This window comes from Pseudomonas sp. BNK-15 (assembly GCF_047456105.1).
In the GTDB taxonomy this organism is placed as follows: Bacteria; Pseudomonadota; Gammaproteobacteria; order Pseudomonadales; family Pseudomonadaceae; genus Aquipseudomonas; species Aquipseudomonas putida_E.
The window spans coordinates 4,008,151-4,062,465 of sequence record NZ_CP179898.1; the positions used below are offsets into that span (position 1 = coordinate 4,008,151).

General features: G+C 60.9%; 56 protein-coding genes, 3 tRNA genes and 1 pseudogene (2 of these 60 cut by a window edge). 30 read left to right on the forward strand and 30 right to left on the reverse strand.

The genetic code is table 11. The features are described from left to right. The 5 genes from ACMGF5_RS18265 to ribBA all read right to left on the reverse strand — a co-directional run. Positions 1–7, reverse strand: partial view of an ABC transporter ATP-binding protein gene (locus tag ACMGF5_RS18265; protein ID WP_115275266.1) — the beginning only. Its footprint begins 1,142 nt before the window's first position; the window shows 7 of its 1,149 coding nt (coding positions 1–7); it begins with the start codon at positions 5–7; the stop codon falls past the left edge of the window. Positions 8–26: 19 nt separating this feature from the next. After that, positions 27–836 (reverse strand): ABC transporter permease, encoded by an 810-nt coding sequence (locus ACMGF5_RS18270; RefSeq protein ID WP_046787199.1) that lies wholly within the window; start codon positions 834–836, stop codon positions 27–29. Between the two features lie 6 nt (positions 837–842). After that, positions 843–1,760, reverse strand: a complete 918-nt coding sequence (locus ACMGF5_RS18275) for an ABC transporter permease (protein ID WP_115275265.1) — start codon at positions 1,758–1,760, stop codon at positions 843–845. After that, the gene (locus tag ACMGF5_RS18280) at positions 1,757–2,782 is read right to left on the reverse strand and encodes a polyamine ABC transporter substrate-binding protein (RefSeq protein WP_046787197.1); all 1,026 of its coding nucleotides are present in this window, start codon (positions 2,780–2,782) and stop codon (positions 1,757–1,759) included. The genes ACMGF5_RS18275 and ACMGF5_RS18280 overlap by 4 nt, the downstream gene beginning before the upstream one ends. 289 nt (positions 2,783–3,071) lie before the next feature. Then, positions 3,072–4,187, reverse strand: coding sequence for a bifunctional 3,4-dihydroxy-2-butanone-4-phosphate synthase/GTP cyclohydrolase II (gene ribBA / locus ACMGF5_RS18285; RefSeq protein WP_119688673.1), 1,116 nt, complete (start codon positions 4,185–4,187; stop codon positions 3,072–3,074). Between the two features lie 78 nt (positions 4,188–4,265). Here ribBA and ACMGF5_RS18290 point away from each other — a divergent pair, with 78 nt between their 5' ends. Together ACMGF5_RS18290 and ACMGF5_RS18295 are read left to right on the forward strand one after the other, a co-directional pair. Further along, complete coding sequence (locus ACMGF5_RS18290; protein WP_119688674.1) at positions 4,266–4,559, forward strand: DUF1330 domain-containing protein; 294 nt, start codon at positions 4,266–4,268, stop codon at positions 4,557–4,559. A gap of 100 nt (positions 4,560–4,659) precedes the next feature. Beyond that, positions 4,660–5,406, forward strand: a complete 747-nt coding sequence (locus ACMGF5_RS18295) for an SDR family oxidoreductase (protein ID WP_119688675.1) — start codon at positions 4,660–4,662, stop codon at positions 5,404–5,406. A gap of 10 nt (positions 5,407–5,416) precedes the next feature. On the opposite strand, the gene ACMGF5_RS18300 is transcribed toward ACMGF5_RS18295, so the two are convergent. From ACMGF5_RS18300 to ACMGF5_RS18310, 3 genes are all read right to left on the reverse strand, one after another. After that, positions 5,417–7,492, reverse strand: coding sequence for a PAS domain-containing sensor histidine kinase (locus ACMGF5_RS18300; protein WP_281868622.1), 2,076 nt, complete (start codon positions 7,490–7,492; stop codon positions 5,417–5,419). Between the two features lie 101 nt (positions 7,493–7,593). After that, positions 7,594–9,003 carry a GntR family transcriptional regulator MpaR gene (mapR, locus tag ACMGF5_RS18305; RefSeq protein ID WP_115275260.1) on the reverse strand — a complete coding sequence of 470 codons (1,410 nt, stop codon included), beginning with the start codon at positions 9,001–9,003 and terminating at the stop codon, positions 7,594–7,596. 123 nt (positions 9,004–9,126) lie between these two features. Beyond that, on the reverse strand, positions 9,127–9,366 hold the full coding sequence (locus ACMGF5_RS18310; protein ID WP_046787191.1) for a DUF3203 family protein: 240 nt from the start codon (positions 9,364–9,366) through the stop codon (positions 9,127–9,129). Positions 9,367–9,558: 192 nt separating this feature from the next. On the opposite strand from ACMGF5_RS18310, the gene ACMGF5_RS18315 reads away from it, so the two are divergent. Further along, positions 9,559–10,074 (forward strand): MgtC/SapB family protein, encoded by a 516-nt coding sequence (locus tag ACMGF5_RS18315; protein WP_174141665.1) that lies wholly within the window; start codon positions 9,559–9,561, stop codon positions 10,072–10,074. A gap of 531 nt (positions 10,075–10,605) precedes the next feature. On the opposite strand, the gene ACMGF5_RS18320 is transcribed toward ACMGF5_RS18315, so the two are convergent. The 3 genes from ACMGF5_RS18320 to ACMGF5_RS18330 all read right to left on the reverse strand — a co-directional run bounded on the left by ACMGF5_RS18320 (position 10,606) and on the right by ACMGF5_RS18330 (position 12,912). Further along, complete coding sequence (locus ACMGF5_RS18320) at positions 10,606–11,505, reverse strand: hydroxymethylglutaryl-CoA lyase (RefSeq protein ID WP_039602089.1); 900 nt, start codon at positions 11,503–11,505, stop codon at positions 10,606–10,608. Between the two features lie 20 nt (positions 11,506–11,525). Next, positions 11,526–11,924 (reverse strand): MerR family transcriptional regulator, encoded by a 399-nt coding sequence (locus ACMGF5_RS18325; protein WP_046787188.1) that lies wholly within the window; start codon positions 11,922–11,924, stop codon positions 11,526–11,528. 109 nt (positions 11,925–12,033) lie between these two features. Next, entirely contained in the window at positions 12,034–12,912 is an 879-nt protein-coding gene (locus ACMGF5_RS18330) for a helix-turn-helix domain-containing protein (protein WP_115275258.1), read from the reverse strand. Positions 12,913–13,042: 130 nt separating this feature from the next. Here ACMGF5_RS18330 and pobA point away from each other — a divergent pair, with 130 nt between their 5' ends. Beyond that, on the forward strand, positions 13,043–14,230 hold the full coding sequence (gene pobA / locus ACMGF5_RS18335) for a 4-hydroxybenzoate 3-monooxygenase (RefSeq protein WP_115275257.1): 1,188 nt from the start codon (positions 13,043–13,045) through the stop codon (positions 14,228–14,230). 132 nt (positions 14,231–14,362) lie between these two features. Here the strand turns inward: pobA and ACMGF5_RS18340 are convergent, their stop codons facing one another. Continuing rightward, on the reverse strand, positions 14,363–14,545 hold the full coding sequence (locus tag ACMGF5_RS18340; protein WP_039604431.1) for a hypothetical protein: 183 nt from the start codon (positions 14,543–14,545) through the stop codon (positions 14,363–14,365). A gap of 155 nt (positions 14,546–14,700) precedes the next feature. On the opposite strand from ACMGF5_RS18340, the gene ACMGF5_RS18345 reads away from it, so the two are divergent. Then, entirely contained in the window at positions 14,701–15,444 is a 744-nt protein-coding gene (locus ACMGF5_RS18345) for a peptidase C39 family protein (RefSeq protein WP_046787185.1), read from the forward strand. Positions 15,445–15,504: 60 nt separating this feature from the next. On the opposite strand, the gene ACMGF5_RS18350 is transcribed toward ACMGF5_RS18345, so the two are convergent. Then, positions 15,505–16,788, reverse strand: a complete 1,284-nt coding sequence (locus ACMGF5_RS18350) for an NAD(P)/FAD-dependent oxidoreductase (RefSeq protein ID WP_012313845.1) — start codon at positions 16,786–16,788, stop codon at positions 15,505–15,507. Between the two features lie 201 nt (positions 16,789–16,989). Between ACMGF5_RS18350 and ACMGF5_RS18355 the strand changes: the two genes are divergently transcribed. The 4 genes from ACMGF5_RS18355 to ACMGF5_RS18370 all read left to right on the forward strand — a co-directional run bounded on the left by ACMGF5_RS18355 (position 16,990) and on the right by ACMGF5_RS18370 (position 18,651). After that, positions 16,990–17,066: transfer RNA gene (locus ACMGF5_RS18355), tRNA-Val, on the forward strand. Between the two features lie 160 nt (positions 17,067–17,226). Continuing rightward, positions 17,227–17,303 (forward strand) — tRNA-Val (locus ACMGF5_RS18360). A 152-nt stretch (positions 17,304–17,455) separates the two neighbouring features. Continuing rightward, positions 17,456–18,028, forward strand: coding sequence for an SPOR domain-containing protein (locus ACMGF5_RS18365; protein WP_046787184.1), 573 nt, complete (start codon positions 17,456–17,458; stop codon positions 18,026–18,028). 197 nt (positions 18,029–18,225) lie between these two features. Further along, entirely contained in the window at positions 18,226–18,651 is a 426-nt protein-coding gene (locus ACMGF5_RS18370; protein WP_046787183.1) for a bifunctional (p)ppGpp synthetase/guanosine-3',5'-bis(diphosphate) 3'-pyrophosphohydrolase, read from the forward strand. A 13-nt stretch (positions 18,652–18,664) separates the two neighbouring features. On the opposite strand, the gene ACMGF5_RS18375 is transcribed toward ACMGF5_RS18370, so the two are convergent. Together ACMGF5_RS18375 and ACMGF5_RS18380 are read right to left on the reverse strand one after the other, a co-directional pair. Continuing rightward, positions 18,665–18,907, reverse strand: coding sequence for a DUF1654 domain-containing protein (locus ACMGF5_RS18375; protein ID WP_039602925.1), 243 nt, complete (start codon positions 18,905–18,907; stop codon positions 18,665–18,667). Between the two features lie 169 nt (positions 18,908–19,076). Next, positions 19,077–20,165, reverse strand: a complete 1,089-nt coding sequence (locus ACMGF5_RS18380) for an asparaginase (protein WP_046787182.1) — start codon at positions 20,163–20,165, stop codon at positions 19,077–19,079. Positions 20,166–20,506: 341 nt separating this feature from the next. Between ACMGF5_RS18380 and ACMGF5_RS18385 the strand changes: the two genes are divergently transcribed. The 7 genes from ACMGF5_RS18385 to ACMGF5_RS18415 all read left to right on the forward strand — a co-directional run bounded on the left by ACMGF5_RS18385 (position 20,507) and on the right by ACMGF5_RS18415 (position 27,465). Next, complete coding sequence (locus ACMGF5_RS18385) at positions 20,507–21,463, forward strand: sugar ABC transporter substrate-binding protein (protein ID WP_046787181.1); 957 nt, start codon at positions 20,507–20,509, stop codon at positions 21,461–21,463. Positions 21,464–21,481: 18 nt separating this feature from the next. After that, the gene (locus tag ACMGF5_RS18390; RefSeq protein WP_251962230.1) at positions 21,482–23,035 is read left to right on the forward strand and encodes a sugar ABC transporter ATP-binding protein; all 1,554 of its coding nucleotides are present in this window, start codon (positions 21,482–21,484) and stop codon (positions 23,033–23,035) included. Next, a complete protein-coding gene (locus tag ACMGF5_RS18395) occupies positions 23,032–24,027 on the forward strand; it encodes an ABC transporter permease (protein ID WP_125923343.1) in 996 nt (331 codons plus the stop codon). The genes ACMGF5_RS18390 and ACMGF5_RS18395 overlap by 4 nt, the downstream gene beginning before the upstream one ends. A 4-nt stretch (positions 24,028–24,031) precedes the next feature. After that, positions 24,032–25,054 carry a LacI family DNA-binding transcriptional regulator gene (locus ACMGF5_RS18400; RefSeq protein ID WP_125923344.1) on the forward strand — a complete coding sequence of 341 codons (1,023 nt, stop codon included), beginning with the start codon at positions 24,032–24,034 and terminating at the stop codon, positions 25,052–25,054. A gap of 9 nt (positions 25,055–25,063) precedes the next feature. Beyond that, on the forward strand, positions 25,064–25,972 hold the full coding sequence (gene rbsK, locus ACMGF5_RS18405) for a ribokinase (RefSeq protein ID WP_414157031.1): 909 nt from the start codon (positions 25,064–25,066) through the stop codon (positions 25,970–25,972). Continuing rightward, positions 25,969–26,367 (forward strand): D-ribose pyranase, encoded by a 399-nt coding sequence (gene rbsD, locus ACMGF5_RS18410; RefSeq protein ID WP_012313857.1) that lies wholly within the window; start codon positions 25,969–25,971, stop codon positions 26,365–26,367. Before rbsK ends, rbsD begins: the two co-directional genes overlap by 4 nt. 90 nt (positions 26,368–26,457) lie before the next feature. Beyond that, positions 26,458–27,465 (forward strand): nucleoside hydrolase, encoded by a 1,008-nt coding sequence (locus ACMGF5_RS18415; protein ID WP_125923346.1) that lies wholly within the window; start codon positions 26,458–26,460, stop codon positions 27,463–27,465. Here ACMGF5_RS18415 and ACMGF5_RS18420 read toward each other — a convergent pair. Then, positions 27,437–27,649 carry a hypothetical protein gene (locus ACMGF5_RS18420; RefSeq protein WP_012313859.1) on the reverse strand — a complete coding sequence of 71 codons (213 nt, stop codon included), beginning with the start codon at positions 27,647–27,649 and terminating at the stop codon, positions 27,437–27,439. The genes ACMGF5_RS18415 and ACMGF5_RS18420 overlap by 29 nt on opposite strands. Before the next feature lie 285 nt (positions 27,650–27,934). On the opposite strand from ACMGF5_RS18420, the gene ACMGF5_RS18425 reads away from it, so the two are divergent. Then, entirely contained in the window at positions 27,935–28,255 is a 321-nt protein-coding gene (locus ACMGF5_RS18425) for an I78 family peptidase inhibitor (RefSeq protein ID WP_046787175.1), read from the forward strand. 316 nt (positions 28,256–28,571) lie between these two features. On the opposite strand, the gene ACMGF5_RS18430 is transcribed toward ACMGF5_RS18425, so the two are convergent. Together ACMGF5_RS18430 and ACMGF5_RS18435 are read right to left on the reverse strand one after the other, a co-directional pair. Next, a complete protein-coding gene (locus ACMGF5_RS18430) occupies positions 28,572–28,784 on the reverse strand; it encodes a cold-shock protein (protein ID WP_012313861.1) in 213 nt (70 codons plus the stop codon). A gap of 159 nt (positions 28,785–28,943) precedes the next feature. Then, positions 28,944–29,246: a hypothetical protein gene (locus ACMGF5_RS18435; RefSeq protein WP_115275249.1), complete on the reverse strand. Its 303-nt coding sequence runs from the start codon at positions 29,244–29,246 to the stop codon at positions 28,944–28,946. Between the two features lie 335 nt (positions 29,247–29,581). Between ACMGF5_RS18435 and thrS the strand changes: the two genes are divergently transcribed. The 12 genes and pseudogenes from thrS to ACMGF5_RS18495 all read left to right on the forward strand — a co-directional run bounded on the left by thrS (position 29,582) and on the right by ACMGF5_RS18495 (position 42,222). Beyond that, positions 29,582–31,504, forward strand: a complete 1,923-nt coding sequence (thrS, locus tag ACMGF5_RS18440) for a threonine--tRNA ligase (protein WP_046787173.1) — start codon at positions 29,582–29,584, stop codon at positions 31,502–31,504. Continuing rightward, positions 31,504–32,055, forward strand: a complete 552-nt coding sequence (gene infC, locus ACMGF5_RS18445; protein ID WP_174141673.1) for a translation initiation factor IF-3 — start codon at positions 31,504–31,506, stop codon at positions 32,053–32,055. The genes thrS and infC overlap by 1 nt, the downstream gene beginning before the upstream one ends. A 60-nt stretch (positions 32,056–32,115) precedes the next feature. Next, on the forward strand, positions 32,116–32,310 hold the full coding sequence (gene rpmI / locus ACMGF5_RS18450; RefSeq protein ID WP_012313865.1) for a 50S ribosomal protein L35: 195 nt from the start codon (positions 32,116–32,118) through the stop codon (positions 32,308–32,310). Between the two features lie 28 nt (positions 32,311–32,338). Beyond that, on the forward strand, positions 32,339–32,695 hold the full coding sequence (rplT, locus tag ACMGF5_RS18455; protein ID WP_003250671.1) for a 50S ribosomal protein L20: 357 nt from the start codon (positions 32,339–32,341) through the stop codon (positions 32,693–32,695). A gap of 110 nt (positions 32,696–32,805) precedes the next feature. Continuing rightward, the gene (gene pheS, locus ACMGF5_RS18460) at positions 32,806–33,822 is read left to right on the forward strand and encodes a phenylalanine--tRNA ligase subunit alpha (RefSeq protein WP_046787172.1); all 1,017 of its coding nucleotides are present in this window, start codon (positions 32,806–32,808) and stop codon (positions 33,820–33,822) included. 31 nt (positions 33,823–33,853) lie between these two features. Beyond that, complete coding sequence (pheT, locus tag ACMGF5_RS18465; protein ID WP_237860461.1) at positions 33,854–36,235, forward strand: phenylalanine--tRNA ligase subunit beta; 2,382 nt, start codon at positions 33,854–33,856, stop codon at positions 36,233–36,235. A gap of 4 nt (positions 36,236–36,239) precedes the next feature. Continuing rightward, a complete protein-coding gene (gene ihfA, locus ACMGF5_RS18470) occupies positions 36,240–36,542 on the forward strand; it encodes an integration host factor subunit alpha (protein ID WP_003250679.1) in 303 nt (100 codons plus the stop codon). Next, positions 36,523–36,879: a MerR family transcriptional regulator gene (locus ACMGF5_RS18475; protein WP_008100384.1), complete on the forward strand. Its 357-nt coding sequence runs from the start codon at positions 36,523–36,525 to the stop codon at positions 36,877–36,879. The genes ihfA and ACMGF5_RS18475 overlap by 20 nt, the downstream gene beginning before the upstream one ends. Positions 36,880–36,989: 110 nt before the next feature. Beyond that, positions 36,990–37,066, forward strand: a tRNA-Pro gene (locus tag ACMGF5_RS18480). A gap of 106 nt (positions 37,067–37,172) precedes the next feature. Continuing rightward, positions 37,173–38,089: pseudogene (locus ACMGF5_RS18485) on the forward strand (IS3 family transposase); the annotation flags it as partial. Between the two features lie 1,186 nt (positions 38,090–39,275). Then, positions 39,276–40,250 (forward strand): AraC family transcriptional regulator ligand-binding domain-containing protein, encoded by a 975-nt coding sequence (locus ACMGF5_RS18490; RefSeq protein ID WP_414157032.1) that lies wholly within the window; start codon positions 39,276–39,278, stop codon positions 40,248–40,250. Positions 40,251–40,482: 232 nt separating this feature from the next. Beyond that, the gene (locus ACMGF5_RS18495) at positions 40,483–42,222 is read left to right on the forward strand and encodes an FAD-binding protein (RefSeq protein WP_414157033.1); all 1,740 of its coding nucleotides are present in this window, start codon (positions 40,483–40,485) and stop codon (positions 42,220–42,222) included. Positions 42,223–42,370: 148 nt separating this feature from the next. Here the strand turns inward: ACMGF5_RS18495 and ACMGF5_RS18500 are convergent, their stop codons facing one another. From ACMGF5_RS18500 to ACMGF5_RS18520, 5 genes are all read right to left on the reverse strand, one after another. After that, the gene (locus ACMGF5_RS18500) at positions 42,371–43,222 is read right to left on the reverse strand and encodes a cache domain-containing protein (protein WP_414157034.1); all 852 of its coding nucleotides are present in this window, start codon (positions 43,220–43,222) and stop codon (positions 42,371–42,373) included. Between the two features lie 20 nt (positions 43,223–43,242). Next, positions 43,243–44,268, reverse strand: a complete 1,026-nt coding sequence (locus ACMGF5_RS18505; protein ID WP_414157035.1) for a flavin reductase — start codon at positions 44,266–44,268, stop codon at positions 43,243–43,245. A gap of 159 nt (positions 44,269–44,427) precedes the next feature. Further along, entirely contained in the window at positions 44,428–45,462 is a 1,035-nt protein-coding gene (gene dmpG / locus ACMGF5_RS18510) for a 4-hydroxy-2-oxovalerate aldolase (RefSeq protein ID WP_411561688.1), read from the reverse strand. Positions 45,463–45,483: 21 nt separating this feature from the next. Next, entirely contained in the window at positions 45,484–46,371 is an 888-nt protein-coding gene (locus tag ACMGF5_RS18515; RefSeq protein ID WP_411561687.1) for an acetaldehyde dehydrogenase (acetylating), read from the reverse strand. A gap of 24 nt (positions 46,372–46,395) precedes the next feature. Then, positions 46,396–47,220: a fumarylacetoacetate hydrolase family protein gene (locus tag ACMGF5_RS18520; protein ID WP_411561686.1), complete on the reverse strand. Its 825-nt coding sequence runs from the start codon at positions 47,218–47,220 to the stop codon at positions 46,396–46,398. 175 nt (positions 47,221–47,395) lie between these two features. Between ACMGF5_RS18520 and ACMGF5_RS18525 the strand changes: the two genes are divergently transcribed. Next, positions 47,396–48,781, forward strand: a complete 1,386-nt coding sequence (locus ACMGF5_RS18525; RefSeq protein ID WP_414157036.1) for an MFS transporter — start codon at positions 47,396–47,398, stop codon at positions 48,779–48,781. A gap of 101 nt (positions 48,782–48,882) precedes the next feature. On the opposite strand, the gene ACMGF5_RS18530 is transcribed toward ACMGF5_RS18525, so the two are convergent. The 7 genes in view from ACMGF5_RS18530 to ACMGF5_RS18560 are tightly spaced (at most 31 nt apart) and all read right to left on the reverse strand, a layout consistent with a single transcriptional unit that may run on beyond the window. Continuing rightward, the gene (locus ACMGF5_RS18530; protein WP_414157037.1) at positions 48,883–49,269 is read right to left on the reverse strand and encodes a nuclear transport factor 2 family protein; all 387 of its coding nucleotides are present in this window, start codon (positions 49,267–49,269) and stop codon (positions 48,883–48,885) included. Positions 49,270–49,296: 27 nt separating this feature from the next. After that, on the reverse strand, positions 49,297–50,250 hold the full coding sequence (locus ACMGF5_RS18535; protein WP_411561683.1) for an SDR family NAD(P)-dependent oxidoreductase: 954 nt from the start codon (positions 50,248–50,250) through the stop codon (positions 49,297–49,299). Beyond that, a complete protein-coding gene (locus ACMGF5_RS18540; RefSeq protein ID WP_414157038.1) occupies positions 50,247–51,452 on the reverse strand; it encodes an MFS transporter in 1,206 nt (401 codons plus the stop codon). Before ACMGF5_RS18540 ends, ACMGF5_RS18535 begins: the two co-directional genes overlap by 4 nt. A 7-nt stretch (positions 51,453–51,459) precedes the next feature. Beyond that, the gene (locus tag ACMGF5_RS18545) at positions 51,460–52,269 is read right to left on the reverse strand and encodes an enoyl-CoA hydratase/isomerase family protein (RefSeq protein ID WP_411561681.1); all 810 of its coding nucleotides are present in this window, start codon (positions 52,267–52,269) and stop codon (positions 51,460–51,462) included. A 31-nt stretch (positions 52,270–52,300) separates the two neighbouring features. Further along, the gene (locus ACMGF5_RS18550) at positions 52,301–53,059 is read right to left on the reverse strand and encodes an enoyl-CoA hydratase/isomerase family protein (RefSeq protein ID WP_414157039.1); all 759 of its coding nucleotides are present in this window, start codon (positions 53,057–53,059) and stop codon (positions 52,301–52,303) included. Next, positions 53,056–54,231, reverse strand: coding sequence for an acetyl-CoA acetyltransferase (locus ACMGF5_RS18555; RefSeq protein ID WP_414157040.1), 1,176 nt, complete (start codon positions 54,229–54,231; stop codon positions 53,056–53,058). The genes ACMGF5_RS18550 and ACMGF5_RS18555 overlap by 4 nt, the downstream gene beginning before the upstream one ends. Continuing rightward, positions 54,225–54,315, reverse strand: partial view of a Zn-ribbon domain-containing OB-fold protein gene (locus tag ACMGF5_RS18560; RefSeq protein ID WP_414157041.1) — the end only. It continues 293 nt past the right edge of the window; 91 of the gene's 384 nt are visible here — the last part of the coding sequence; the start codon falls outside the window, past its right edge; its stop codon occupies positions 54,225–54,227. Before ACMGF5_RS18560 ends, ACMGF5_RS18555 begins: the two co-directional genes overlap by 7 nt.

A 54,315-nucleotide genomic window follows, 5' to 3' on the forward strand; every position in this document is an offset into this window, starting at 1 on the left:
CACTCATTGTTGTTTTCTCCGGGCGCTCAGGCGTTCGTTTCGGTGCGCCGGCGCAAGGCGGCGGCAATGACCATGACCATCAGCGACAGGCCGATCAGCAGCGTCGAGGCGACGGCGATCACCGGGCTCAGGTCCTGGCGCAGGGTGGTCCACATCTTCACGGGCAAGGTTTGCAGGTCGGGGCTGGCCATCATCACGCTCAGTACCACCTCGTCCCACGAAACCAGGAAGGCAAACAGGCCGCCGGCGATCATCCCCGGGCGAATGGCCGGGAAGGTCACCTTGAAGATCGCCTGCAGGCGCGAGGCACCGCAGATCACCGCGGCATCCTCGATCGACTGGTCGAACAGCTTGAGCGAGTTGATGATCGAAATGATGGTGAAGGGCAGGGCGACGATCACGTGGCTGACCACGAAGGCGAACAGCGTGCCGGTATAGCCGAGCTTCAGAAACAGTGCATACACCGCCACGGCAATGATCACCAACGGCACGATCATGGGCATGGTGAACAGCCCATAGAGCATTTCGCGGCCGGGGAAGCGGCCACGCACCAGGGCGAATGCAGTAGGCAGGCCCAGCAGCACGGCGGCGATGGTGGTCAGCACGGCGACCTTGAAGCTGGCCAGGGCGGCGTCCATCCACTCCGGGTTGGCGAAGAACTGCGCATACCACTTGAAGGTCCAGCCTGGTGGCGGGAAGACCAGCCACTGCGATGAGCCGAACGACAGCAGGATGATGAACACTACCGGCAGCAGCAGGAAGGCCGCAATCACGCCGGTGGTCAGGTACAGGCCCGTGCGCAGCGGGCGCCCCATGGCATTGGGAGACAGAAGCATGGCGGTTTACCTCGCGTTGCCGACCGGTGATTCCGGTTGCAGCTTCAGGTACAGGTAGAAGAGCACCAGGGTGATGACCACCAGCAGTGCGGCGGCAGCGCTGGCCAGGCCCCAGTTAAGGAACGATTGCACCTGCTGGATGATGAATTCGGGCAGCATCATGTTTTGCGCGCCACCAAGCAGGGCCGGGGTGACGTAGTAGCCCAGCGACATGACGAACACCATCAGCGCACCGGAGAACAGCCCCGAGCGGCACAGTGGCAGGAACACCTTCCAGAAGTTGGTCCAGGGGCTTGCGCCGCAGATGGAGCCGGCCTGCAGGACCATCGGGTCGATGGCGTGCATGGTCGCCTGCAGCGGCAGCACGATGAACGGGATCATGATGTAGCTCATGCCGATCACCACGCCGGTCAGGTTGTGCACCATTTCCAGCGGGGCATCGATGATGCCCAGCGCCATCAACGCCTTGTTGATCACCCCCGAACCCTGCAGCAGCACCAGCCACGAATAGGTACGCGCCAGCAGGCTGGTCCACATCGACAACAGCACGATGTTCAGCAACCAGCGGCCCCAGCCGTTGGGCACCAGGGTGATTGCCCAGGCCAGCGGGAAGCCCAGCAACACGCTGATCAGGGTGACGACGCCGGCCACCGAAAAGGTGTTGAACAGTACCCGCGCATACGCCGAGTTGGCGAACAGCTGCTCGTAGTTGCCCAGCCCCGGCACCGGCTCCAACACGCCGCGCAGCAACAGGCCGATCAGCGGGGCGAAGAAGAACAGGCCAAGGAACAGCAGGGCGGGCAACAGGTTGCGGCTGCCCTTCCAGCGCTGGCCGAGGCTCATGCGGCGTGGGGCCGTCCCCGGAGCGCCGGTGCCCGTGGGGGCACCTTGCGCGTTTTGCAGGGCATTGATGGCGACTTTCATTTCACCAACCACTCATTCCAGCGCGCGGCGATGGCCTGGCCGTTCTTGGCCCAGTAGGCGAAGTCCAGGGTGACCTGGTCCTGGGCGTAGGCGGTCGGCAGGTTCTGCGCGAGGTCTTTGTCGAGTTTGGCCACGCTGTCCAGGTTCACCGGCGCGTAGGCGGTCTTGTTGGCGAACTCGGCCTGGCCTTCGGCGCTGCTGGCCTGGGCCAGGAACTTCATGGCCGCGTCCTTGTTCTTGGCGCCCTTGGGGATGACCAGGAAATCGGCCATGACCAGGTTCTGCTTCCAGCTCACGCCCACCGGCGCTCCATCTTGCTGCAGGGCGTAGACGCGGCCGTTCCAGAACTGGCCGAGCGAGGCTTCACCGGAGGCCAGCAGCTGCTGCGACTGGGCACCACCGCCCCACCAGACGATGTCTTTCTTGATGGTGTCGAGTTTCTTGAAGGCGCGGTCCAGGTCCAGCGGGTAGAGCTTGTCGGCTGGCACGCCGTCGGCCAGCAGGGCCAGTTCCAGTACGCCGGGGCTCGGCCACTTGTACAGGGCGCGTTTGCCGGGGTAGGTCTTGGTGTCGAACAGCGCGGTCCAGTCCACCGGCTTGTTGGCGCCGAGCTTGCCTTCGTTGTAGCCGAGCACGAACGAGAAGAAGAACGAACCGACGCCATGGTCGGAGACGAAGCGTGGGTCGATCTTGTCGCGCGCGATGGTGTTGAAATCGAGGGGTTCGAGCAGGCCTTCGCTGGCGGCCCGCAGGGCAAAGTCGGCTTCCACGTCGACCACGTCCCACTGCACGTTGCCGCTCTCGACCATGGCCTTGAGCTTGCCGTAGTCGGTCGGGCCGTCCTGCACCACTTTGATGTTGGTCGATTTGCTGAAAGGTACGGCCCATGCTTCTTTCTGGGCGTCCTGGGTGGTACCGCCCCAGCTGACGAAGTTGAGGCTGTCGGCGGCCTGGGTGGCCTGACATGCCAGGGTCAGCAGGCTGGCGGACAGCACTGCGGTTACACGTTTGCTCAACAGCATGGTTACGCCCTCGTTGCTTTTTGTTATTCGAGGCGGGCTGGTAGTGCGCCCGCCAACAGTATTCGGGGAGCAGCTAAAACAATGTGTCGGTGGCCGTTTGGTGAGTGTAGGTGGCGGCCTGTGATTTTAAGGTCTACGGGATGTCATATTATGGTATTCCAAGATTTTGGCAAGAGCGGGAGGCTACCGGCCATCACTCTTTCTCGCCTCGAAGCTGCAAGCCTCAAGCTGCGAGCTTCAAGTCAAAGCAGATCGCGTTGCGCCGCAGATCCGCTTCAACTTGCAGCTTTCAGCCCTGGGGCTCGAAAGGTATGCTCTGCACCACTTCCAGCTCATACCCCGCCAAGCCCGCATACTTGAGCGGTGGGCCCAGGTGGCACAGCTTGCCAACGCCCAGGTCCTGGAGAATCTGCGCGCCGGTGCCGACTTCCGAGTACACCTTCGATTGCCCACGCTGGTAGGGGCGCAACGGCTGGGTCAGTTGCGGTATGCGCTCAAGCAGCGCCTGCGACGATTCATGGTTGGCCAGGATCACCACCACCCCGGCACCTTCCTCAGCGACCTTCTGCAGCGCAGCCCACAAGGTCCAGTTGGCCGGCCCGGCATATTCGGCACCGACCAGGTCGCGCAGCGGGTCGATCACATGCACGCGCACCAAGGTCGGCTGTTCGCGGCGGATATCGCCCATCACCATGGCCATGTGCACACCGCCTTCGATACGGTCTTCATAGGTGACCAGGCGGAAGGTGCCGTGCACGGTCGGCAGTTCGCGTTCACCGATGCGCTTGATGGTCTGCTCGGTGCTCAGGCGGTAGTGGATCAGGTCGGCGATGGTGCCGATCTTGATGCCGTGCCGGGCGGCGAACACTTCCAGGTCCGGTCGACGGGCCATGGTGCCGTCGTCGTTGAGCACCTCCACGATCACCGACGCCGGAGCAAAACCGGCCAGGCGTGCCAGGTCGCAACCCGCTTCGGTATGGCCGGCGCGGTTCAGCACACCGCCTTCGCGGGCGCGTAGCGGGAAGATGTGGCCGGGCTGCACCAAATGCTCCGGGCGGGCATCGGCGGCCATGGCTGCAGCCACGGTGCGTGCCCGGTCGGCCGCAGAAATACCCGTGGTAACCCCCGTAGCGGCCTCGATCGATACGGTGAAGGCGGTGCTGAACGCACTGCCGTTGGCCGGTACCATCTGCTCAAGCCCCAAGCGCTGACAATGCTCGTCGGTCAGTGTCAGGCAGATCAGGCCCCGCGCTTCGCGGGCCATGAAGTTGATGGCCTGAGCGTCGCAGCGCTCGGCGGCGATCAGCAGGTCGCCTTCGTTCTCCCGATCCTCGTCGTCAACCAGCAGTACCATCTTGCCTTGGCGGTAGTCCTCGAGGAGTTCTTCGATCGTGTTGAAAGCCATGCTGCACGCTCACTGTGAATGGGTGATTATTATGGTATACCATCATACACAAATAGTTTTGCAACAGGAGAGTAGCGGATGAAAGCGTATTGGATTGCCCACGTGGACGTGACCGACCCCGAGCAGTATCAGCAGTACACCCAACGTGCGCCCGCCGCCTTTGCCGCATTCGGCGGGCGGTTCCTCGCCCGGGGCGGGCGCAGCGAGGCGCTGGAAGGGCGGCCAACCCCCCAGCGCAGTGTGGTGATCGAGTTCCAGACCTACGAGCAGGCGCTGGCCTGCTATCGATCCGAGTTGTATCAGCAAGCGTGCACCCATCGCCAAGGGGTGGCCAAGGCAGAGGTGATCATCGTGGAAGGGTTCGAGCCCTGAGCGCGGGCTGATATCGCCTGACCTGTTGTGCTGGGTCATTCCCAGCGGCTGGCTTTTCCCCTATTGTCGGACCTATCTTTCCAAGCGATTTGGCAGGGCCATGGAGAAAGTCATTGTCATCACCGGCGCCAGCCGTGGCATCGGCGCCGCCACCGCCATGCAGGCCGCCCGCGAGGGTTACCGCATCTGCATCAACTACCACGCCGATGACCAGGCCGCGCAAGGCATTCTTGCCCAGGTGCGCGCACTCGGCGCCCAGGCCATCTGTGTGCGTGCAGACGCCAGTGTCGAGGACGAGGTGATCCAGCTGTTTCATCGCGTCGATGAAGAGCTAGGCCCCGTCACCGCACTGGTGAACAACGCCGGCACCATCGGCCAGCAAAGCCGTGTCGAAGGCATGTCGGAGTTCCGCCTGCTCAAGGTGATGAAAACCAATGTGGTCGGGCCGATGCTTTGCGCCAAGCACGCATTGCTGCGCATGGCCCGCCGCCACGGCGGCCAAGGCGGGGCCATCGTCAATGTGTCATCGGTCGCTGCGCGCCTGGGCTCACCCAACGAATACGTCGACTACGCCGCCTCCAAAGGTGCCCTCGATACCTTCACCATCGGCTTGGCCAAGGAGGTGGCAGGTGAGGGGGTGCGGGTCAATGGCGTGCGCCCAGGCTACATTCATACCGCCTTCCACGCCCTGTCCGGCGACCCCGACCGTGTCGCCAAGCTCGAGCCTGGCTTGCCCATGGGACGCGGCGGCCGCCCGGAAGAAGTGGCCGAGGCGATTCTCTGGCTGCTGTCGGACAAGGCGTCTTATTCCACTGGCAGTTTTCTCGACCTGGGCGGCGGGCGCTGAGCGCCACCGCTCACGGCTGCCTGGCCGCCAGCAGTTGATGGACGCACTCGGCCAGCGCATCCAGCTCGAACGGTTTGCCCAGTACATGGCTGCCTTGCAGCAACTGATCGTCTCCCAGCGCCACACTGTTGTCATAGCCGGTGATGAACAGCAGTTCAAGGCCGGGATACTGTTGCCGGTAGCGCTCAGCCACCTGGCGACCGTTGGGGCCGTCGGGCAGGCCGATGTCGCTTAACAGCAGGTCCGGCCGCTCGCTGCCTTGCAAGTGTGCCAGGGCGGCAGCGCCAGTCTCGAAGGCTTCGACCTGATAACCCTGTTCTTCCAGCACCTCGCGGATCACCAAGCGCAGAGCTAGCTGGTCTTCCACCAGCACGATGCGCTGCCCGCCCGCACGGTGCCTATCCAGTGAGCCGGTCTTGGAGGGCAGGGCCTGCTGCACGGGCTGTGCGTGATGGCGCGGAAGGTACAGTTCAACGCGTGTGCCCTTGCCGGGTTGAGAAAGCAAGCGTAACTGCCCGCCAGACTGGCGCACGAAACCGTAGGTCATCGACAACCCAAGGCCGGTGCCCCGGCCGATGGGTTTAGTGGAGAAGAACGGGTCGAAGGCGCGTGCAACCACTTCCTCGCTCATACCGCAGCCGTTGTCGACAACGCTGAGGCGCACGTAGTCGCCGCAGGGCAACCCTAAAGGGCGTGCCTGATCGCTGTCGAGCGCCACATTGTCGCCATGAATGCTGATGACACCACCGTCAGGCAGCGCGTCGCGGGCATTGATGCACAGGTTGAGCAATGCGCTTTCCAATTGTGGCGGGTCGATAAAGGTTGGCCAGAGTTCAGGCGCGAACCGGCTGTGCAGGGAAATGGAAGGGCCGATCGTTCGGCGCACCAGCTCTTGCATGTCGCCCAGCAGCGCCGCCACCTCGGTGGAACGTGGTTGCAGGGTTTGCTGGCGCGAAAATGCCAGCAGTCGGTGCACCAGCGACGAGGCGCGTTTGGCCGTACTGTTGGACAGTTCGAGTAAGTTTTCAAGCCCGGTATAGCGCTGTTGTCGCAGGCGCAGCTGGATCAGTTCCTGGGTATTGAGGATGCTGCCCAGCAAGTTGTTGAAGTCATGTGCGATGCCGCCGCTAAGCTGCCCGACGGCCTCCATTTTTTGCGCCTGACGCAGGGCCTGCTCTGCGTTGGCAAGGCGTTCCTGCTGCTGTACCCGCTCGCTGATGTCGTAGGCGAACAGGTAAGCACCCATCGGGGTACCTGCAGCATCGCGCAGGGCATTGAAGCGCAGTTCATAATGGCGCTGGTCCGGCGGCTGGCCGAATGCACCGGTTGCGGTGAACTGCTCGCCCTGCAGTGCCCGTCGCCACAAGGGCAGGATCGCATCCCGGTCTGCGGCATTGTCACCCATCAGGGGGGGCATGCAGGCGCCGACTACCGGTGTCTGACCATACAGGAACCGGAAGTCCTCCCTGGCCTTGCGATTGACGGCCAGCCAGTGCATGCCGCTATCGAGCACATGCACGTTGGCTGCGCTCTGGTCGATAAGCTCTGCGAACAGGCTGCGCTGTGCCAGGGCTTCGCTGACCCTTTGCTCCAGGTGCGCATTGAGCTGCTCGAGGGCCTGCTCGGTCTTGCGTCGCTCGGTGACATCCTTGAACAGAACCGCAACCTGCCGGCGCTGCGCCGGCTCGACGCGAAAGCTGCTCACTGACAAAACGCGGCCGCTGGCTCGCAATTCCTGCTCGAATTGCAGGGGGGTGCCTGTATGCAGCACTGGACCGTAGCGGGCAACCCAGGCGTCGGCTTCATCAGGCAATATGTCGCGCATTTTCTGGCCGGTCACGTCAGCGATGCCGGCATGCCTGGCATAGGCCGGGTTGACGAGCACATGCACGAAATCACTCAGCGGGCCATGCGGGCCGTCAATGAATTCGATGATGCAGAAGCCTTCATCCATGCTCTCGAACAGAAAGCGGTAGACATCGAGGCCCAGATGCGGGTGTTGCTGCAGTTCGGCTTCAAGCTGCGCGTTACGGCGGCGCAGGGTTGCGATTTCCTCGCGCAGGGCGAGCATCTCGTTCAGAGGCATTGGCGACGTCCGGCAGCGGTGCGTGGCCAGACTTTAACGCGACGGCTCTGGTACGCCTAGCCGCCATCTCGCCAGATTGCGCACGAGTGGGCAGTTTGCCGTCAGAATGAGCGGATGATGCGGCCCAGGGTTTCCATTGCCCGTTCGGCGGTGTCGCCCCAAGGGGTGCCGTAGTTCAGGCGGATGCAGTTGCCAAAGCGGCGGGTGGGGGAAAATATAGGCCCCGGAGCGATGCTGATGCCTTGGGCCAAGGCCATGTGGAACAGCTTCAGTGCATCTATCCGTTCGGGCAGTTCCAGCCACAGAAAGTAGCCGCCAGAAGGCTGGCTGACTCGCGTCTGCGGCGGAAAATACCGCGAGATGGCGGCGAGCATGTTGGCTTGCTGGCCCTCCAGGGCATAGCGCAGTTTGCGCAAGTGGCGGTCATAGCCGCCGTGTTCCAGGTAGTCGGCAATGGCGGCCTGGGCCGGCATCGAGGCGCACAGCGAGGTCATCAGCTTGAGCCGTTCGATCTTCTGGGCAAAGCGCCCGGCGGCTACCCAGCCAATGCGGTAACCGGGCGCCAGGCTCTTGGCGAACGAGCCGCAGTGCATCACCAGGCCTTGCGTGTCGAAGGCCTTGGCGGGCTTGGGCGCCTGCTGCGAGTAATACAGCTCGGCGTAGACGTCGTCCTCGATCAGCGGCACCTGATGGCGCTGCAGCAACGCCACCAATGCCTGTTTCTTCGCCTCGGGCATGCTCGCGCCCACCGGGTTCTGGAAGTTGGTCATGCACCACACGGCTTTGACCGGGTGCTTCTCCAAGGTCTGGGCGAGCGCGGCCAGGTCCATGCCTTCGCGCGGCTGCACGGGTATCTCCACTGCCTTGAGCTTGAGCCGTTCCAGCACCTGGAGGCAGGCGTAGAAGGCCGGTGCTTCGACCGCCACCAGGTCACCCGGCTCGGTGACCGCCTGCAGGCACAGGTTCAGTGCTTCCAGCGCGCCGTTGGTGATCAGCAATTCCTCCATGGGCAGCATCAGCCCGCCGACCATGTAGCGCAGGGCGATCTGCCGGCGCAGTTGCGGGTTGCCCGGTGACAGGTCGGTGACCACCATGCGCGGGTCCATGGCCCGGCTGGCGCTGGCCAGCGAGCGCGACAGGCGCTGCAGCGGGAACAGTTCCGGGCTGGGGAATGCCGACCCGAACGGCACGGTGTTCGGGTCCTTGATCGACTCGAGTATCGAGAACACCAAGGCGCTGACATCCACGTCAGTCGATTCGCTCAACGGCTCCATTGGCTGTGGCTCGCTGAACTGACGCGGTGCATGGGCAGTGACGAAATAGCCTGAACGCGGCCGTGCGCGGATCAGCCCGCGGCGTTCAAGCAGGTAGTAAGCCTGGAACACGGTCGACGGGCTGACCCCGTGCGTCTGACTGGCGTAGCGCACCGAAGGCACGCGCTGGCCGGGGCCGAGCACGCCGGAGCGGATCAGTTCGGCAATGTCATCGGCAAATCGTTCGTAGCGTTTCATGAGGGCTCGGCAAGCAGGGTGAACAGGCAATTCACCCACACTATGGCCCCGAAGCGGTTTTCAGTACAGGCTCAGGCCATGCACCAAAAACCGGATCAGTTGCCGGGCAGTGCTTCTGCCGCGCTAGATTACCGAGCCAGGAACGCTCGCCTTCAAATGCTTTCGGCTGTCCACGGCACCGGCGACGGTCAGCGCGTCGGCTTCGGCTTCGGTGATCGGGACACGCTGGCCTGCGAGCAGTGCCACAGACATGTGCAACTGCTCATCTGTGACGATCTCGATGTCCGGGCCATCGCCTTCGATGCGCAGGTCTTCGCCTATGAGGGTGCAGCGGCGGGTGCTTTCTTCGATTTCGACGGGCATGGGGTGGTCCTCCGGGTTGCGGTTACAGGTGTGACCGCGACCGGTAGCAGGTTGCTGCATCAAGCTGCTGCACGGCACTTTATCGGGTGTACACGGGTCAACCCACAAAGGCGCCCCTGCCGGCCTTTTCGCCTGCATTGCTCGTGAATGGAAGGTAGGGGCAGCACACAGCTTGCGTCTGAGTAACGACCCATGGACCTCATCTGGCAAACCATTCAAGCAGAATTCGCCGACATCACCGAAGTGCGCGAAGTCACCCGGATCATCCTGCGCCTGCTGATGGCAGCCATTCTGGGTGCCATTCTGGGCTTCGAGCGTGAGCACAAAGGCAAGTCCGCTGGTGTGCGTACACATATGCTGGTGTCGATGGGCGCTGCATTATTCGTGCTGGCGCCAAGCATGGCCGGTGCCGACGAGCAGGCCTTGAGCCGGGTGATCCAGGGTATCGTCGCCGGTATCGGTTTCCTCGGTGCCGGCACCATCCTCAAAGGTAATGGCCGCGATACCAGCCACGTCAAAGGCCTGACCACGGCAGCCGGCCTGTGGATGACGGCGGCAATCGGTACCGCTGCAGGCATGGGGCGTGAGGCGACGGCGCTGATCAGCACAGTGCTTGCGCTGCTGGTGCTGGCCACGATGCCGATAGTGGTGGAGAAGGTCGAGGGGCAGGACGAGGAGAAACAGCAGGAGGAGGGCAGGAAGCACTGAGGGGAGCCGAAGCTCCCCTCAAAGCGTTGTTGCCTGCTCTTTTCTTATTATTGAGGCCGGCCTTTTGTTGTTTTTGTAGGCCTGCCTTGGTGTTGCGGGTGACCCCCAACCGGGGTCAAGAGCAAACGTATTTTTTTGAGCGCTGACCTGCTTTCATCCTGGGGATCCGATGCTGACTGCCGCTACCTTGAGGTAGTTTTATTGTTCTGTGCCAGACCGCGGGGCGAACCCCTGAAAAGCGTGTCTACTCCAAAAAAATCTGCTTGCTGCGCCTCTGCCGTGTTGTTCTTGTTATGTCAGAGCCGTTACATGTTGTTTTTATTGGGTATCGCATTTTTTGTTGTTGTTGTACCAAAGATATAGCAGGTGCCGTGCCAACTTTTTAAAACCCTTGAAAATCAATGGTTTGGCCTGATTCGCATGATTTGGGTGCCGTGAAATTCTGTCGAATTGTTTCCCTGTTACCCGATTTTTTGCTGACGGCTGTGGGGGCGGTAACACTCACCCACACATACGTGACAACCGTGTGAATCACTGTGCGCTGCGTGCCCGCGCCACACGAGAGCCGTTGGCCCGGCCCAGCACCTTGCTGATCCGCTGCCCGGCGGCGATCAAGCGGTCCAGGTCGATGCCGGTTTCAATCCCAAGCCCTTGCAGCAGGTACACCACATCCTCGCTGGCGATATTGCCCGTTGCGCCCTTGGCATAGGGGCAACCCCCAAGGCCGGCCACCGAGCTGTCGAACACGCTGATGCCTTCGAGCAGGCTGGCATACACGTTGGCCAGCGCCTGGCCGTAGGTATCGTGGAAGTGGCCGGCCAGTTGCTCGCGCGGCACGTGCGCCGAAACTACCTCGAACAGCCTGCGTGTATCGCCTGCGGTGCCAGTACCGATGGTGTCGCCCAGAGAGACTTCGTAGCAGCCCATGTCATGCAGGGCCTTGGCCACAGGGGCGACCTGTTCGGCACTGACCCTGCCTTCATACGGGCAGCCGAGCACGCAGGAAACGTAACCGCGCACCCGCACACCGTGGCTGCGCGCCGCCTGCATGATCGGCTCGAAACGCTGGAGGCTCTCACTGATCGAACAATTGATGTTGCGCTGGGAGAACGCTTCGGAGGCGGCGGCGAACACTGCCACTTCCTTCACTCCGGCCGCCAGGGCGTCTTCGAACCCTCGCAGGTTGGGCGCCAGGGCCGCATAGGTAACACCCGCGCGTTGCTCGATAGCGGCAAACACGTCGGCAGAGCCGGCCATCTGCGGCACCCATTTGGGCGAAACGAAACTGCCGACTTCAATGTAGGCCAGCCCGGCGTCGGTAAGGTCGTCGACCAGGCGCACCTTGTCCGCGACACTGATGGGCTGGGCTTCGTTCTGCAGGCCGTCGCGAGGGCCGACTTCGACCAGGCGGACTTTTTCGGGCAAAGGCATGGTGGGGTTCCTGTGGCGGGTCAGCGGTTGTCGTTATTGTTCAATGTTGCGGCCAGGGCCTGTTCGCAACGTTCCTGGGCGGTATCCAGCTCCAGTTGCATCTGGTGAATATCGAGCATCTGTTGCTCAAGCTGGGCGCGGCGCTCGGCGATCTTTGCCAGCATGCTGTTGAGTTGCTTGAGGTTACCGCTGCTGGGGTCGTAGAGCTCGATCAGTTCACGGCATTCGGCCAGCGAGAAACCGATGCGCTTGCCACGCAGTATCAGCTTCAGGCTGACCTTGTCGCGTGCCGAATAGATGCGTTCCAGGCCACGGCGCTCGGGGCTGAGCAGGCCCTGTTCCTCATAGAAACGTATGGCGCGGGTGGTGATGTCCAGCTCGCGGGACAGGTCGGAAATGCTGTAGGTCTGGCTGCTCATGCGTGGGCTCGGCGTGGAGTATGGCGGTATCCTGAATGCAGGTTGACGTATACGTCAAGCAGGGTGTTGCGGGTGTGTCGCTCTTTGCCGTCCGTACAGGCATTGCCAATCAATCAGGCTGCACCGAGCGACGATAACCATTGGGTGTCCGCCCACTCAAGCGCTTGAAGAACCGTGCAAAGTAGGTCGGATCACTGAACCCCAGGCTGTCCGACAACTGCCCGATGCTCATGCGTGTGTAGATCAGGTTTCGCTGTGCCTCCAGCAGCAGCCGCTGGTGCACCAGTTGCAGTGCGCTCTGCCCGCTCAATGCCCGGCACAGCTGGTTGAGCTGCAGGCTCGGGATCTTCAGCCGCGCGGCAAAGTCCTCCACCGACAGGTGCTCACGGTAGTGCGCTTCGACCAGGCGCAGGTATTGCCCCAGCAACTGACGGTCACGTTCGTCGCGGTTGCGCGGCGCCTGGCCCAGTTGCTGGCGACGGCTGATCCACACCATCAGTGCGGTCACCAGGGCTTCGAGCAGGGGCGCGCGTGCCGGAGCATGGCCCTGGTACTCCTGCTGCAGCGTGTCGATCAGGCTGCGCAGATGCACACGGTCCTTGCCCAACGGGTAACAGGCAGGCTTGGCCAGCACCCCCAGCGGTGCACCCAGGCGTTGCTCGAGGTTGGCTACCAGCGCGGTGCCGAAGGTCAGCACATGCCCCTGGATATCGGCACTGAAGCGAAAACCGTGCACGGTCAGCGGTGGCACCACCTGGATTGCCGCTTCGCCAATGGCACTGCGCACGCCCTCGATCTCTACCTGAGCCTGGCCACGTTGCACATACAGCAACTGAAACAGTTCGGCGTGCTGGTGCGGTTTGATTTCCCAGTGGTGCAGGCGGCTGCGGGCCGGGATCGACTCGCAATGCAGCAGGTCCGTACCGGGCCATGCCTGGTTTTCGCCATACAGCTGAAACAGCGGGACGCCGGGGAGTGACGATTTCATGAGCGGCTGGCCTGTCCGTTAATCGAACGCTTTTTATAAAAGTGCAGGTTTTGCATCGGATAGCACAGCTATTTGGCCTGTGCTGCCCGTAAAAATGCAGCTAGAAATCTAATAACACGAGAGAACAACAATGAAAACTCAGGTTGCAATCATCGGTGCAGGTCCGTCTGGGCTTCTGCTTGGTCAACTGTTGTACAAGGCCGGGATCGACACGGTCATTCTTGAACGTCAGACGCCTGACTATGTACTTGGCCGCATCCGTGCCGGTGTGCTCGAACAGGGTACCGTCGACCTGCTGCGTGAGGCAGGTGTTGCCGAGCGCATGGACCGCGAAGGGTTGGTGCACGAAGGTGTCGAGCTGCTTGTAAGTGGCCGCCGCCAACGCCTGGACCTCAAGGGCCTGACCGGAGGCAAGACGGTCATGGTCTATGGCCAGACCGAAGTGACTCGAGACCTGATGCAGGCGCGCGAAGCCAGCGGTGCGCCGATCATCTATTCGGCCAGCAATGTCCGGCCCCACGAGCTCAAGGGCGAACGGCCGTACGTAACCTACGAGAAGGACGGCCAGACCCATCGCCTGGACTGCGACTACATCGCCGGCTGCGACGGCTTCCATGGTGTTTCCCGCCAGAGCATCCCCGAAGGTGTACTCAAGCACTACGAATGTGTTTACCCGTTCGGCTGGCTAGGAATGCTGTCCGATACGCCGCCAGTGAACCACGAACTGATCTACGCCCATCACGAGCGTGGCTTTTCGCTGTGCAGTCAGCGTTCGCAGACACGCAGCCGCTACTACCTGCAAGTACCGCTGGATGAACGCGTGGAGGACTGGTCCGACGAGCGTTTCTGGACCGAACTCAAGGCCCGCTTGCCAGAAGACGTGGCAGCGCGCCTGGTCACCGGCCCGGCGCTGGAAAAGAGCATTGCTCCCTTGCGCAGCCTGGTGGTCGAACCCATGCAATATGGGCACCTGTTCCTGGTCGGTGACGCCGCACACATCGTCCCGCCCACCGGGGCCAAAGGCCTCAACCTAGCGGCTTCGGACGTGAATTATCTGTACCGCATCCTGGTCAAGGTCTACCGCGAAGGGCGCACCGACCTGCTGCAGCAGTACTCGCCCTTGGCGCTGCGCCGCGTGTGGAAAGGCGAGCGCTTCAGCTGGTTCATGACCCAGTTGCTCCATGACTTTGGTGAGCACAAGGATGCCTGGGAGCAGAAGATGCAGGAGGCGGACCGTGAGTATTTCCTGTCCTCACCTGCGGGGCTGGTGAACATTGCCGAGAACTATGTGGGGTTGCCGTTCGAGGATGTGGTTTAGGGGCAGTGCATTTAGAGCGCTTGCGATCAAAAAAGAGGCCTGCAGGTTAATACCGGTCAGTTAGCGTTAGCAGGGCTGCTATGCAGCCCAATCGCCGGCAAGCCGGCGATTGGGCCTCGGAAATTGCGAAGATCAATGCGCCTGCGCGTGACGGCGCACCCGATTGACCGGCTGCTGCTTGGCCGGAACCTGCGGTGGCAGGTGGTGATGGTGCTGTGCATGACGCCGCACGATGCGTAGTACACCCCAGAGCATGGCGGCAGCGACGCTAAGCCACATACCTACCAGCATGAGGATTGCCATGGTCAGGCTCATGTCTACCTCCTTCTCTTGGGCCAGCTTTCGGCTCACCCTCCAGATATTGCTTAGTCTAGCTCCCCCCGCGTGACGTTCCATCTATCGCAGGTCTATTGCTTGGTTCGTTTGGTTCCAAGCCCGCACCGGGCTATACCCACGTCGCCTGGCGCCCTATGATCGTGGGTCAAGGCCGGGCGTTGCCAGCCTGGCGCCAGAACAAGCGAGTGTCCATGGTGCAAATTTCCTTCAAGTCCCGGGTTTTCGAGCCACGCCGCCTGATGGTGGCCTGCCTGCTGGCCGCGAGCCTCTCAGGCTGTGCCAGCGCGCCACCGGCCGCCGTCAAGGGCGTTGCGCAGCGGGTCGAGATCAGCAGCGTGCCGTTCTACCGAGGCAACGCCAACCACAGTGGGGCCATGGCGCTGGCGGCGTTGCTCTCGCAGCAGGGCGCGCCGATCACCCCAGGGCTGCTGGACAAGCCACTGAACCTGCCGCAGGGCGCCGAGTCGCTGGGCACCGGCATCCCGCGCGTGGCGCGCGATTACGGCAGGGTCGTATACCCGCTGGACAAACAGCTGGACGCCCTGTTGACCCAAGTCGCTGCAGGCAACCCGGTGCTGGTGCGTTTTCAGGAAGGTTCGGCGTGGTGGAGCGAGCCGCGCTATGCGGTGCTGATCGGTTTTGACCGTTACAAGCAGCGGGTGCTGCTGCGTTCAGGGATGCACCGGCGGCAGATGATGCCCTTCGATGATTTCACCTCGGCGTGGGCGCAAGAGGGGAGCTGGGCGATACTGGTACAGCCGCCACGGCAACTGCCGGCCCAGGTGGACCGGCAGCGCTGGCTGCAGGCTGCCGACGAGTTGGCCCGTGCGGGCCAGGAATTGGCGGCTAAGCAGGCCGTGGACAGCCTGGAAAGGTAAGCCACCCGTACTGGCCTGATCCGCGGCAAGCAGGCGATCAGGCCAGTGCTGGCAACATCATCAGAAGCCCAGACGGTCGCGCAAGCTGTAGTACCACGCACCCAGGGCGCTGAACGGTACGCGCAGCATCTGGCCACCCGGGAACGGGTAGTGCGGCAGGCCGGCGAACGCGTCGAAGCGCTCGGCCTGGCCGCGCAATGCCTCGGCCAGCACCTTGCCCGCCAGGTGGGTGTAGGTGACGCCGTGGCCCGAGCAACCCTGCGAGTAATAGATGTTGTCGCCGATACGGCCAACCTGTGGCAGACGCGACAGGGTCAGCAGGAAGTTGCCGGTCCAGGCGTAGTCGATCTTGACGTTCTTGAGCTGCGGGAAGGCCTTGAGCATCTTCGGACGGATGATCGCTTCGATGTTGGCCGGGTCGCGTGCACCGTAAACCACACCACCGCCGAAGATCAGGCGCTTGTCGCTGGTCAGGCGGTAGTAGTCGAGCAGGTAGTTGCAGTCCTCGACGCAGTAGTCTTGCGGCAGCAGGGTGCGGGCCAGTTCCTCGCCCAATGGCTCGGTGGTGATCACTTGAGTCCCGCATGGCATCGATTTGGCCGCCAGTTCCGGCACCAGGTTGCCCAGGTAGGCGTTGCCGGCGACGATGATGAACTTGGCGCGCACCTTGCCCTGCGGGGTGTGCACAACCGGGTTGGCGCCGCGCTCGATGCGGATGGCCGGGGTCTGCTCATAAATGATGCCGCCCAGCGACTCGACCGCGGCAGCTTCGCCCAGGGCCAGGTTCAGCGGGTGGATGTGGCCGCCGCTCATGTCCAGCATGCCGCCGATATAGCTGTCGCAGGCGACTACTTCACGGATGCGCTTCTGGTCCATCAGCTCCAGCTGATTGTGGCCGAAACGTTCCCACAGGCGCTTTTGCGATTCCAGGTGGCCCATCTGCTTGGAGGTCAGCGCAGCGAATACGCCGCCGTCCTTCAGGTCGCACTGGATGTTGTACTTGGCTACGCGCTCACGGATGATGCGGCCGCCTTCGAAGGCCATGTGGCCCAGCAGCTGCGCCTGCTTGGGGCCAACGGTGCGCTCGATGACGTCGATGTCACGGCTGTAGCTGTTGACGATCTGGCCGCCGTTACGGCCCGATGCGCCGAAGCCGACCTTGGCCGCTTCGACGATGCTCACCTTGAAGCCGTTTTCCAGCAGGAACAGGGCGCTGGACAGGCCGGTGTAGCCTGCACCGATGATGCACACATCGGTTTCCACCTCACCCTGCAGCGCCGGACGTGGCGGCACCGGGTTGGCCGAGGCGGCGTAGTAGGACTGGGGGTAGGGGGTATTGGCCATGCTCGAGAAACCTCGTGTTTTATATTTTTAACGAATGTACCGATGCTATCAATAATAATAAACACCCGCTAGTCGTCCGTTGAAAATCCTTTACTGCTCCTTGGCCGGCGCTTCTCTATAAAGAGGTTAAGATTCAGTAGGTTAGCTCGAAAAAAAGGGTTGACAGCGGTTTTGGATTGCGTAGAATGCGCACCACACGACAGGCACATAGCTCAGTTGGTTAGAGCACCACCTTGACATGGTGGGGGTCGTTGGTTCGAGTCCAATTGTGCCTACCAAATCTCAGAAAGGGCGATCCGAAAGGGTCGCCTTTTTTGTTTGTGGCTTCTAAAGAAGGCCGCGCGCCACAGGTGGGGCAGGCTTCTGAAAGTTTTTGATTTTTTTGAAAAAAACGCTTTACAGGTACGCATGCGGTGACTAATATGCGCACCACACGACAGGCACATAGCTCAGTTGGTTAGAGCACCACCTTGACATGGTGGGGGTCGTTGGTTCGAGTCCAATTGTGCCTACCAAACATCAGAGAGGGCGATCCGAAAGGGTCGCCCTTTTTGCATTGTGCGCGTCCGGTGGGTGGCCGGTATGTAGCAAGGTGTAACGTATGGTCGCGGTCTGTGCCATGGGCCGCCATGCTAGAATCCGCCGCTTCGAAACGGGAGGTACACGCGTGCGCAAACTGGCAGTGGTAATGGCAGTGCTGGCCCTGGTGGGCTGTGAGAACGAGGTCGAAGGTGTGCACAAGCAGGTGGCTGAGCACCTGCACAACCCCAAGACCGCCAAGTTCGGCAACGTGCGGATCGACACCAAAGGCACCATTTGCGGTCAGGTGCGTGGCAAGGACGATGCCGGGCAGTACGAAGCCTACCGCAGCTACGTCGCCGTCAAGGGTGAGGGTGGCCAGTACGACATTATTGTCGACGACAATGGCAACAACCTGCGCATCCGCGAAATCTGCGGCGGCGCCGAGTTACAGCGCCGCGCCGAGGCCTTGGCCGATCAGCCTGCCCCCCAAGGCTGGGATGTCGAGGTGATCCAGGGCGCCAACATGGGTGCATTGAGCGACATGACCGCCCGCCTGATCGAGAAGGGCATCCCGTCCTCGGTCGAATATCGCAATGGCAAGCCGGTGGTGCTGCTGGGGCCGTTCCCTACCAAGGAGGAGGCCGAGGCACGCAAGGCAGAGGTCATGGCCAAGCTGGGCACGGATTCGGTTGTCATTCAGCACGGTGCGCAGCGCTGACTTTGTAGCATGGCCTCTAGTGTGGGAGTCGGCTTGCCGGCGATCACCGGCGCAGCCGATGCCATGCACTGAGGTGCCTGCATAGAGGCGAGCCGCCTTTTCCCGCTGGCTGTGAAAGCGCCGGAACAGACGCCTGTCATCTGTAACCCGACCCGTCTATGCTTGCTCTGTGAGACGGCTGAAACGGGGAGGGCCTCATGTCTACACTGGAGCGGGCCATCGTGGTAGCCACCAGAGCGCATGAAGGGCAATACGACAAAGGCGGTGCGGCGTATATCCTGCACCCCCTGCGGGTGATGATGCAGGTGTCCACGCCCGAACAGCGCATCGTCGCCGTGCTTCACGACGTGATCGAAGACACGCCGCTGACACTTTCCGATCTTGCCCGCGAGGGCTTCACGCTAAAGATCCTGGCCGCCTTGCTGGCCTTGAGCCGGCGTGATGGCGAAAGCTACGAGGATTTCGTCGTGCGCCTTGGCTGCGACCCGCTGGCGCGTACCGTCAAAATGGCCGACCTGGCCGACAATAGCGACCTTTCACGCATCGCCTGCCCAGGCCCGGCCGACCTGGCACGGCTGGCCCGTTATCGGCAGGCCAGCGCCTACCTGCAGGCACTGGCCTAGGCCCCTTGCGCGGTCAATCGTCCTTCGGCACCGTCCAGAAAATCTGCACGCCGCCATCGTCGCGGTGGGCGAGGGTGACGTTGTCGTTCTCGGCGATCTCCTCGAGCAGGGTTTCCCAGTCGTCGGGCGACTCCTGTTCCAGGCGGAAGATCAGGGCGGCGCGGCTACGTTGAGCGATGGGGCTGTTGATGATTTTCTGGATACGCGTACCCAGTTGTTCATAACTGCTCGGCGTTGCAGGGGCGGTACTGGCCACGGGGCTTTTCCTTGTTTTGCTGTATGCGCGTACAGTATTTCACTGTAAGGTATTTCGCAACTGCGTGTAAGGTAAAAAAGCGGAGGGCTGTGGGTGGCCGATCCGTGGTGAGTGAAACCGCGAAAAAGGGCCGGTGTAGCCAGCACACCAGCCCCTTGTCATGCAGCAATCAGTATTCCCAGAAAATCCGCTGCAGCTCTTTGCTGTCCTGGGTCTTGGTCATTGCCACCATGGCCAGGATCCGCGCCTTCTGTGGGTTCAGGTCGTGCGCCACAACCCAATCGTTCTTGTCATCCGGCTGCTCGGCGTTGCGCAGCACGAAACCGCCCTGGTTGACGTGCGACGAGCGGATGATCTGCACGCCATCCTTGCGCAGCTCCTGCAGTGCCGGCACCACGCGCGACGACACCGAACCGTTGCCGGTACCGGCATGAATCAGCGCTTTCGCGCCGTTCTGTGCCAGTGCCTTGTAGGCCGTGTCGGTCACGTTGCCATAGCCGTAGGCGATGTCGACCTGCGGCAGGCTGCTGATCTGCTTGATGTCGAATTCCGAGTTGACGGTGTGACGCTTGGCCGGCAGGCGGAACCAGTACGATTTGCCTTCCACCACCATGCCCATCGGGCCCCAGGCGCTCTTGAACGCTTCGGTCTTGATGTTGACCGCCTTGCTCACGTCGCGGCCTGACTGGATCTCGTCGTTCATGGTCACCAGTACGCCCTTGCCGCGGGACTGCTTGTCGCTGGCCACGGCCACGGCGTTGTACAGGTTGAGCATGCCATCGGCCGACATGGCGGTGCCCGGGCGCATGGAGCCCACCACCACGATCGGCTTGTCGGTCTTCTCTACCAGGTTGAGGAAGTAGGCGGTTTCTTCCAGGGTGTCGGTGCCGTGGGTGATGACGATGCCGTCGACGTCCTTGCTTTCGGCAAGTTCGGCGACGCGCTTGCCCAGCTTGAGCAGGTCGTCATTGCTGATGCTTTCGGAGGCGATCTGCATCACTTGCTCGCCGCGCACGTTGGCAATGCCGGCAAGCTCCGGCACGCCGGCGATCAACTTGTCGATGCCCAGCTTGGCCGCTTGGTACGTGGCACTGTTGGCAGCACTTGCACCGGCGCCGGCAATGGTGCCGCCGGTTGCGAGGATGACCACGTTGGCCAGCTTCTGTTGGGTTTGGGCTTCTTTCGCCGAAGCAGCGGTTGGCAGGATAAGCAGCAACGCCAGGGCGCTGGGTGCGAAGGTCTTCAGTGCAGCATTCATATTATTGTTCTCTCTTCCTAAAGGAGATTTTGCTGTGTCGCACAGGGGGCAAGGCAGTTTTCGTACCATCCTTGGTAGGGCGCTGTAATTTCCTGTATGCCGCTGTGGCTGTGGGCCGGGCTTGACATGAAGAGCGCGCAGGCGGCCCCTCGAATTCGGCAATCCGAACAAACATAGGAAAACCTGTTCGGTTTTTCGGAAGAATCCAAGATAATCTGCGCCAGAAGCAACGCAGCCCCCGGCAGCGAAACGGATTTGACAAAACCTCATCCTGTTTCCATAGTTAGCCAACGCAAACGTTTGCGATCCGATAAAAACCACAAGATTCGGAGTCATCTCCCATGAAACTGCCGTTCCCCGGTCGTCTGCTGGCGCTCGCCGTCATTTCCTCGCTGTCGCTTGCCCTGCCTCTGTCCGCCGCCCATGCCGAAGACAAACCCAAGGTCGCCCTGGTGATGAAGTCGCTGGCCAACGAATTCTTCCGCACCATGGAGGACGGCGCCAAGGCCTACCAGAAAGACCACGCCAACGAATTCGACCTGGTGGCCAATGGCATCAAGGACGAGACCGACACCGGCAACCAGATCCGCATCGTCGAGCAGATGATCGCCACCGGTGCCAAGGCGCTGGTCATCGCACCGGCCGACTCCAAAGCCCTGGTGCCAGTGATCAAGAAGGCCATGGACGCCGGCATCACGGTGGTCAACATCGACAACCGTCTGGACCCCGACGTACTCAAGAGCAAGAACCTCAGCGTCCCCTTTGTCGGCCCCGACAACCGCAAGGGCGCCCGTCTGGTGGGTGACTACCTGGCCAAGGAAAAGCTCAAGGCCGGTGACCAGGTCGGCATCATCGAAGGCGTGCCGACCACCACCAATGCCCAGCAGCGCACCGCCGGCTTCAAGGACGCCATGGAGGCGGCGCAGATGAAGATCGTCTCGGTGCAATCGGGCAACTGGGAAATCGACAAAGGCAACGCTGTCGCCGCCGCGATGCTCAACGAATACCCCGACCTCAAGGCGCTGCTGGCCGGTAACGACAGCATGGCCCTGGGCGCTGTCTCGGCCGTGCGCGCCGCCGGCAAGACCGGCCAGGTGCAAGTGGTGGGCTACGACAACATCAACGCCATCAAGCCCATGCTCAAGGATGGCCGCGTGCTTGCCACCCTCGACCAGGCGGCCAGCCAGCAGGCGGTGTACGGCATTCAGGCGGCATTGCAGATGCTCCAGGGCCAGAAGCCGAACGTGGACGCCGACAACGTCATCCAGACCCCGGTCGAACTCATCACCAAGCCTTGACGGCCAGGAGACATGGCCATGCCTGTAACGGCCAATGAAGTGCTGCTCGCTGCCAGCGGCTTGGGCAAGAGCTACGCGCAACCGGTGCTGGGCGACGTCAGCCTGGCCCTGCGCGCCGGCGAAGTGCTGGCCCTGACCGGCGAGAACGGCGCTGGCAAGAGCACCCTGTCCAAGCTCATCAGCGGCCTGGAAACGCCCACCACCGGGCACATGACTTTCCGCGGCCAGGCCTATGCGCCTGGCAGCCGCAGCGCCGCCGAGCGCCTTGGCGTGCGTATGGTCATGCAGGAGCTCAACCTGCTGCCGACCCTGACCGTGGCCGAAAACCTGTTCCTCGACAACCTGCCCAGCCGCTTCGGCTGGATCAGCCAGAAGCGCCTGCGCCAACTGGCCACGGCCGCCATGGCACAGGTTGGCCTGGACGCCATCGACCCGGACACCCCGGTGGGCGAACTGGGCATCGGCCACCAGCAGATGGTGGAGATCGCCCGCAACCTGATCGGTGACTGCCATGTGCTGATCTTCGACGAACCCACCGCCATGCTCACCGCCCGCGAGGTGGAGCTGCTGTTCACCCAGATCGAGCGCCTGCGCCAGCGCGGCGTGGCCATCGTCTACATCTCCCACCGCCTTGAAGAACTCCAGCGTGTGGCGCAGCGCATTGCGGTGCTGCGCGACGGCAAGCTGGTGTGCGACGAGCCGATCCAGCGCTACAGCAGCGCCGAGCTGGTCAACCTGATGGTCGGCCGCGAGCTGGGCGAACACATCGACCTGGGCCGCCGGCAGATCGGCGCGCCGTTGCTCAAGGTCGACCGGCTGTGCCGCGGCGACAAGGTGCGTGACGTGTCGCTGCAGGTCAGGGCAGGGGAGATCTTCGGTATCTCCGGGCTGATTGGTGCCGGGCGCACCGAGCTGCTGCGCCTGATCTTCGGCGCCGACCGCGCCGACAGCGGCAGCATCGAAATCGGCCAGCCACTCACGGCGGTGAACATCGACTCGCCCAAGGCGGCGGTCAAGGCCGGTATCGCCCTGATCACCGAAGACCGCAAGGGCGAAGGCCTGCTGCTGACGCAATCGATCAGCGCCAACATCGCCTTGGGCAACCTCGCCGCGCTGTCCCGCGCCGGGGTGGTCGACGGCGACGCCGAAAAGGCCCTGGCCGAGCGCCAGATCAATGCCATGCGCATTCGCAGCGCCAATGCCGCCCAGGCGGTCGGCGAACTGTCCGGTGGCAACCAGCAAAAGGTGGTGATCGGCCGCTGGCTGGAGCGTGACTGCCAAGTGTTGCTGTTCGACGAACCCACCCGCGGCATCGACGTGGGCGCCAAGTTCGACATCTATGGCTTGCTGGCCGAGCTGGCACGCCAGGGCAAGGCCCTGGTGGTGGTGTCCAGCGACCTGCGCGAGCTGATGCTGATCTGCGACCGTATTGCCGTGCTGTCGGCCGGCCGCCTGATCGACACCTTCGAGCGCGACCACTGGAGCCAGGACCAGCTCCTTGCCGCCGCTTTCGCCGGCTACCAGAAACGTGACGCCCTGCTGCACGACGCAGCGCCCAGGATGGATGCATGAAAACCACACCTCTCGACACACAGGCCGGCGCCCCCGCGCGCCGCAGCGGCACCTACTTCGGCCTCGGCACCTACCTGGGCCTGGCGGGCGCCTTGCTGGCCATGATCGTGCTGTTCTCGTTGCTCAGCAGCCACTTCTGGTCGTACGCCACCTTCAGCACCCTCGCCAACCAGATCCCCGACCTGATGGTGCTGGCCGTGGGCATGACCTTCGTGCTGATCATCGGCGGCATCGACCTGTCTGTGGGGTCGGTGCTGGCGCTGGCGGCATCGGCAGTCAGCGTGGCCATCCTCGGCTGGGGTTGGAGCGTGCTGCCGGCCGCCTTGCTCGGCATGGCTGTCGCCGCACTTGCCGGCAGCATCACCGGTGCAGTCACGGTGGCCTGGCGCATCCCGTCGTTCATCGTCTCGCTGGGCGTGCTGGAAATGGCCCGCGGCTTGGCCTACCAGTTCACCGACTCGCGCACCGCCTACATCGGCGATGCCTACGCCTGGTTCTCCAACCCGATCGCCTACGGTATCTCGCCGGCCTTCATCATTGCCTTGCTGGTGATCATCCTCGCCCAGCTGGTGCTGACCCGCACCGTGTTCGGCCGCCACCTGATCGGCATCGGCACCAACGAAGAGGCCGTGCGCCTGGCCGGCATCGATCCGCGCCCCTACAAGGTGCTGGTGTTTGCCCTGATGGGCCTGCTGGCAGGCTTGGCCGCGCTGTTCCAGATTTCCCGCCTGGAAGCCGCCGACCCCAATGCCGGCGCCGGCTTGGAACTGCAGGTGATCGCCGCCGTGGTGATCGGCGGCACCAGCCTGATGGGTGGGCGCGGCTCGGTCATCAGTACTTTCTTCGGTGTGTTGATCATCTCGGTGCTGGCCGCAGGCCTTGCACAGATCGGCGCCTCAGAACCCACCAAACGCATCATCACCGGGGCGGTCATCGTCATCGCCGTGGTGCTCGACACCTACCGTAGCCGGCGAGCAGGCCGGCGGAACTGAAAACATGGCAACCATCAAAGACGTCGCGGCACTCGCGGGCATTTCCTACACCACAGTGTCCCATGTACTGAACAAGACCCGCCCGGTCAGCGAACAGGTGCGGCTGAAGGTCGAAGCGGCCATCGTCGAGCTCGACTACGTGCCCAGCGCCGTGGCGCGTTCGCTCAAGGCACGCACGACGGCCACCATCGGGCTGCTGGTGCCCAACAGCGTCAACCCCTACTTTGCCGAGCTGGCGCGCGGCATTGAAGATGCCTGCGAGCGCAACGGCTATTGCGTGATCCTGTGCAACTCCGATGACAACCCGCAGAAGCAACGCAGCTACCTGCGCGTGCTGCTGGAAAAACGCATCGACGGCCTGGTGGTGGCGTCGGTGGGCGAGGACAGCGACCTGCTGCAGAGCCTGGCCTGCGTGCGCACGCCGATGGTCATCGTCGACCGCGCGCTGGAAGGCGTGGACGCCGACCTGGTGCGCATCGACCACGAGCAGGGCGCGTACCTGGCCACCCAGCACCTGCTGGAGCTTGGCCATCGCGACATCGCCTATATCGGCGGCCCGGCTGCGACCGGGGTCAGCCAGCTGCGCCTGGCCGGCTTCCACCGCGCCATGGCCGAGGCGCAGGTAGCCGTGCAGGGGGCGCACATCCTGCAATGCGACTTCACCAGCCCAGGCGGCCATGCGGCGGCCGCGCAGCTGCTCGACGGCCAGCGGCCCACGGCGATTTTCGCCGGCAACGACATGATCGGCTTCGGCGTGCTGCGTGCGGCTGCCGAGCGCAACATCAACGTGCCGGGCGAGCTGTCGGTGATCGGCTTCGACGACATCGAGCTGAGCCGCTACGTGTACCCACCGCTGACCACCGTCGGCCAGTCGATCCGCGAGCTCGGCGAAAGTGCAGCGGCGCTGTTGCTGTCACGTATCGCTACGCCCCGCCGCGATGGCGCAGAGCAACGCATCGTCGCCCCGCGCATCGTGCTGCGCGAGTCCACCGGGCCGCGCCCGGACCTGTTCAATGATTACCGCTAAGGAATGCCCATGAGTGCCAAGGTAGTGGTGGTCGGTAGCCTCAACATGGACCTGGTGGCCCGCGCCGAGCGGCTGCCACGTGCTGGCGAAACATTGGCCGGCGAAAGCTTTTTCACCGTGCCGGGGGGTAAGGGCGCCAACCAGGCGGTGGCTGCGGCGCGCCTGGGCGCGAGCGTGGCCATGATCGGCAACGTCGGCGCTGACGCCTACGGCCAGCAGTTGCGCCAGGCCCTGGAAGTGGAGGGTATCGATTGCCAGGCGGTAAGCGAGTGCCCGGGCGTCTCCAGTGGCGTGGCGCTGATTACCGTGGATGCCGCCAGCCAGAACTGCATCGTCATCATCCCCGGCGGCAACGGCCAGCTTACCCCGGCAAGCGTGCAGCGTTTCGACGCGCTGCTGCAGGCTGCCGAGGTGATCATCTGCCAGCTCGAAGTGCCTGCCGACACCGTGGCCTGGGCCTTGGCGAGGGGGCGTGAGCTGGGCAAGACGGTGATCCTCAACCCGGCCCCGGCCACCGGCCCGTTGCCCGCGCAGTGGTTCGCCCATATCGATTACCTCATCCCCAATGAAAGCGAGGCCGAGGCGCTGGCCGGTGAGCCGGTCAACGACCTGGCCAGCGCCCGCCGTGCCGGCGAGCGCCTGCTGCAACTGGGCGCCGGCAAGGTCATCGTCACCCTTGGTGCGCAGGGCGCGCTGTTCGTCAGCCGTGATGGCAGCCGGCACTTCCCGGCGCCGCAGGTCAAAGCGCTGGACACCACGGCAGCGGGCGACACCTTTGTCGGCGGTTTTGCAGCCGCGCTGGTGCGCGGCCTGGAGGAGGGCGAAGCGATCACCTTCGGCCAGCGCGCTGCGGCGCTGTCCGTCACTCGCGCCGGTGCACAGCCTTCGATCCCGACCTTGGCGGAGCTAGCCCCATGAAAAAGACCGCGCTGCTCAATATTGCCCTGTCGCGCACCATTGCCGGGCTGGGCCATGGCGATATCCTAGTGATCGGCGATGCCGGTTTGCCCGTGCCGCCAGGGGTCGAACTGATCGACCTGGCCTTGACGCCGGGCATTCCCGACTTCGCCAGCGTGCTGCGCGCTGTGCTCAGCGAGATGCAGGTGGAGCGCCATGTGCTGGCCGAAGAGATGCAGAAGGTCGTGCCGCCCGGCCTGGTCGAGATCGAGCGTCTGCGCGGCAAGCTCGGCAAGCGTGAATGGCTGAGCCATGAGCAATTCAAGGTGTTGTCGCGCAGTGCGCGCGCCGTGGTGCGTACCGGCGAGTGCCAGCCCTACAGCAACATCGCCCTCATAGCTGGCGTAACCTTCTAGTTCCCAGTCCAGTCTGTGGGGGGCGGCTTGCCGGCGATGGGCCGCCAAGCGGCCCCGACCGCTTCACCACCAAGGCAACAGGAGTGCCCCATGCTCAAACCTCTGCTACAAGGACTCGCCCTCATGGCCGCAGCCGCCACCACCACGCTCCAGGCCGCACCCCGCGACCTGATCATCGACACCGACCCCGGCGCCGACGATGTGGTCGCACTGTTCCTGGCCATGGCCTCGCCGGACGAACTCAATATCCGCGCCATCACCACCGTCGCCGGCAACGTGCGCCTCGACAAAACCTCGCGCAACGCCCGCCTGGCCCGCGAGTGGGCCGGCCGCGAAGACATCCCGGTGTACGCCGGGGCAGGGCGCCCGCTGGTGCGCACGCCCATCTACGCTGCCGAAGTGCATGGCGAAGAAGGCCTGACCGGTGTCCCGGTGCATGAACCGAAAAAGCCCCTGGCCCCGGGCAATGCCGTGCAGTACCTGGTCGATACGCTCGGCGCTGCCGAACCCCGCAGCATCACCGTGGCCATGCTCGGCCCACAGACCAACCTGGCCCTGGCTCTGATCCAGCGCCCGGACATCGCCAAAGGCATCAAAGAGGTGGTGGTGATGGGCGGCGCCCACTTCAACGGCGGCAACATCACCCCGGCGGCAGAATTCAACCTCTACGCCGACCCGCACGCTGCCGAGGTGGTGCTGGCCAGTGGCGTGCCACTGACCTACCTGCCACTGGACGTCACCCACAAACTGCTCACCAGTGACGCCCGCCTCAAGCAGCTGGCAGCCGTGAACAACCAGGCCAGCAAGCGCGTGGTGGACATCCTCAATGCGTACATCAAGCACGACATGGACTTGTACGCCATGCCCGGCGGCCCGGTGCATGACGCCAGCGTCATTGCTTATCTGCTCAAGCCCGAGTTGTTCAGCGGGCGGCGCATCCACATGAGCGTCGACAGCCGCGAGGGCCCGACCTTCGGCCAGACCGTCGCGGACTGGTACGGCGTGCTCAAACAGCCGGCCAACGTGATGTGGGTGGGCGAGGGCGATGCCCAGGGCTTTTTCGACCTGCTCAGCGCGCGCCTGGCTCGATTGCAATAGCGGCGTGCGGTGCGTAGCGCTCGAACACCTGGTCGATGAAGTTGCGCGCCGCCTCGCTGCCCAGGTCGCGCACAAGCAGGTCCAGGGCGATCAATACCAGCTCTTCTGGCGTGCTGGGGCTGTAGGCGCTCTGGCCCTCCGCCCATTTGACCTTGATGTCGGCGTCGATGCTGTGGTGGCTCATGAAAGGCTCTCGTTTGGGCCTGTGGCGGAGGGGCGAACACCTGACCCTGGTGTTCGCAGCAGGCACTGTGCCTGCACTTCTTAAAGTAAATCATCACTTTGCGTCAATGGCTCTTCGACTTAAGAATAAAAAGCCTGCCCAAGCAAACCAACTGCGTGGTGCAAAATCCGGTCACGATTGCCTTTCGCCATGCGCGGTGAGTTCGGGCAGACTTGTGCGGTTTTGCAACGAATTCTGGGTGGAACTGTCGGAACAGGCAGTTCCCAGATCTATTTAGGAGGATTCATGTTCCGTACCCGTGCTTCCCTGGCAACCTTGCTGGTCGCTGCTGTGCTGGCTGGTTGCAGCACTGGTGGCAGCTCTGGCGGCGGCAGCGCCCCGGCTGCAGCTGCAGGCAACGACGGGCGCTGCGAGGCCAGCGGTGCCGATTTCGCCATTGGCAAGCAAGGCAGTGCCGACCTGCTCGAGCAGGCGCGCAAGGCCAGTGGCTCACAGATTGCCCGTATTCTCAAGCCACATGACATGGTGACCCTGGAGTACCGCTCCGAGCGCCTCAACCTGAATGTGGACGAGCAGGGCAAGGTGACACGCGTCAACTGCGGTTGATGCAGCCCCTACGAGGTGCAGGCCTGTGCTGCCCTGGTAAATGCCCATGCATCTATTGATGAAGCCTCAGCCTTCTCATCTGTCGGCGATAATGCAGCTCCAAATACGGCACGCCCCCCCCGTAGGAGCGGCCTTGTGTCGCGAAAGGGCTGCGAAGCGGCCCCAGGTTTCTAGCTCCGCCGCATGAAATGCCGGGGCCGCTTTGCGGCCCTTTCGCGACACAAGGCCGCTCCTACGAAGGGCAGGCGTATGCTGCCCTGGCAAACGCCCATAAAAAAACCCGCCACAAGGGCGGGTTTTTTTACAGCTATCCGAATTACTCCGGACGAACCTGCGCAGCCTGCATACCCTTCTGGCCTTTTTCGGCAACGAAGGAAACAGTCTGGCCTTCTTTCAGGCTCTTGAAGCCGTCGGATTCGATGGCTTTGAAGTGAACGAACAGGTCGTCGCCGCCGCCTGCTGGGGTGATGAAGCCGTAGCCTTTCTCATCATTGAACCATTTGACGGTGCCTTGTTGGCGATTGGACATGGGTGAATCTCCAGAACATTTAATTTTCAGTGGTGCAATGTGGCCGAGGCTACGGAGCACGGACACCATAATAGTCTAATTCTGCGCCTGTAGCGTCTTTTACCTTCGCAGGATGCTGATCCAGGGCAAATAAAGCCCGGAAAGCCCTCTGCGCATGGCTCATTTCGGCTTGCAGGCCGCTTGCACGACGGTCTGTGCCTTCTGCATCAGCTTGGCGTCAACGCCGTCATTGCTGTCCAGGTCTTCGATCTCCTTATCAGTGAAATTATCTTTGATGGCTTGCGCGCCGCACGAACAATGCTTGTCTGCAGTTGCAGCGTCGACACCTTGACCTTGCGCCACCTGTTTGCATTGCGTCATGTAGGCACCCTCCTTGCCGGCAGGGAAGTTGCCAGCGGTGGCTGCCATGGGCAGCAGCAGGGCGCCAGCGGCCGCCAGGGCCAGAAGAGACGGAACTCGCATAACCAGACACTCCTTGGGTTAAGGTCTCATCAAGAGTAGGTTGCTTCCCAAAGTCTGATAGGAAATTTTCCGTGTAAGTTCACCGCTACCGCGTAATTTCCAAATATTTCTGCGCTGCCATGCAACCCCCGTGCTAGCATGCCCGGCTTGCACCTGCACACGTGCAGCGTGCAACTATCTTTTTACTTTCCAGTCACTCAGGTCCCCCTGGCAAGCCGAAAGGCTCCTGCCACTGTGAGGCAGGCTTCCTTCAAGGAAGGCAGGTCGGATCTTGTACTGGCTCATCCCAACCCATGTGACCTTTGGTAGGGGTCACCACTAGGAGAGGAGGCGCCATGCCCACTATTACTCTTCCCGATGGCAGTCAACGCGCGTTCGATCACGCGGTATCCGTAGCCGATGTCGCCGCTTCGATCGGTGCCGGCCTGGCCAAGGCCACCGTTGCCGGCAAAGTCGACGGCAAGCTGGTCGACGCCTGCGAGCTGATCACCCACGACGCCACCCTGCAGATCATCACCCCTAAAGATGAAGAGGGACTGGAGATCATCCGTCACTCGTGCGCCCACCTTGTAGGCCACGCAGTGAAACAGCTGTACCCGACCGCCAAGATGGTCATCGGCCCGGTCATCGACGAAGGCTTCTATTACGACATCGCCTACGAGCGCCCCTTCACCCCTGAAGACTTGGTCGCCATCGAAAAGCGCATGCAGCAGCTGATCGAAAAAGACTACGACGTCATCAAGAAGATGACCCCGCGCGCCGAAGTCATCGACGTGTTCAAGGCCCGTGGCGAAGACTACAAGCTGCGCCTGGTCGAGGACATGCCCGACGAGCAGGCCATGGGCCTGTACTACCACGAAGAATACGTCGACATGTGCCGTGGCCCGCACGTGCCGAACACCCGTTTCCTCAAGGCATTCAAGCTGACCAAGCTGTCCGGCGCCTACTGGCGTGGCGATGCCAAGAACGAGCAGCTGCAGCGCGTGTACGGTACCGCCTGGGCTGACAAGAAGCAGCTGGCTGCCTACATCCAGCGCATCGAAGAAGCCGAAAAACGCGACCACCGCAAGATCGGCAAGCAGCTCGACCTGTTCCACCTGCAGGAAGAAGCGCCAGGCATGGTGTTCTGGCACGCCAACGGCTGGACCGTCTACCAGGTGCTCGAGCAGTACATGCGCCAGGTCCAGCGCGAAAACGGCTACTCGGAAATCAAGACCCCGCAAGTCGTCGACCGCATCCTCTGGGAGCGTTCCGGCCACTGGTCCAACTACGCCGAAAACATGTTCACCACCTCGTCGGAAAGCCGTGATTACGCGGTCAAGCCGATGAACTGCCCGTGCCACGTGCAGGTGTTCAACCAGGGCCTGAAGTCGTACCGCGACCTGCCGCTGCGCCTGGCCGAATTCGGTGCCTGCCACCGTAACGAGCCTTCCGGCGCCCTGCACGGCATCATGCGCGTACGTGGCTTCGTGCAGGACGACGCGCACATCTTCTGTACCGAAGACCAGGTGAAGAAAGAAGCCGCCGACTTCATCAAGCTGACCCTGGACGTGTACAAGGACTTCGGTTTCACCGACGTCGCCATGAAGCTCTCCACCCGCCCCGCCAAGCGCGTGGGTTCCGAAGAGCTGTGGGACCGCGCCGAAGGTGCACTGGCCGACGCCCTGAACGAATCCGGCCTGGAATGGGAATACCAGCCAGGTGAAGGTGCCTTCTACGGCCCTAAAATCGAATTCACCCTGCGCGACTGCCTGGGCCGTAACTGGCAGTGTGGTACCCTGCAGTACGATCCGAACCTGCCAGAGCGCCTGGACGCCAGCTACATCGCCGAAGACAACGCGCGCAAGCGCCCGGTGATGCTGCACCGCGCCATCCTCGGCTCGTTCGAGCGCTTCATCGGCATGCTCATCGAGCACTATGCCGGCGTGTTCCCGGCGTGGCTGGCACCGACCCAGGCCGTGATCATGAACATCACCGACAAACAGGCCGATTTCGCCCTTCAGGTTGAGAAATCTCTGAACGGTAGCGGTTTCCGTGCCAAGTCGGACTTGAGAAATGAGAAGATCGGCTTTAAAATCCGCGAGCATACTTTGCTCAAGGTCCCGTACCTTTTGGTTATAGGGGACCGCGAAGTCGAAACGCAAACCGTCGCTGTGCGTACTCGCGAAGGTGCAGACCTGGGCTCCATGCCCGTCGCCCAGTTCGTTGAGCTTCTGACACATGCGGTTTCCCGGCGTGGTCGCCAAGAATCGGAGTAATGACTATTAAGCGTGAAATGAGAAACGATAAACGTGCTGCACCGAAGGCCCCGATCAACGAGAATATCTCGGCCCGCGAGGTTCGGTTAATTGGCGCAGACGGCGAGCAGGTTGGCATCGTCTCGATTGATGAAGCGCTGCGTATCGCTGATGAAGCGAAGCTGGACCTGGTTGAAATCTCTGCAGACGCGTTACCGCCTGTCTGCAAGGTCATGGACTACGGCAAGCACCTCTTCGAAAAGAAGAAGCAGGCTAACGAAGCCAAGAAAAACCAGAAGCAGATCCAGATCAAAGAAATCAAGTTTCGTCCAGGGACGGAGGATGGGGATTACCAGGTAAAACTACGCAACCTGGTACGTTTCCTTACCGATGGGGACAAGGCCAAGATCTCTCTGAGATTCCGTGGTCGTGAGATGGCCCACCAGGAGCTGGGCATGGAGCTGTTGAAGCGGGTTGAAGCTGACCTCGCCGAATACGGCACCGTTGAGCAGCATCCGAAGATGGAAGGACGCCAGCTTATGATGGTCATCGCCCCCAAGAAAAAGAAGTAATCTCCCGGGCACGGCAGGCCTGATGATTATGTGTAATTTTATCGAATGCGGAGTTCCAACATGCCAAAAATGAAAACCAAGAGCGGTGCTGCAAAGCGCTTCCTGAAGACCGCTACCGGCTTCAAGCACAAGCACGCTTTCAAGAGCCACATCCTGACCAAAATGTCGACCAAGCGTAAGCGTCAACTGCGTGGTAGCAGCTTGCTGCACCCGTCTGACGTCGCGAAAGTCGCGCGCATGCTGCGCGTTCGTTAATTCTGGTCAAAGATAGAGGAAGTTACTCATGGCTCGTGTAAAGCGCGGCGTTATCGCTCGTAAGCGTCACAAAAAAATTCTGAAGCTGGCTAAAGGTTACTACGGTGCACGCTCGCGCGTATTCCGCGTAGCCAAGCAGGCAGTCATCAAGGCAGGCCAATACGCCTACCGCGACCGTCGCCAGAAGAAGCGTCAGTTCCGCGCACTGTGGATCGCTCGTATCAACGCCGGTGCCCGCACCAACGGTCTGTCTTACAGCCGTCTGATTGCTGGCCTGAAAAAGGCGTCGATCGAAATCGACCGTAAGGTTCTGGCTGACCTGGCAGTGAACGAAAAAGCGGCGTTTGCTGCAATTGTCGAGAAAGCTAAAGCCGTTCTGGCTTAAGTACCCACGACAATCATCCGGCAGCGTTCTGCGCTGTCGGGTGTAAAACGTCATCGATAGGGGAAGAGCCTTCAAAGCTCTTCCCCTATTTTCGTATCTGGAGTCTGTACATGGAAAACCTGGACGCGCTGGTCTCCCAAGCCCTTGAGGCCGTGGAGCGCGCTGAAGACATCAATGCCCTGGAACAGATCCGGGTTCAGTATCTTGGCAAAAAAGGCGAACTGACCCAGGTGATGAAGACCCTGGGCAACCTGCCAGCCGAAGAGCGCCCGAAAGTCGGCGCGCTGATCAATGACGCCAAAGAGCGCGTCACCGAAGTGCTCAACGCACGCAAGGCAGCCTTTGAAGAAGCCGAACTCAGCGCTCGCCTGGCCGCCGAATGCATTGATGTGACCCTGCCAGGCCGTGGCCAGGCCACCGGTGGCCTGCACCCGATCACCCGTACCCTCGAACGCATCGAGCAGTTCTTCACCCATATCGGCTACGGCATCGCCGAAGGCCCCGAGGTCGAAGACGACTACCACAACTTCGAAGCGCTCAACATCCCCGGCCACCACCCAGCCCGGGCGATGCACGACACCTTCTACTTCAATGCCAACATGCTGCTGCGCACCCACACCTCGCCGGTGCAGGTGCGGACCATGGAGTCCACCCAGCCGCCAATCCGCATTGTGTGCCCGGGCCGCGTTTACCGCTGCGACTCGGATATCACCCACTCGCCGATGTTCCACCAGGTCGAAGGCCTGCTGATCGATCGCGACATCAACTTTGCCGACCTCAAGGGCACCATCGAAGAGTTCCTGCGCGTGTTCTTCGAAAAAGAACTGGCCGTGCGCTTCCGCCCGTCGTTCTTCCCCTTCACCGAGCCGTCCGCCGAAGTCGATATCCAGTGCGTGATGTGTTCCGGCCAAGGCTGCCGCGTGTGCAAGCAAACCGGCTGGCTGGAAGTGCTGGGCTGCGGCATGGTGCACCCGGACGTGCTGCGCATGTCCGGCATCGACCCTGAAGAATTCCAGGGCTTCGCCTTCGGCATGGGCGCCGAGCGCCTGGCCATGCTGCGCTACGGCGTCAACGATTTGCGTCTGTTCTTCGACAACGACCTGCGGTTCTTAGCCCAATTCCGCTAGGCCCAATCGACTCAACTTTCAGGAGAACAGCATGAAATTCAGTGAACAGTGGCTGCGCGGTTGGGTAAACCCGCAAGTCTCCCGTGACGAACTGGTCGCCCGCCTTTCCATGGCCGGCCTTGAAGTCGACAGCGTAACCCCCGCTGCCGGCCAGTTCAGCGGCATCGTCGTGGGCGAAATCCTCGCCACCGAACAACACCCCGACGCCGATAAACTGCGCGTCTGCCAGGTCAGCAACGGCCAGGAAACCTTCCAGGTCGTCTGCGGCGCCCCCAATGCGCGCCCGGGCATCAAAATCCCGTTCGCCATGATCGGCGCCGAACTGCCGGGCGACTTCAAGATCAAGAAGGCCAAGCTGCGCGGCGTCGAGTCGTTCGGCATGCTGTGCTCGGCAGCAGAGCTGCAGATCAGCGAAGAAAACGACGGCCTGCTCGAACTGGCTGCCGACGCCCCGGTAGGCGAAGACATTCGCCAGTACCTGAACCTGGACGACGCCAGCATCGAAATCGGCCTGACCCCCAACCGCGGTGACTGCCTGTCGCTGGCGGGCCTGGCCCGCGACGTCAGCGCCCTGTACAACGTCCCGGTCACCCGCCCGGTGGTGCCGGCCGTACCGGCTGCCCACGACGAAGTGCGCCCGGTCGAAGTCAGCGCCCCGGCCGTGTGCCCACGCTACCTGGGCCGCGTCATCCGCAACGTCGACCTCAGCAAACCCACCCCGCTGTGGATGGTTGAACGCCTTCGCCGCAGCGACGTGCGCAGCATCGACGCCGCCGTCGACATCACCAACTACGTGATGCTCGAACTCGGCCAGCCGATGCACGCCTTCGATCTCGCCGAAATCAACGGCGGCATCCGCGTACGCATGGCCGAAGAGGGCGAGAAGCTGGTGCTGCTCGACGGCCAGGAAGTCGCCCTGCGCGCCGACACCCTGGTCATCGCCGACCACACCCGCGCCCTGGCCATTGCCGGCGTGATGGGTGGCGAGCACAGCGGCGTCAACACCGAAAAAACCCGCGACCTGTTCCTTGAAAGCGCCTTCTTCGAGCCGGTCGCCGTTGCCGGCAAGGCCCGTTCCTACGGCCTGCACACCGACGCCTCGCACCGCTACGAGCGCGGCGTCGACTCGCAACTGGCCCGCGAAGCCATGGAGCGCGCTACCGCACTGGTGCTGGAGATTGTCGGCGGCGAAGCCGGCCCCATCATCGAAGCCGTCAGCGAACAGCACCTGCCGCAAGTCGCCCCGGTGACCCTGCGCGCCGAACGCATCACCCAGATGCTCGGCATGGAGCTGCAGGCCGCCCAGGTCGAGCAGATGCTCAACGCCCTGGAGCTGACCACCACGGCCAACGGGGCAGGGGAGTGGACCGTCAAGGTGCCAAGCCACCGCTTCGACATCAGCCTGGAAGTCGACCTGATCGAAGAACTGGCCCGCCTGTACGGCTACAACAGCCTGCCTGTGCGTTACCCGCAAGCGCGCCTGGCGCCCAAGGCCAACCCGGAAACCCGCGGTGAGCTGCCCAACCTGCGCCGCCTGCTGGTCGCCCGCGGCTACCAGGAAGCCATCACCTACAGCTTCATCGACCCGAAGCTGTTCGAGCTGTTCACCCCAGGCGTAGAGCCGCTGCTGCTGGCCAACCCCATCTCCAGCGACATGGCCGCCATGCGCGCCTCGCTGTGGCCGGGCCTGGTCAAAGCCATGCAGCACAACCTCAACCGCCAGCAAGACCGCGTGCGCTTGTTCGAAAGCGGCCTGCGCTTCGTCGGCCAGTTGGGTGACCTGAAGCAGCAGCCCATGATCGCCGGCGTTGTCACCGGCAGCCGCCTGCCAGAAGGCTGGGCCAACGGCCGTGACAGCATCGACTTCTTCGACGTGAAAGCAGACGTCGAAGCCCTGCTGGGCTACTCGGGCGCCCTGAGCGACTTCACCTTCGCCGCCGGCAAACACCCCGCCCTGCACCCAGGCCAGACCGCTGTCATCCAGCGCGACGGCAAGGAAGTCGGCTACCTCGGCGCCCTGCACCCGGAAGTTGCCAAGGCCCTGGGCCTGGACCGCCCGGTGTTCGTCTTCGAGCTGGTATTGGGTGATGTGGTCGAAGGCCGCCTGCCGAAATTCAGCGAACTCTCCAAGTTCCCGGAAACCCGTCGTGACCTGGCCCTGATCGCCGGCCGTGACGTGGCTGCCAGCGCCGTGCTTGAAGTAATTCGTGACAATGCAGGCGAATGGCTTACAGACCTCAGGCTGTTTGACGTCTACCAGGGTAAAGGTATTGATCCTGATAGAAAAAGCCTGGCCGTCGGCTTGACCTGGCAGCATCCATCGCGCACTCTTAACGACGATGAGGTGAACACTACCCTGCAAAACATCCTCACCTCGCTTGAACAAAGGTTGAACACCACGTTAAGGAAATAACGGCATGGGTGCTCTGACGAAAGCTGAGATGGCCGAAAGGCTGTACGAGGAGCTGGGGCTTAACAAGCGTGAGGCCAAGGAGTTGGTCGAGCTGTTTTTTGAAGAAATTCGGCACGCACTTGAAGAGAACGAGCAGGTCAAGTTGTCCGGTTTCGGCAACTTCGACCTTCGCGACAAACGCCAGCGGCCGGGCCGCAACCCCAAAACAGGGGAAGAGATCCCGATCACCGCACGGCGCGTCGTCACCTTTCGTCCAGGGCAGAAGTTGAAGGCCCGGGTTGAGGCCTATGCTGGAACCAAGCCATAACGACGAACTGCCCCCCATACCGGGCAAACGCTACTTCACCATTGGTGAAGTCAGCGAGTTGTGTGCCGTAAAGCCACACGTGCTGCGGTATTGGGAACAGGAGTTCCCTCAGCTCAACCCCGTGAAGCGGCGGGGCAATCGGCGGTATTACCAGCGCCAAGACGTGCTGATGATCCGCCAGATTCGCGCGCTGCTTTATGACCAGGGGTTCACCATTGGCGGGGCGCGGTTGCGGCTCTCCAGTGATGAGGTGAAGGATGAGTCAAGCCAGTACAAGCAGCTGATTCGGCAGATGATTGTTGAGTTGGAGGATGTGCTGGTGGTGTTGAAGAAGTGAGCTAGAGCTGGTGAATGGATTTTTTTGAAAAAAAGCTTCCATTTATCAAAAGGTTAGGGTAAATTCTTCAGCGTTCTCGGCAAGATTGAGAACATGCTTCAAAGCCCAGTCGGGGCGTAGCGCAGCCCGGTAGCGCACTTGCATGGGGTGCAAGGGGTCGAGTGTTCGAATCACTCCGTCCCGACCATTATTGAAACAAAAAAGCCCAGTCGGTGACGACTGGGCTTTTTTGTTTAAAGTGTCCCGTCCTGAATAAGGTTTACACCTCCCATCCCGAATTTCCGGAGAGTCAGATGGAACAAGGTGTAAAGCGCACACAGCGTGATTACTCGCTGTCTTTTAAATTGGCGGTGGTTGATCAGATTGAAAAAGGCGAACTGACCTACAAGCAGGCCCAGGTGCGGTACGGCATCCAGGGGCGGTCGACGGTTCTGGTATGGTTGCGTAAGCACGGTCGGCAGGATTGGAGCCAGGGGGCCTCGATCCGCGACGAGAGGAGCTGCGCGATGTCTGACCCCAAAACGCTCACTCCAGAGCAGCGGATCAAAGAGCTTGAGCAGCAGCTTGAGCTGATGAGCCAGAAGGCCCAGTTCTTTGAAACTGTCGTTGATGTTCTGAAAAATGACTATGGTGTCTCGATCGTAAAAAAGCGATCCGGCAAGTCCTCTCGCAAGGTCAAGTCGCAGGACTGAGCATTGCCAGGGCTTGTCAGTTTCTAGGCATCAGTCGACAGGCTTACTACAAACGTAATCGAGCTGCCGATGACAAAGAACGCCAGGCAGACCAGGTGGTTGAGTTTGTACGGCAAGTCCGGATGCGCCAGCCTCGTCTGGGCACACGCAAGCTGCACTATCTGCTGCATTGCCAACCTGACAGACGATTCCAGGTCGGCCGAGATAGGCTGTTCCAGGTCTTGGGAGAGCGCCGTTTGCTAGTGCTGCCTAAGCGGGCCTACCACAAGACAACACAGAGCTTTCATCGCTTCTACCGCCATCCCAACTTACTCAAGCCCGGCCCAAGCCAGGTCGTTCCGACAAGGCCGGAGCACGTCTGGGTTGCCGACATCACTTACCTGCCCGCACGTAACGGGCCGCTGTACCTGAGCCTGGTAACGGATGCGTACTCCAGGAAAATTGTTGGCCACCACGTCCATGACAGCCTGCACGCCGAGTCAGTAGCGCAAGCCTTCAGGCAGGCTTTACGAAAGCGAGGTCGTCGCTTAATATGGCCGGTTTCGCAGCGCGCGCCTTTGGGCTACGTTGGCGTCGTGGTGTATGGATTCTGTTTGTCGGAGCATGCGTATACTCTCTGATGTTGACAAACGTTTTCAGTTACTTGCTTAAAGCGTTGGCGTGGCAAGGGGTAGCAGTTACATCATGGGTTGCAATACTCCTAACTCATTATGCCATCTATCCCGATGCAAGCAGAGATGAGTTCCGCCCTGGCAGAGTCAAAGCAGTGATGCCAGGTGCATGGGCTATTATTGCGTCGACAGTACTGGGAATTATGATTATCGAGTTGGGCCCGAAAGGTGCGTGGTTCGTGAAAATTGCACCCATGTTGATAGCTGTAGTTGCTGCAACTACCTATTGGCTATTTACCCGGTTCACATTTGGTGGGCGACTTGCTCGGCTTTCTGATCCTCGCAACGATGTACAAGACCCATGGCGTTTCCATATCAAGTGTCATGTGTGCAATCGTTCATATAGCGCGATCGAGATGGATAGAGATCCTTCGACTAACCAAGAAGCGATTTGCACTGGATGTGCTGAGGGTAATGCGGAGTTCCTACAGGCTGTTGTGAGTGAGTCCGATGGAATGGTCGGTCATCGTTCTAAACTGGCGAGCTGACAGCAGAAGTCGTTTTCGCAGCCCGGGTTTACCGGGCTGTTCAGTTTCGAGGGGCAACGTTTTTCGATACTAGGTGGATGATGGAAAACCTGTCTTATTGAGTGCATTGTCTGAACACCATCGCACGGTTCGATAAGTATATTGTTCCTTGGGATCCTGAATTCTACGAAGCGCTCGATTCGCTAGGCGAATCATTAGAAACCATTCTCCGGTAGTGATTTTTTCTTCGGCTAAAAGTACCTCGGCAGCTTGAATCGCCGAAAAATACTCATTTTCATCGAGAAAAGGTGTTCGGATGCATTTTGAAAACCATTGAAGCGCTGAGCTTGATGGGACTTTCATGTCTGCAAGCGGACCTTCTGGGCGGAGTGAGATGTGTATCATAGTAAAATCTGACGTAGGACCTGTTAAAGCTTACAATCAATTTTCTCATGGTTTGTAACGATTGATTGTGTCCTCGGTAGCGTATTTTGTGTCCTGGCGCACACTGTGTCTTTGGGCGCTTTGGACGCGTCTTAGGTTGTTCACAATCTTGCTGAATTACTATGCTTACTATAAGCGCTTCTTTCGTTGATACACTTGTGCGCAGCTTGATTGGAAGTGGGCTTTCGGACTTGCCTGTCGGTCAGCTAGTGCCGGAATGTAATGGTCTCTATAGAATTAAAGATCTATACAGATTCTTGGGCGCTGCACATGACCTTGGGGTTAGCCCTGACTTCGGTTTGCAGGTGTATTCCTACGTCCATCCAGCAATGCTCGAGAAGCTGGGCCATGCCGTAATCGCGTGCCCTACACTCGAGTATGCACTGTGCTGCCTGGCAAGGTTTCATCATTTAAATACAAATGGTTCGATTCTTAATGTTGAATATTCCGGGGGGCTCATAACATTAGTTGGGGTTGAAGTGGGGGATCCAGCACCGAGGGCGTTTATAGATGCTGGCCTTGCTTTTATTATTGGTATTGTTAGATGGCTATCGCCAGGATTTGGTATTTCGCCTGTCAAGGTTGAGCTGACATACGATAAGCCTAAAAATACAAAGCCTCTTAGGGAGGTTTGCGGGTGCGCTCCTGATTTTTTAGCGTCCCGTAACAGCGTCAGCTTTTCAGTAAAAGCGGCGAGGTTGCCGTTGCCGATGGGTTCTGAGCCGCTTTGGCGCTTGCACTTAGCCCAATTGGATCAGGTATCCAAAGTGAAGCTCAAGGTGTCCGAAGTTTTAGCTTTAGAGGTTAGAAAGCGCTTGGTGCTTGGGGGTTCAACTACACTGGCGGATGTCGCATTTTCATTGAAAATGAGTCCTCGAAGTCTTCAGGGTGCATTGAACTCTGAAGGGTGTAGTTACACCACAATTGCTGATTCATCTCGCGCTGTTCTTGTAAGTGAGTTATTACAAGACTCTGACAGACCACTGAAGGATATTGCCCAACTGACAGGGTTCGCGGATCACAGTAGCTTCCATAAGGCTTGCATACGCTGGTTCGACGTCTCGCCAGGCGCCTATCGACGAGGATTGCAACGCTAAGTAGGCGCAGCCGAGTGTTAAGATATTTTCTCGACCAGCTATATGACAGAAATTTTGCTGGCAGCGATCTTCGAAGTATGCTTCAACGGCATCGTATCTACTGCATTCGCATCATGCGTAGCAGCAGGTATGCCCCCATTGTCGAGCTTTATCGGATGATTTGCAGCGAGTGGGTTTGTCGAAAACTTACTCTCACTGACAGGTCGCTCACCACTGTGGAGGTAATGCATCGATGAAGTTGGAACCTGGATCAGATCGTTGGTATAGCAATGTTGAAGCACCTGAGTGCATCAGCAGCCTCGATGAAGCGCAATGGGATGCTGAATCTGACTTCGTCGTGGTCGGGTATGGGGGGGCAGGAATTGCGGCGGCTTTGCAGGCTGCCGAAAACGGTCTTAGTGTCCTAGCTGTCGATGCATTCGGTGGTGGTGGGGCAACTGCGATGAACGGCGGGATTTTCTACGCTGGGGGAGGCACAGCTGTGCAACGCAAAGCAGGCGTTGTCGATAGCCCTGACGATATGTTTCGCTATCTGAGCCTTGAGGTCGCTGACGTGGTGCGACCTGCAACCTTGCGCCGTTTCTGTGACGGCAGCGTCGCCGATCTGGATTGGCTGGCGGGGCATGGTGTTCGCTTCGACAGCACTTACTATCCAAAGAAAACCTTCTACCCTCCAGCCGGGTACTTCCTTTACCACTCAGACAGTTCGCTCGCCGAGACCTGTGCAGCGGTTGCCGCTCCTGCGGCGCGAGGGCACAAGTACTGGCATCCACCAGCAAGCCAACCCACCGGTTTCGGCGTGCACCTGACAGACCCGCTACGCCAGCGAGGCGCTCAGCTGGGTGTCCGTTTCTGGGCGCGCACAGAAGCCAGAAATTTGATTGTTTCTGCCAGCGGTGAGGTAGTTGGGGTGCGAGTTGTTCGAATGCCTGAAGACTCGGTACACACCACCGCGTACATCGACGCACAGGAAAAAGCCCGCGCACTGCTACAGAAATTGCCGTCTTCGATGCCCGGATTCGCACGGCTTGAGCGTAAAGCGCAAGCCTACTGGCAGAAAGCGCGTGCGCTTCAGCAACAGCATGGGGTGGTGCAGCGAATCAAAGCGCGACGGGGCGTGTGCTTGAGTGCCGGAGGCTTTATCTGGAATCAGCAGATGGTGTCTGCCTATGCGCCCAAGTATGTCAGCAATATGGCGATGGGATCGCCAGGCGGTGATAACGGTAGCGGCATTCGGCTGGGCCAGAGCGTTGGCGGTGAGGCTGCACTCATGAACAGAGTCAGCAGCTGGCGCTTCATCAATCCGCCAGCGCAGTGGCCCAAGGGTGTTTTGGTCAACATGCAGGGCCAGCGCTTCGTCAACGAAGAGTTGTATGGCGCCTCGATTGGCCATGAAATGAATGAGTACCATCAAGGCAAGGGCTACATCATTCTTGATCGGACGCTGTACAGAGGTGCATGGAAGACGGCCGTGCTGGAAAACCTGTTCCCGTTCATGCGCCTGCCGCTGGTTTTGGCGCTGCTGTTTCAGACTCGCAAAGGCCGCACAATTGAAGCGCTGGCAAAAAAAATCGGCATGCCGCCAGCTGCTCTGCAAGAGACGGTCAACCGCTACAATCACGCTGCTGAAGGCGGGCAACGCGATGATTTCGGCAAGAGTCGATCAGAATGCCAAGCGCTACGCAGCGGGCCGTTTTATGCGATCGATGTTTCGGCGAGCAGCAAGTTCTTCCCCTGTTCGGCGATGACGGTAGGCGGCCTGAGAATCGATGAAGACACTGGCGAAGTCCTTCGCGAGGATCGCACGCCGATCCGCGGATTATATGCTGCAGGTCGCACTGCCATAGGCCTGCCATCCAATCTGTACGTCAGCGGGTTGTCTGCAGCGGATTGCGTGTTCTCGGGTCGCAGGGCTGCGCAGCACGCCAGCAACGCGAATGCTGACGCGGCTGTTCGATTGGTGGAAATGTGAAAACTGTGGAGTTTGGTCTGCAAGAGCCTGTTGCTGAGCAAGGTGCCGGGATACAACTCTGAGGCCTACGTAAACGCCATCCGTGACAAGTGATGTCACGGATGGCGTATTCATGTCTACGCGAGATGCGAGATAGCTAAAAGGCGCGCTACTTGATGTAAAAACCAACGGCAACCAAGTAATCGCCACTACGTTGAATCAATACCTGTTTGCGTTCCGGTTTGCCAGTAACGGGGTTGACCCAGCCATAACTCGCCTGTGCCTGCTGCTTGCCCTGCAACGCGTTGAGCACCTTCTCACCTACTGCCTCACCGGAGTTGGTCGTCAGCGAGCGGAAGTCGGTGTTCAACAGCCGCGGCTGAAAACCATGCGCCACGAATTTTTCGGTGCGCAGGTCCACGACATAGACGTACAGGTCGTCACGGTTGAAGTACGGATCGAGCCGGTTGATGCGTTGCAGGGCGACCACGTCGTGGTCCTGTATCTCCACGATCGCCTCATCAAGCAGTAGTTGTGCTTCGGCTTCCGAGGAGCGTGGCAGGTAGTAGCCGGACGCGAAGATCTTGTCGTCAACTCGCTGATAGAAGGCACGCTTGCGTTCGACCTTGTTGTCGTGCCAATTGGTCCAGCGATATTCGCGGCTTTGTACCTCGTCGCGCATGGGCGCGTTGAGTACTTCGGTGAACGCCTGGCGCAACGAGTCATCCAGCAGCGGAGAAATGTCACGGCCGACCAGCAGTGCTGAAGGGCCGCCGCTGGCCAGCATTTTCCCTTGGACGTCTACGACATAGATATAGAAGCTGTCCTGGGTAAACTGCCCCTGACGGCTGAATTCAGCCAGAGCCTTGTCGCCGACCTCCTTGTAGCGCTTGATGGCTTTGCCCAGCAATGTTCGAGCGACTTCTGCATCCTGTTCATAGCCGCTGGGAACTCCCTCGGTGCTTGCCATCGGGGACATTGAAACGAGTGACAGCAGGACAAGTGACAAGACGTGTTTCATGCGGGTCTACTCCAGGTGAATCAGAACCACCGATAAGGGATCAGCGGGCTGTGAATGCGCACAAAGCGGCTTAGTAGGGTGCGCAGTGCGATCGTTTCAGGCACCCCTAATTGCTGCATCATGTCGTTTTCAATCCGCTGACTTTCCGCATTCAAGTGATCGCTCATCACAAGGCCTTCCTCTGTCAGGAAGATGTGCGTTCGTTCATCCGTATCAGCGGCATCGTCTTCGATGCGAATCAGCTCTCTGGCGGCCAGGTCGTTGATTGATTCCGGTCCCATCTGCTTCCCGGAGTAAGCGGCGAGGGTGACCAGCTCCTTGTAGGAGCGGCCATTGCGTGAGTTGAGTGCACTGATGATCAAATACTCGAGCTCGTTCAAGGCACGCAGGCTTGCTTGTTCCCTGAGCTTCGCTGAAAAGTGCAGATAGGCGCTGGCCAGCAGGTAGCTCAGCGGGCTGGATTCGCTGACGTTACGGGGGTCTTCGCCGGCGGGGGGCATGATGTTCTGAGCAGTACTGGTGGCAATGGCGTAGCCACCGCGCTGGAAGACCAGTGGCGGCGTATCGCAGCGGTCGAAGTGGATCACTTCGCCGACCAGAATGATGTGGTCACCACCGTCGAAAATATTTGCCGTACGGCATTGAAGCCGGGCAGTGCAGCCCTGCAGCAAGGGCGCACCGTCAAGGCCACTGTCGTATTCGATGCCGTCGAATTTCTCCGGCCCGCTGACGCTTCGAGCAAAGCGTCCCGAGAGTTCATCCTGGTTGTGAGCGAGTATGTGCACAGCCCAGTGACTGGCCGTTTCGAATGCAGTGAGGCTCTGCGATTTACGTGCAAGGCTCCAAAGCACCAATGGCGGGTCAAGCGACACGGAATTGAAACTATTGGCTGTTACACCTACAGGCAGGCCATCAGGGTCCATTGCCGTAACGATGGTAACCCCGGTGGTAAAGGTGCCCAGTGCCTGGCGAAACTCACGTGGGTCCAGCGCTTTTTCGACCAGACTGGTTGGGCTGATCCGCGGGGAAATGTCTTTGTTGTTCATGGTTTTTCCTCTGCGCAGCGCGCACTTCGTGTGGCTTGAATTGTCTTGCGTGCGCGGACCGCCGACATGCTCAGTACGGACGATATGCAGTGAAAAAAACGCCGCCAAAAAAAACCCCGCAAGATCAGCGGGGGCGCAAGTTAAGCGGAAGGGGAATTTTCAGCTGATCAGTCCACGTTCCCGTGCCATGTCCAGGGCAAGATCCTCAATCATGTCCTCCTGACCACCGACCGTCTTGCGACGGCCCAGCTCCAGCAGGATCTGGTGAGACGGTACGCCGTACTTCTGCTCGGCGCGCTTGGCAAACAGCAGGAACGAGGAGTACACCCCGGCATAGCCCAGCGTCAGCGAGTCACGGTCAACCCGCACAATGTGTTCCATCATTGGGTAGACCAGCTCTTCGGCGACGTCTGCGAGCTTGAATACATCCACGCCGGTGATGATCCCCATCCGATCGCAGACTGCATTGAATACTTCCAGAGGAGTATTGCCGGCACCGGCGCCCAGCCCTGCGGCTGAGCCATCAATACGGTTGGCGCCGAACTCGACCGCGGCAAGCGAGTTGGCGATACCCATCCCAAGGTTGTGGTGGCCATGGAAACCCAGTTCGGTTTCCGGCTTGAGTGCCTGGCGCACAGCATCGATCCTGATACGTACGTCGTTGGGCAGCATGTAGCCAGCCGAATCAGTGATGTAGATGCAGTTGGCGCCGTAGCTCTCCATCAGCAGGGCTTGCTTGACCAGGGCTTGCGGTTCAAGCATGTGCGCCATCATCAAGAAGCCGACGGTGTCCATGTCCAGCTTTCGGCCATACTGGATATGTTGCTCGGAAACATCCGCTTCAGTGCAGTGCGTTGCCACGCGGATGGTGTGAACACCACAGTCGTACGCCATCTGAAGATGGTCGACCGTGCCGATACCTGGCAGCAGTAGCGCGGATACCTTGGCCTGCGTGAGTTTTGGAATCACCGTGCGCAGGTACTCCTCATCGCTGTGCGCCGCAAAGCCATAGTTCACCGAGCGACCGCCAAGGCCGTCGCCATGGGTGATCTCGATCAACGGCACGCCGGCGGCATCCAGGCCCGTGGCTACATCAACCATCTCTTTCAGGCTGATCTGGTGGCGTTTAGGGTGCATGCCGTCGCGCAACGACATGTCATGCAAGGTGATCTGCTTACCGCTTGAGTGGGTCATGACGCTTACCTTCAGGAATGGTTACGACTTGAGCATGACTTCGCCGAACATCTCGGCGGTGCGCGCGGCGGCCGCGGTCATGATGTCCAGGTTGCCGGCATACTTGGGCAGGTAGTCGCCGAGGCCTTCGACTTCCAGGAAAATCGACACTCGATTGCCGTCGAAAACCGGGCCGTTCTTCAGCCGGTATCCGGGGACGTACTTCTGCACTTGCTTGATCATGTCGTGCACCGAGCGGGTGATCGCGTCCTGATCTGGCTCGGATTCAGTTAGGCAATGGATGGTGTCGCGCATGATCAACGGCGGCTCTGCCGGGTTGATGACGATGATCGCCTTGCCTTCTTTGGCGCCGCCCACTTGCTCTACGGCACCGGCGGTGGTGCGGGTGAACTCGTCAATGTTCTTGCGTGTGCCTGGGCCGACCGAGCGCGACGAAACGGTGGCGACGATTTCGCCATAAGCAACGGGCTGTACGCGTGAAACGGCTCGAACCATGGGGATGGTCGCCTGGCCACCGCACGTGACCATATTGACGTTCATCACTTTCTTGTCGAGCTGCTCGCTGAGGTTGACCGGCGGCACGCAGTAAGGCCCGATTGCGGCTGGAGTCAGGTCGATCATCAACACGCCAAGCTCATTGAGCTTGCGCGAGTTTTCGGCGTGGACGTAGGCTGAGGTCGCGTCGAAAGCGATGCGGATATCATCTTGCAGAACGTGTGGTAGCAAGCCATCCACGCCGTCTGCAGTGACTTGGAGGCCCATCTCCTCAGCGCGTTTCAAGCCATCGGATGCGGGATCGATGCCCACCATCCAGACGGGTTCGAGGATTTCGCTGCGCTGGAGTTTGTAGAGCAGATCGGTGCCGATATTGCCGGGGCCGATCAGGGCGCATTTGATTTTGCGTGTCATGGCCTGATTCTCTCGTTGGAGGGGTTATGCGGTGAAGCTGATCGATGCTGAACCGATGCCGTCGATAGTCAGTTCGAACTGATCACCGACCTGAACCGGGACCAGGGGTACCAGCGATCCCGACAGGATGATTTCGCCCGCTCGCAGTGGCATGCCAAATGTGCCCAGGGTGTTGGCCAGCCAAGCTACTGCTTCAGCCGGGTGGCCTTGCACTGCCGAGCCAAGGCCGCTGCTATGCACCTCGCCATTGCGGTACAGGGTCAACTGAGCCAGAGCCAGGTCCAGCGAGCCTGGGTCGACCTGGGCGCTGCCAACGACAAACACGCCGCACGAGGCGTTATCGGCGATGGTGTCCTGGATCGCGATTTTCCAGTCCTGGATCCGCGAGTCGACGATCTCGAAGCAAGGCAGGACTGCTAGAGTCGCTTCCAGCACCATCTCGCGGGTCACCCCAGGGCCTAGCAGGTCGTGCTTGAGGATGAAGGCTATTTCACCCTCTGCACGTGGTTGAATAAGATTGGCCGCGCTCAGGCTGACATTCGCGCCGTTGGCAAATTGCATGCGGTCGGTCAAGAAGCCGAAGTCAGGTTGATGCACGCCAAGCATGTCTTGTACAGGCTTGCTGGTGACGCCGATCTTCTTGCCGATGATGCGCTCACCGTCATTGAGGCGACGCTCCAGCACGGCCAGCGATATGTGATAGGCGTCTTCGACAGTGAGTGTTTCGCTACGCGTCAGCGGCTCGATGCTCTGGCCGTCACGAAGGGCGTGGTAGAGACGCTCGGCAAGCCGTGCACGCAATTGAGCGGTTGCGTCGATGTTGGTTTCACTCGCTTGGGGATGGGGCATTTGACTGTCCTCTTGTCAGCATTGCGCTCAATACTGCCGCCACCCTGCGAGTGTTGGCCTCGTCCGCAAGGACTAGCCGAGCAACTTATGCATTGGATGTCCCTGGCATAGTCCTTGCGGACGAGGCATCTGGCTGGTCGAGCGCCCAAGCTGTCGAAAAGAGGTGGAGTAGCCCGTGACCAGTCTTCAGCCCAATGCCGACATAGCCGATGAATTGAGTGCCAGGCAGCGAGTGACTGCCATGGTGGGCGTCTACAGCGTCCTGTTTTTGCTGGGCCTGGAGACTACGATTGGCGGCGCGATCCTGCCAATGGCCTCTATGGCACTGGATGGTTTCGAGCATTTCCACTGGACCGGCACGCTGCAGATGCTTGCCTCAGCCTGTGCCACGCCCATTGCCGCGAGAATCGGCGATATGACCGGGCGCAAGAATCTGCTGCGCTTGTCCATCGTGTTGCTCTGCCTGGCAGGTATCGGCAGCGGGTTGGCCCAGTCGTTCGAGCTGTTGTTGGGCTCGCGGCTGCTCAACGGTCTCGCCATGGGAATCATGGCGGCGACAGCCTTTGCAGTGCCGGCGGACGTGTTTCGCGACCCGGCACAACGGGTACGCTGGCAAAGCATTGGCGGGGTAATGTTCGCAGTTGCCTGCAGCATTGGGCCTATGCTGGGCGGTGCGTTGAGCGAAGCATATGGCTGGCGTGCTGCCTTGTTCGCAGTCCCGGTTGTATGTGTGCCAGTGCTGATGGTGCTGCATCAGCTACCGTTGCGGCGACCGGCGTACCCACTCAAACAGCAGTTCGACTTTGCCGGAGGCGCACTGCTGTGCCTGTTCATTGTGGTTTCCCTGTTGGCCCTGCAGCCCCCCGCCGCAATCGACGGCGGAGCGTACGTTGCCCTGCCAATCCTCGCCGTTGGTTTGCTGGCGCTGTTGTGGCGAGTGCAGCGGCGCACGCTCCATCCCATTCTTTCGCTGGAAATCCTGAGTAACGCGAATGCACGCAACATTGTGCTGTCGACGTTGCTCAGTGGTTCAGTGCTGTTCATCCTGATGTTCTACAGCCCGATGCTGTTGACCAGCGTTGCTGGCGTGAGCCTTCGTGAGGCGGCGACCCTGATGCTGCCATTGCTTGTCGGTATGCCCGCCGGGAGTGTGATCAACGGCATGCTGTTTGGCCGGCAAAGCCGTCCGCAGTGGCTACTGGCAGCGGGCGCTATCAGCTTGCTGTGTGGCTGTGCCATGCTCGCTCGCCTGGAGCCGGGCAGTCAGAGCCTTTACGTGCTTGTCAGCTTCGGCTTTGCCGGGGTTGGCCTCGGTCTGATCAATCAGAACCAGACGCTGTTCATTCAGATGGTCACACCGCTCCAGCATGTGGGCGCCGCAACTGGCCTTATCTCCACCGCGCGAATGTACGGCGGGGCGTTGGGCAGCGCGCTGTTTGGCATTGCGTTGGCAAGCGGCGACATGCAGCACGCGTTGACCATGGCGATGACTTGCTCGGTAGCTGCAGCCGCGCTCATGGTGCCGCTTGCAGCAAGGCTGCGTCTGTATGGTGCGGCTTAGCCAGCTACCTCGCACACGGCGCCGGCTCTTGGCTCACGCGTGTGCAGCCGGGTGAAGCGAGGGGCGGCCGGGCGGGTAGCCGTCCGGGCCTTCAGAAAGAGTCAGTCCTGCGTGCTCATGCGGATGTCGCTTTGCCCGAAGTAGGCGCGCATCGACACGATCAATCCAGCGTCGTTGAAGGTCATCACATCGATAACGCTGACCCGCATGCTGCCCTCTGGCAGTTTCACCACTGCATCGAACGCCATCGCCGCCGCATCTGCGCCAGACCCTCGGATCGGCGCCGACAATTGCAGCGTGGCGCCGTTGGCCATCGCCTGACGATAAAACTCCGTTATCTCTGCCTTGCCTTTTTTCGGCGGTGTGCCGTACGGGTCCTCCACGCTGGCGTCGTCGCTGTAGAGCGCCAGAAGAGCTACCAGGTCATCACTGTTGTACGCATCGATATAGGCCTGCAGGGTATCTTTCATATGTTGTTCGCGAGACATGCGGGTTACTCTTTCAGGGAGCTGGAGTTAAGCGGATACAGGCCAATGGAAGTCGACTTTGCAGAGCTCTTCGGAGCGTCGCCAAAGCCAGTCTGCCAACGCTCCATCTGTAGCTGCAGGGGCCATGCGTGCAGGGGCGGGTAGCCCTTTCATCTCGCCGAAGCCGGCTGGGCCGTAGAGTATTCCCGGCTCAATGCCGCGGGCAGTTGCCGCGTGCAGCAGCGGCAGAGCACCCTTGGCTGCGTCCTGCCCCAGCAGCGGCATGACCACCGACAGCGTCAAGCCGACCAGGTGATCCTGCCAGCGCAGCGGGCCATGGCGTTGGCGATTGCTGCCGATTGCCGTCTTTGCCACGCCTGGGTGTGCCGCAAAGCTCAGCAGATGGCTGTTCGATAGCGTGCTGCGCCGCTGCAGTTCTCTGGCAAACAGCAGGTTCGCCAGCTTAGTTTGGTTGTAGGCACGTTGCGCGTCATAGCCCCGGGTTATCTGCAGGTCATCAGGGTCGATACGCCCTCGTCGATGAATCAGGCTGGACGTCGTCACTACCCGTGGCGACTTGCATTGAAGCAGCAGCGGAAGCAGCCTGGCGGTCAACGCAAAGTGGCCAAGGTGGCCAATGCCGAAGGCTAATTCGAAACCATCGACTGTCTCGCGCCGGTTGCTCAGCGGCTGAATGCCTGCGTTGTTGAACAACACACTCAACGGTTGGCCCTGATAGAGCTGCTTCTGGCAAAAACGATGAATGCTGTTGAGGTCGGCGAGGTTGATTTCAGCAGAGCTGACTCTAGCGTCTGCCGTTTCCTGGCGAAGGGCGCGAGTGACATGCTCAGCGCGCGCATAATCGACATCAGCGATCAGTACTTCGGCGCCTGCCAGCACCATTGCTCGCGCAGTCTCATAGCCAACGCCGCTTGCTCCGCCGGTGACGATTACCCGCTGTGCATGTTGCTCGCCAGGTTGAATCAGATCGGGGGGATTCATGAATGCGCGTGCTCCTTGGATCGCTTGGGCATCGACAGCGCTACCAGGCAGGCGGCCACGAGCAGACCGGTGGTGCAGCTCAGTGCCAGGTCGTAGGAGTAGCGCTCGGCGATTACACCGATGAGGATGGGGCCGATGACCATGCCCAGATCAGCAGACATTTGATAACTGGCGATAATCGTGCCACCACGTCCATCGGCCGTATCCCCGGCGATGGCGGCAGCTGAAGTGGTACAGAAGGCTGCGCCAAGTCCCATCAATGCCAGACCGACAAGGTAGGCGTGCAAGTTGTGTCCGATCTGGATGACAAGGAAACTGGCGAGTACCAGCAGCATGCCAGCAACCAGCGTTGGCTTGCGTCCCCAGCGGTCAGCCAGCTGGCCAGCCTTTGGCAGCAACAAGGTTTGCGACAGCGCGCAGACGGTGAGGCCTATCCCGATCCATTTCGCCGGTTGCTGCAGCGCTACCAGCAAAAACAGCGGTAGCACGGAAACGCGTACACCGTACACCGCAAAGCCGACCGCGAAGTTGCTGGCCAGTGCTGCGCGGTACGCTGGCAGCCGCAGTGCCTTGCTGACGCTGATCACGGCTGGTCGCGCAACCGGGCTGCCTGCAGTCGGCAGGCGCAGATGTCGCAACAGGAACATCGCCACTAAGCCAGCGACCCCGGCACCCATACCGTAGATAAAGAACGGCAGACGCACCGAGAAGTCGACAAACAGGCTGCCTATTGCGGGGCCGCTGACCGTGCCGATGTAGTAGGCGCCCATGAACAGACCGGTCGCCTGGCCGCGATGGCGTGCGTCGGTGGTTCGTAACATCAGGCTCATGGCCGACAGGGTGTAAAGCATCGAACCGATACCGCAGACCCCGCGACCCATCAGCACGTGCTCGGCGGTAGTGGCAAGACCGGCGCCAAAGCTCCCCAGTGCAATCAAAGCCAGACCGCTACACAGCAAAGGGTATTCGCCAAGACGATCCACCAGCCGGCCAGCCGGCCAGGCCGCTATCAGCCTGGCCAGGGGGAAGGCGGCGATGATCATGCCGACCATGGCGCTGCCAACCCCTAGAGAGCGCCCGAACACCGGAATGGCGGGCGACTGGATACCAAAGCCTACCGCCGAAATAAAGCTGATGACGCACAGGCAGCGTACTTCTCGCGAGATTCCGTGCAACCAGCCCTGGCCATTTTTGAGGGGCATATCCGAATCAGCGCCCATGGAATGTCGGGGTGCGCTTGTCCATGAACGCGCTGGCGGCTTCCTGGTGGTCAGCGCTCAGGAACGTCGCGGCCTCAAGCTGCAAGCCGGCGTCCAGTACAAGCTCGCTGCGATGTCGCAGAACTCGATTCAAGGCCTTCTTGGTGCCTTGCACCGCGAGTGGCGGCAGGCTGGCCAGCCGCTGGGCCAAGACGAGCGCCTGCTCTGCCAGTTCGCTGGCGGGGAGTGCGCGCAGGGCCAGACCGAGCCGAGCGGCTTCTCGCCCGTCCAGGCGATCGCCCGTCATCAAGTAGTACTTGGCTGCACCCATCGGCATTGCCAATGGCCAGGCCAGCGCGCCACCGTCGCCGGCAACGAGGCCGACGGGGACGTGCGTATCGGCGATCTGCGCATCCTCGGCGATCAGCAGCACGTCGCACATCAACGCCAGGGTGGCGCCCAGGCCCATGGCATAGCCTTGCACGGCAGCCACCAAAGGCTGCGGAACGTCGATGAAACGCTCGATCAGGTTACTCGCGCTGCGCGTCACCAGCGCCATCTGCTCATAGGGCGTTCGGTCGGGCTGAGGTTGTTCAGCGAACGCCTTGACGTCACCCCCGACACAGAACGCGCGACCAGCGCCCTGCAGCACAACGGCGCGCACGCTGCGGTCATGGCGCAAGTCGGCAAGAATCGTCTCGAGGCCTTCATGCATGTCGTCAGCTACCGCGTTGAGGCGCTCGGGGCGGTTCAGCGTCAACACCAGAACATGTTCGTGGCGCTCAGCGAGGATGGTGCGGAAACGTCCGTAGTCGGCCATGGAATGCTCCATTATTGTTGTCATTGAATGTTCAGTTTTTTTTCAGGTTTTCAAGCATTGCTGCTCGGGCGCGCGCGCGATCCGGATCCTGAACTGCCAGATTCTGCAAGGCGGTTTCGGCCTCCAACTGCTCAGCCAATGAATGCCGTGCAGCCTGGCTCAACAGGCGCTTGGTCAGACCCACGGCACTGCCTGGTTTGGCCGCCAGCAAATTGGCCATTTCCATGGCGCGCTCGAGTAGCCGGTGCGGCTCCAGAACCTCCGCGACCAGCCCCCAGGAACGAGCTTCCAACGCACTGAGTCGTTGATTGGTCGCAAGCCAAGTGAACGCCCGGTGGTAGCCCAGGGCGCGGGCAATGAACCAGCTTGCGCCCGCATCCGGCACCAACCCGATATCGACGAACGCTGGGACGAACTTGGCGGTATCGGCAGCGATACAGATGTCGGCTGCGCACGCCAGAGAGAGCCCGGCGCCTGCCGCTGCGCCGTTGACTGCGGCGATTACAGGTTTATCCAGCGCGGCCATGGCAAGCGTGTGCGCGTTGAAGGTGTGACGCAGGGTGTGATGACCGATAGTGTCTGCTGCAGGCGGGGAGTGCAGGTCAGCGCCAGCACAAAAGGCCCGACCGTTGCCTGTCAGCACGACCGCACGAACCTCTGGATCAGCCGCCTGATGCCAGGCGTCGGACAGTTCACGGTGCAGCTCTGCGGTGAAGGCGTTCATCGACTCGGGGCGATTGAGGGTTACCAGTAGCACCGCGCCGTGCCGCTCACGAAGGACGGCGCTCACAATGCTGCTCCTGTGCCGAGAATTGCCGTGACCTGGCTGGAAAACTGCCCGCCATTTCCGTGCGCAAGGGCGATCTCGGCGCCTGGGCACTGTCGTGCACCGGCATCGCCGCGTAGCTGACGAACCGCTTCGATCAAGGCGAAAATGCCATACATCCCCGGGTGGCAATGCGACAGGCCACCGCCGTTGGTGTTTACCGCCAGGCTGCCACCCGGTGCGATGCGCCCAGCAGAGACAAAGGCGCCGCCTTCGCCCTTGGCACAGAAGCCCAGATCCTCCAGGAACATGATGGTGTTGATGGTGAACGCGTCGTACAACTGCAGTACGTCGATATCGGTGGGGCCCAGCCCGGCCATTGCATACGCGCGCTGCGATGATTCTGTCGCGCACGTCGTGGTCAGATCAGGCATCTGCGAAATGCTCCGGTGCGAATGCGCTTCGCCAGCACCGAGCATGTACACCGGTGGGTTGGCCAGATCGCGAGCTCGATCGGCCCGGGTTACTACCACTGCGCCACCGCCGTCGGTGACCAGGCAACAGTCACGCACGGTCAATGGGCTGCACACCGCTTTGCTGTTGATCACCTCGTCAATGCTCAGTGGCCCTTTGCCATAGGTAAATGCAGCAGGGTTTAGCTGAGCCCATGCGCGCGCAGCGACCGCCACCTCTGCGAGTTGCTCGCGGGTGGTGCCGTACTGATGCATGTGCCGCGCAGTAGACAGCGCGTAACCAGTCACTGGGTGGCGAGGGCGGTAGGGGGCCTCATAGTTGGGCCGTTCGAGTGACCCTTTCGGCATTTGCCGGCGCAGGCCGTCAGCCCGAGGTGTGCTGCCATAAACGATGAGGGCGTTGTCGCACAGGCCTGCCTGAATCGCCGCGCAAGCGTGAAACAGATAAGAAATAAACGAGCTGCCACCAATGTTGCCACTGTCACTGTAGCGGGGTTGTATGCCCAGATATTCACCCAGGTCCAGGTTGGACATGAAACGCCCCATCACACACCCGAACAGGCCGTCGATGTCTTTCATGCCGAGCCCCGCATCGGCAACCGCGCGGTAGGCTGCCTGCCCAGCCAATTCAATGGCGTAACGTTGCGCGCCTACATCGCCTAGATCGGATTCGGCGATGCCTACGATCGCTGCTTTTGCACGCAGATCTTGAGGCGTCAGCATGCTGATACCCCCTGTATCCGTTGAAAGACCACCCGTGGATCAGCGCCCTCCTGAGCTTCTACATGCGCCTGGACCCGGTCGCCG

Excerpts from the sequence above, each read along its gene's own strand:
- ACMGF5_RS18270 (WP_046787199.1), bottom strand. The coding sequence starts at position 836 with ATGCTTCTGTCTCCCAATGCCATGGGGCGCCCGCTGCGCACGGGCCTG.
- ACMGF5_RS18275 (WP_115275265.1), bottom strand. The coding sequence starts at position 1,760 with ATGAAAGTCGCCATCAATGCCCTGCAAAACGCGCAAGGTGCCCCCACG.
- ACMGF5_RS18280 (WP_046787197.1), bottom strand. The coding sequence starts at position 2,782 with ATGCTGTTGAGCAAACGTGTAACCGCAGTGCTGTCCGCCAGCCTGCTG.
- ribBA (WP_119688673.1), bottom strand. The coding sequence starts at position 4,187 with ATGGCTTTCAACACGATCGAAGAACTCCTCGAGGACTACCGCCAAGGC.
- ACMGF5_RS18290 (WP_119688674.1), top strand. The coding sequence starts at position 4,266 with ATGAAAGCGTATTGGATTGCCCACGTGGACGTGACCGACCCCGAGCAG.
- ACMGF5_RS18295 (WP_119688675.1), top strand. The coding sequence starts at position 4,660 with ATGGAGAAAGTCATTGTCATCACCGGCGCCAGCCGTGGCATCGGCGCC.
- ACMGF5_RS18300 (WP_281868622.1), bottom strand. The coding sequence starts at position 7,492 with ATGCCTCTGAACGAGATGCTCGCCCTGCGCGAGGAAATCGCAACCCTG.
- mapR (WP_115275260.1), bottom strand. The coding sequence starts at position 9,003 with ATGAAACGCTACGAACGATTTGCCGATGACATTGCCGAACTGATCCGC.
- ACMGF5_RS18310 (WP_046787191.1), bottom strand. The coding sequence starts at position 9,366 with ATGCCCGTCGAAATCGAAGAAAGCACCCGCCGCTGCACCCTCATAGGC.
- ACMGF5_RS18315 (WP_174141665.1), top strand. The coding sequence starts at position 9,559 with ATGGACCTCATCTGGCAAACCATTCAAGCAGAATTCGCCGACATCACC.
- ACMGF5_RS18320 (WP_039602089.1), bottom strand. The coding sequence starts at position 11,505 with ATGCCTTTGCCCGAAAAAGTCCGCCTGGTCGAAGTCGGCCCTCGCGAC.
- ACMGF5_RS18325 (WP_046787188.1), bottom strand. The coding sequence starts at position 11,924 with ATGAGCAGCCAGACCTACAGCATTTCCGACCTGTCCCGCGAGCTGGAC.
- ACMGF5_RS18330 (WP_115275258.1), bottom strand. The coding sequence starts at position 12,912 with ATGAAATCGTCACTCCCCGGCGTCCCGCTGTTTCAGCTGTATGGCGAA.
- pobA (WP_115275257.1), top strand. The coding sequence starts at position 13,043 with ATGAAAACTCAGGTTGCAATCATCGGTGCAGGTCCGTCTGGGCTTCTG.
- ACMGF5_RS18340 (WP_039604431.1), bottom strand. The coding sequence starts at position 14,545 with ATGAGCCTGACCATGGCAATCCTCATGCTGGTAGGTATGTGGCTTAGC.
- ACMGF5_RS18345 (WP_046787185.1), top strand. The coding sequence starts at position 14,701 with ATGATCGTGGGTCAAGGCCGGGCGTTGCCAGCCTGGCGCCAGAACAAG.
- ACMGF5_RS18350 (WP_012313845.1), bottom strand. The coding sequence starts at position 16,788 with ATGGCCAATACCCCCTACCCCCAGTCCTACTACGCCGCCTCGGCCAAC.
- ACMGF5_RS18370 (WP_046787183.1), top strand. The coding sequence starts at position 18,226 with ATGTCTACACTGGAGCGGGCCATCGTGGTAGCCACCAGAGCGCATGAA.
- ACMGF5_RS18380 (WP_046787182.1), bottom strand. The coding sequence starts at position 20,165 with ATGAATGCTGCACTGAAGACCTTCGCACCCAGCGCCCTGGCGTTGCTG.
- ACMGF5_RS18385 (WP_046787181.1), top strand. The coding sequence starts at position 20,507 with ATGAAACTGCCGTTCCCCGGTCGTCTGCTGGCGCTCGCCGTCATTTCC.
- ACMGF5_RS18390 (WP_251962230.1), top strand. The coding sequence starts at position 21,482 with ATGCCTGTAACGGCCAATGAAGTGCTGCTCGCTGCCAGCGGCTTGGGC.
- ACMGF5_RS18395 (WP_125923343.1), top strand. The coding sequence starts at position 23,032 with ATGAAAACCACACCTCTCGACACACAGGCCGGCGCCCCCGCGCGCCGC.
- ACMGF5_RS18400 (WP_125923344.1), top strand. The coding sequence starts at position 24,032 with ATGGCAACCATCAAAGACGTCGCGGCACTCGCGGGCATTTCCTACACC.
- rbsK (WP_414157031.1), top strand. The coding sequence starts at position 25,064 with ATGAGTGCCAAGGTAGTGGTGGTCGGTAGCCTCAACATGGACCTGGTG.
- rbsD (WP_012313857.1), top strand. The coding sequence starts at position 25,969 with ATGAAAAAGACCGCGCTGCTCAATATTGCCCTGTCGCGCACCATTGCC.
- ACMGF5_RS18415 (WP_125923346.1), top strand. The coding sequence starts at position 26,458 with ATGCTCAAACCTCTGCTACAAGGACTCGCCCTCATGGCCGCAGCCGCC.
- ACMGF5_RS18420 (WP_012313859.1), bottom strand. The coding sequence starts at position 27,649 with ATGAGCCACCACAGCATCGACGCCGACATCAAGGTCAAATGGGCGGAG.
- ACMGF5_RS18425 (WP_046787175.1), top strand. The coding sequence starts at position 27,935 with ATGTTCCGTACCCGTGCTTCCCTGGCAACCTTGCTGGTCGCTGCTGTG.
- ACMGF5_RS18430 (WP_012313861.1), bottom strand. The coding sequence starts at position 28,784 with ATGTCCAATCGCCAACAAGGCACCGTCAAATGGTTCAATGATGAGAAA.
- ACMGF5_RS18435 (WP_115275249.1), bottom strand. The coding sequence starts at position 29,246 with ATGCGAGTTCCGTCTCTTCTGGCCCTGGCGGCCGCTGGCGCCCTGCTG.
- thrS (WP_046787173.1), top strand. The coding sequence starts at position 29,582 with ATGCCCACTATTACTCTTCCCGATGGCAGTCAACGCGCGTTCGATCAC.
- infC (WP_174141673.1), top strand. The coding sequence starts at position 31,504 with ATGACTATTAAGCGTGAAATGAGAAACGATAAACGTGCTGCACCGAAG.
- rpmI (WP_012313865.1), top strand. The coding sequence starts at position 32,116 with ATGCCAAAAATGAAAACCAAGAGCGGTGCTGCAAAGCGCTTCCTGAAG.
- rplT (WP_003250671.1), top strand. The coding sequence starts at position 32,339 with ATGGCTCGTGTAAAGCGCGGCGTTATCGCTCGTAAGCGTCACAAAAAA.
- pheS (WP_046787172.1), top strand. The coding sequence starts at position 32,806 with ATGGAAAACCTGGACGCGCTGGTCTCCCAAGCCCTTGAGGCCGTGGAG.
- pheT (WP_237860461.1), top strand. The coding sequence starts at position 33,854 with ATGAAATTCAGTGAACAGTGGCTGCGCGGTTGGGTAAACCCGCAAGTC.
- ihfA (WP_003250679.1), top strand. The coding sequence starts at position 36,240 with ATGGGTGCTCTGACGAAAGCTGAGATGGCCGAAAGGCTGTACGAGGAG.
- ACMGF5_RS18475 (WP_008100384.1), top strand. The coding sequence starts at position 36,523 with ATGCTGGAACCAAGCCATAACGACGAACTGCCCCCCATACCGGGCAAA.
- ACMGF5_RS18490 (WP_414157032.1), top strand. The coding sequence starts at position 39,276 with ATGCTTACTATAAGCGCTTCTTTCGTTGATACACTTGTGCGCAGCTTG.
- ACMGF5_RS18495 (WP_414157033.1), top strand. The coding sequence starts at position 40,483 with ATGAAGTTGGAACCTGGATCAGATCGTTGGTATAGCAATGTTGAAGCA.
- ACMGF5_RS18500 (WP_414157034.1), bottom strand. The coding sequence starts at position 43,222 with ATGAAACACGTCTTGTCACTTGTCCTGCTGTCACTCGTTTCAATGTCC.
- ACMGF5_RS18505 (WP_414157035.1), bottom strand. The coding sequence starts at position 44,268 with ATGAACAACAAAGACATTTCCCCGCGGATCAGCCCAACCAGTCTGGTC.
- dmpG (WP_411561688.1), bottom strand. The coding sequence starts at position 45,462 with ATGACCCACTCAAGCGGTAAGCAGATCACCTTGCATGACATGTCGTTG.
- ACMGF5_RS18515 (WP_411561687.1), bottom strand. The coding sequence starts at position 46,371 with ATGACACGCAAAATCAAATGCGCCCTGATCGGCCCCGGCAATATCGGC.
- ACMGF5_RS18520 (WP_411561686.1), bottom strand. The coding sequence starts at position 47,220 with ATGCCCCATCCCCAAGCGAGTGAAACCAACATCGACGCAACCGCTCAA.
- ACMGF5_RS18530 (WP_414157037.1), bottom strand. The coding sequence starts at position 49,269 with ATGTCTCGCGAACAACATATGAAAGATACCCTGCAGGCCTATATCGAT.
- ACMGF5_RS18535 (WP_411561683.1), bottom strand. The coding sequence starts at position 50,250 with ATGAATCCCCCCGATCTGATTCAACCTGGCGAGCAACATGCACAGCGG.
- ACMGF5_RS18540 (WP_414157038.1), bottom strand. The coding sequence starts at position 51,452 with ATGCCCCTCAAAAATGGCCAGGGCTGGTTGCACGGAATCTCGCGAGAA.
- ACMGF5_RS18545 (WP_411561681.1), bottom strand. The coding sequence starts at position 52,269 with ATGGCCGACTACGGACGTTTCCGCACCATCCTCGCTGAGCGCCACGAA.
- ACMGF5_RS18555 (WP_414157040.1), bottom strand. The coding sequence starts at position 54,231 with ATGCTGACGCCTCAAGATCTGCGTGCAAAAGCAGCGATCGTAGGCATC.